This is a genomic window from Paraburkholderia sp. BL6669N2 (genome assembly GCF_003387275.1).
In the GTDB taxonomy this organism is placed as follows: Bacteria; Pseudomonadota; Gammaproteobacteria; order Burkholderiales; family Burkholderiaceae; genus Paraburkholderia.
Window position 1 is genome coordinate 3795897 of the sequence record NZ_QUNA01000002.1, and the last position, 55852, is coordinate 3851748.

Consider the following 55852-nt stretch of genomic DNA (forward strand, 5'->3'; position numbering starts at 1 on the left):
CGGCGACCGCAAGAAAACCGATCTGGAATATGCGAGCGGCGCCGAAGGCCGCGACGACTGGGAGCGCGTGCGTACCGAAGAAGCCATGACGCCCGAGGCTGTGGTGCGTCTGGCCGAAGCCGCGCAAGCGCGCTACGGCTTCAACGACTTCAAGCTCAAAGGCGGCGTGCTGTCGGGCGACGCCGAGATCGAAGCCGTCACCGCGCTCGCCGAACGTTTCCCGAAAGCCCGCGTCACGCTGGACCCGAACGGCGCCTGGTCGCTCGCCGAAGCGGTGCGCCTGTGCCGCGATCAGCACGACGTGCTCGCCTACGCGGAAGATCCGTGCGGCGCGGAAAACGGTTATTCAGGCCGCGAAGTGATGGCCGAATTCCGCCGCGCGACGGGCTTGCCGACGGCGACCAACATGATCGCGACCGACTGGCGCCAGATGGGTCACGCGATCCAGTTGCACTCCGTGGATATTCCGCTGGCCGATCCGCATTTCTGGACCATGCAGGGCTCGGTGCGCGTCGCGCAGATGTGCAACGACTGGGGCCTCACGTGGGGCTCGCACTCGAATAATCACTTCGACATTTCGCTCGCGATGTTCACGCACGTGGCGGCCGCCGCGCCCGGCAAGATCACCGCGATCGACACGCACTGGATCTGGCAGGATGGCCAGCGTCTGACGCGAGAGCCGCTGCGGATTGTCGGCGGCAAGGTCAAGGTGCCGCAGGCCGCGGGGCTCGGTATCGAACTCGACATGGACGAGATCGAAAAGGCGCACGCGCTTTATCAGCAGCACGGCCTGGGCGCGCGCGACGACGGCGTGGCCATGCAATACCTGATTCCGAACTGGAAGTTCGATAACAAGCGTCCGTGCCTGGTGCGCTAATCCAATCGATGATTCGTGTGGCGGCGCGAATCACCGCGCGCGCCCACCACGCCAGACGCCTTGAACGCTATACACGCCATACACGCCATGACTTCACCTCAAGAACTCAAAACCATCGTTTCCGAAGGGCTGCTGTCCTTTCCCGTGACCGACTTCGACGCCCACGGCGAGTTTCGCGCCGACACGTATGCTGCGCGCCTCGAATGGCTCGCGCCCTACGGTGCGACTGCGTTGTTCGCTGCGGGCGGCACGGGCGAATTCTTTTCGCTGACGAAAGCCGATTACATCAACGTGATCCGCACGGCGACCGACACCTGCCGGGGCAAGGTGCCGATTCTCGCGGGCGCGGGCGGCCCGACGCGCGTCGCGATCGACTACGCTCAGGAAGCCGAACGTCTTGGCGCAAGCGGCGTGCTGCTGATGCCGCATTATCTGACCGAAGCCTCACAGGAAGGCATCGCGGCGCACGTCGAGCAGGTGTGCAAGGCCGTGCCGAACATCGGCGTGATCGTCTACAACCGGGCGAATTCGAAGCTGAACGCGGACATGCTCGAACGTCTTGCGGACCGCTGTCCGAACCTGATTGGCTTCAAGGATGGCGTGGGTGAAATCGAAGCGATGGTAACGATTCGCCGGCGCCTCGGCGACCGTTTCTCGTATCTCGGCGGCCTGCCGACCGCGGAAGTTTATGCGGCGGCGTATAAGGCGCTGGGTGTGCCGGTGTATTCATCGGCGGTGTTTAACTTCATTCCGAAGACGGCGATGGAGTTTTACCGCGCGGTCGCCGCCAACGATCATGCAACGCAAGGCAGGCTGCTCGACGAGTTCTTTTTGCCGTATCTGGCAATCCGGAATCGTCGCGCGGGTTACGCGGTGAGCATTGTGAAGGCGGGCGCGAAACTGGTAGGCCACGACGCCGGACCGGTACGCGCACCGCTGACCGATTTGACGGAAGAAGAAATCGCGCAACTCGATGCGCTGATCAAAAAGCTCGGCGCGCAGTAAGCGGACGCTGGATTTGCGCCAATACAACGCCGCGATCTTCGCGCGGCGTTTGTCTCGACGGTTCGAACCGACCGCTGAGATTCTCCCGCAATGACGGCGACCGATAGGGTCTCCACGCGGTCTGCGCCGAGACCCGTCGCCGCCTTCAACTCTTGCGAAATACCACGTGAGAGATCCGCTGCACCAGCAACGCGGCCGCCAACGCAGCGACCGCCGTCAGCCACACGCCGATGTGAATCGACTGCACCAGCGCATCGCGCGCCGTGTCGATCAACGCGAGCGTATTGAGCCCGGATGGCTTCATATCCGCGATCAGCTTCAGACGCGACGCTTCATCGATGAGAATGCGCAGGTCGACGAAGCGAGGCCGCCATTGCGACGCGGCCGGCTCGCCGATCACGCTCATCGTGCGCGTGACCACGTCGCGGTAATGATGCTGCACCACCGTCGCGACAATGCTCGTGCCGAGCATCCCGCCCACCATGCGCGTGGATTGCAGCAGCGCGGTCGTGATGCCGAAGCGCTCGCGTCCGGCAATTTCCTGGCCGAACACATTCAGATTGTTGAGGATGAAGCCGAGGCCGATGCCGACTGCGGCCATCGGCAATTCGATCCAGACGTGCGGTGTGTCCGGATTCGCAAACGCCAGCGCGATGGCGGCGAACAGCAGCAGCGCAAAACCGATCGACAAAATTTGCGTGGGCTTCTTCATGTGAATCACGATGCGCGTATTCAGCAGACTGCCGAGCGCGATACAGGCGGCGATGGGCGTCGCCAGCAGACCGGCCTGTTGCGGCGACAATCCGAAGCCGCCTTGCAGCAGCAGCGGCGCGAAGAAAATCAGCGAGAACATCACGAAGCCGGACAGCATGCCGAGCGTAAAGAGCGTGACGAGTTGCGGGTCGTTGAACAGGTCGAGCGGAATGATCGGGTGGGTGGCGCGCTTTTCGCAGATCAGTAGCGCGATCGCGCCCACGATCACGCAAGCGGCCAGCGTGAGATTGCCGGCGGTCAGGCCGTTCTTCGGCACGGCTTCGATAAAGGCCTGCAGGCCGCCGAGCACCGCCGCGACCAGCGCCGCACCGAGCCAGTCGATTTTGACTTCGCCTTCATGCGGACGCCGGAAGGCCGGCAGATGTGCCCAGATGAAATACAGCGCCGCCGCACCGACCGGCAGATTGATCAGAAAGGTGGAGCGCCAGCCCCAGTGTTCGCTCATCCAGCCGCCGAGCGACGGTCCCGCCGCGGTGCCGATGCCGTACGCGGCGGCCATCACCACTTGCCAGCGCACTCGCGCGCGCGGATCGGGAAACAGATCGGGAATCGAGGCGAACGCGGTGCCCACCATCATCCCGCCGCCGACGCCTTGCAAGCCGCGTGCGATCACGAGAAAGAGCATGTCGTTCGCGACGCCGCAGAGCACCGACGCCACCGTGAACGTGATCACCGCGGCGATGACGAAGCGCTTGCGGCCGAAGTAGTCGCCGAGCCGCCCGAATACCGGCACGGTGACCACCGAAGCCAGCAGATACGCACTGGCGATCCACGCGTAGTACTCGAAGCCATGCAACTCGGCGACGATTGAAGGCAGCGCGGTGCTGACGACCGTCTGATCGAGTGCGACCAGCATGTTGACGAGGCCGATGCCGAGCATGGCGAATAGGGCGTTGCGGAACGGCAGGGCAGTGGCGGTCGGATTCACGGATCTGAGGGCAAGGCGTTTCAAGGCGGGCGCTGCGCGGCCGGCGCGGGTCAGGGTCTTGACGACGGTGTCCTCTAGTTGTCTGACCTCTTGCAGGGGATTATACGGGTTTCCCCTTAATCAAAACTATTCGCTGGGACGTCAGGACAGAAAAATGCCGTGCGCGGGCGGCACGGCATGGCGAGTGGATGAGACGGCAAGAGGCGCTTGAGTCACGCGCGGGCCGGGCGGCCCCACGCATGATGCCGTCTCGGCGTCAGGCGAAACTCGGACTTTTGCCGAGCGCCATCGCCATTGCCTGCAGCGCGACGAGATAGCCGTTCGCGCCGAGTCCGCAAATCACGCCGGTGGCCGCGCGCGAAATCAGCGAATGGCGATAGGTTTCGTCGCGCTTGTGGATGTTGGTGATGTGCAGTTCGATCAACGGTCGCTCGATCAGCTTGACCGCGTCGAACACCGGCACCGACGCGAACGAAAAACCCGCCGGGTTGATGATCACCGCGGCATCGCGCTCGAACGCTTCCTGTAGCCAGTCGACCATGGTGGCCTCGCTGTTGGTCTGGCGGAACTCGCATTGAAGCTCCAGCCGGACCGCGAGCGCCTCCACTTGCTGCTGGATTTGCGCCAGAGTAGTCGTCCCATACAGATGCGGCTCACGCTTGCCGAGCATGTTGAGGTTCGAGCCATTCAGTACATATACGAGTTCAGTCATTGTTCGATCGCCTGTTTGCAAATTTTTGGTGATTCAGCGCGACGCCGCAGCGCCGCGCGTATTACGTGCGGTGGCTGTTGCTCACACTCGCCGTCGCGAATTCCGCTTCGCCCGTGACGGCCGCCGTCGAGTCGGTGCGGTTCATGTCGATGCCGAGGGTTTCGCGCGCTGTCAGGATCATCACGAGCGAAATCACGTTGAAGACCACGCACACGGCGACGACGCCCCACGGCGAGCCGTTGCACACGGAGAAGAGCCACACCGCCAGCACCGGCATCGGACCGCCCGCCACCAGATTCGCGCCGGTATAGGCGAGCGCGGAGCCGGAGTAGCGCACATTGGTCGGAAACGCTTCGGCGAACGCGACCGGCTGAATTCCGCTTTGAAACTGCGTGAAGCCGAGGAAGAAGCCCATCGCCGCGAGCATCGGCACAAAGCTTTTGGTATCGAGAATCTGGAAGTACACGAAGAGCATCAGCAAGGTTGCGATTGAACCGATCGCAAGCGCCTTCTTGCGGCCGATCTTGTCGCTCAGCATGCCGCCGGCAAGCGCCCCGACGATCGCGCAGACATTTGCGCCCATCAGCAGCAGAAAGCCAGTTTGTTTAGGAATGGCGAGGGTCTTCGTGATGTAGCTGAGCGAGAACACCACGATCAGGTAGAAGATCGCCGCGGGTCCGCAGAAGAACAGCATCCAGCGCAGCACGGTTCTCCAGTGCAGCCGCAATGCATCGCGCAGCGGGCTGCCCACGCGTGCGACTTCCGTTTTACGCAGCGCGACGAAGGCGGGCGTCTCGCTGACTCGCAAGCGGATATACACGCCGACCACCACCAGGATGAAGCTCAGTATGAAAGGAATGCGCCAGCCGTACGAGTCGAATGCCTGCGCCGACATCGTGGATGACAGCAGAAGCAGCACGCCGTTGGCCATGATCTGACTGAGCGGCGAGCACAGACCTAGCAGCCCGGAGTACTTGCCGCGCCGGTCGGCGCTGGCGTGTTCGATCGCCATCAATTGCGCGCCGGTCGACTCGCCGCCCAGCGCGAAGCCTTGCAGAATGCGCAACAGCACCAGCAGGACCGGCGCCCAGACGCCGATGCTCGCGTAGGTCGGCAGCAGGCCCATCAGCATCGAGGCGAGGCCCATCACCGTGACGGTGCCGAGCATGAGGTTACGTCGCCCGAGCTTGTCGCCCAAATGGCCGCAGATGATCGCGCCGAGCGGCCGCGCCGCCAGTCCCACGCCGAAGGTCGCAAGCGAGGCGAGCAGGGCGGAGGTCGAATCCATCGACGGGAAAAACAGCTTGGGTAAAACCGTGGCGGCCAATGCGCCGTAAAGCGTGAAGTCGAACCACTCGAGCGCGGTGCCGACGGCCGCGGCCGTCACCGCTCGCGTGCGCATCGCAGCATGCGTGCCTTGTTGTGTGTCCTGGATCATATCGTCTCCTTAACCGTCGCCGCACGGGATGCAGGTCGCTAGCAATGAGTGCCGCTGACCGTTTCCCGCTCTCTTGTCTGATCGATGAACTCGGAGCGCTCACTCGCCGTGTGCTTCGCGCCGCCTTGAAACCAAGGTTAGCACCCCTAGGTGGGATGCCGTTCCAGGGTGGAATTTCATCTCATAATGTGCAAAACTGGCTGCGCGAATACCTCACAAAAGATGGAGACCGGCATGCCTGGCGTTACGGAACGCACCCTCGCGGTACTCGAATTTCTCGCCGCGCAAATGGAGGGCACGCCGCTCGCCATGATCGCGGACGAACTCGATATTCCGCGCAGCGCGTGCCATCGGCTGCTCGTCGATCTGAAGCAATGCGGTTATGTGCGGCAGTTGCGGGAGCATGGCGATTACGTGCTCACTACGAAGCTCGTCGGTTTGGGGCTCGGGTTTCTCGCAACGTCCGGCATCGTCGACATCGCGCAGACGATGCTCGACCGGCTCGCCGAGACATCCGGCGAACTGGTGCGGCTGGCAATCGTGGACGGCGACCGGCTGACGTGGGTCGCGAAAGCGCAAGGCGCATTAAAGGGCTTGCGCTACGACCCGGACATGGGCATGGACACGATCCTTTCGTGCAGCGCCACGGGCCACGCATGGATGATGACCATGACCGACGAACGCGCGCTCGAACTCGTCTCGCGGCAAGGCTTCGGACAACCGAAACAATACGGTCCCAACGCGCCGACCACGATCAGCGGCCTGCTGAAGTTCGTGCACGCCGCGCGTGAAAAAGGCTACGCGACGATCAACGAGGTGTTCGCCCCCGGCATGACGGCAATGGCCGCCCCCGTGCAACGGCGCGGCTATCCCGCGATGGGCGTGATCAGCATTGCCGGGCCGCTCGTGCGGCTCGACGAAAAACGCATGGCCAGCCTCGGCTCGACACTGCTCGCGGCGGCCTCGGAACTCGCCGCCGCGAGCCATGCGTCACCTCTGTTCAATCGAGGCCGCTAGCCGCGTGCGCGTATCGCTGGGAATGATGCGCTCGGCCTTCAGGCGCTCGAACAGCGCGAAGAACGAGTCGGGCGTGCTCTGGTAGTCGAGGAAGCCTGCCTGCCGGCTCTTTGTCATATCCGTGAGCACTTCCATCGGCCGGCCGAGGTCAGCGTCGGTGTGCCACCACGAGGCGAGCTTGCCGATATCGGCCTCCTTCAGATCGAAGCGCGCGGCGATATCGGCCCATGCCTTGCCGGCGTCCTGCATGCGGCCTTCGAGCGGACGTGTTTCGCCATCGAACGGTACGGCTTCGATCCCGAAGTAGCCGGCGATTTGCGACCACATCCATTTCCAGCGGAACACGTCGCCGTTGACCACGTTGAAGTCTTCATTGCGCGCTTTCGCGGACGTGGCGGCCCACTCCAGGTGACGCGCGAGCAGCCGCGCGTCGGTCATGTCGGTGAGGCTGTTCCATTGCGCCTCGGAGCCGGGGAAGATGAACGGCTGACCGGTCTGCTTGCACAAGGTCGCGTAGACGGCGAGCGTCACGCCCATGTTCATTGCGTTGCCGAGCGCGAAGCCGATGATCGTATGCGGACGATGCACGCTCCAACTGAAATCGTAGCGCTGCGCAGCGTCGAATAAACGGTCTTCCTGCTCGTAGTAGAAGTTGTCGACCGGCTGGCGCCCCTGTTCCTCGCGAAACGGTGTGATGGGCACGGCGCCGGTCGCATACGCTTCGAACGGGCCGAGGTAATGCTTCAGTCCTGTCACGAGCGCGGCATGTTCGAGCGTGCCTGATGGACCCACGGCGTCCATGACGTGACGCACCATCGCGCCGTTCACGCGAATGTTGTCTTTTTCAGTCGCCTGCCGCGACCACGCGGTCAGGAACACATGACTGAATGCTTTGCCCGCGAGTGCTGCGCTGACGGACTCGGCCGATTGCAGATCCGCCGTAATCGATTCGATCGCCGGCGACACCGGCGTGCGCCCGCGCGAAAGTCCGGCGACGTGCCAGCCGCTCGAAAGCAGCTGGTCCGCAAGATTGCCGCCGACAATGCCGCTTGCGCCGATGATGAGTGCCCGTTTTTCCATAGGAGTAAAGCTCGGTAAGGGATGGCTGCTGCGATAAGAGAGTGACCCGCGTCACGCGGATGGGTTCAGCACAAAATCAAATTCAAGCGTGCTGAACGGTGTAGTCATGGACGTACCGTCCGGCGCCGTGCCTGCCTCACGGCGCTGCCACTGTGCGACGAGCGATGAGCGAACGCCGAACACCGCGTCCGAATCGAGGTACTGATCGCCTTCGCGGAACACGTGGGTCACGAGGCGCTCGTAGCCCGGCGCCGTGATCATGAAATGCAGATGCGCCGGACGCCATGGATGCCGGCCGAGCGCGGCGAGCATGCGCCCGACTGGTCCGTCGTGTGGAATCGGATAAGGCTCGGCGACGATCGAACGGAAGTGATAGCGCCCGTCGGCGAGACTATGGAGCACGCCTCTGGCGCGATGCGTGTCGTCGCCGGCGTGTTGCACGTCATAGAAACCGTCCGCGTCGGCTTGCCAGACTTCGATGCGTGCATTGGCCACCGCTTCGCCGTCCGCGCCCTTGACGGTTCCCGATACGAAGCACGGTTCGCCGCGCGCGCCGTTGGACACGTCGTCGCCGTTTTGATAGGCGGGCGCGCCTTCGACGAAAAACGGCCCGAATACCGTCGCTTCCGTGCAGCCCGGCGGCTTGCGGTTCGCCATCGCCGTGACGAGCATCGACAAGCCGAGCGTGTCCGAGAGCAGGATGAATTCCTGGCGTTTGTCGTCGGTGATATGGCCGACGTCGGTGAGGAAACGAATGCCTTGTTCCCATTCGCTCTCGGTAAGGTTCACCTCGCGTGCGAAGGCATGCAGATGCTGTACGAGGCTCGTGACGATGGTTTTCAGCCGCTCGTCGCCAGCGCGCGCGTGACGCGCCAGAACGGCTTCGGTGATCGTGTTTTCGTCGAGATTGCGCATGACCGTGGCGTCTCCATCCTGTCGGTCATGCGATTATCGGCTTGTTTGGAAGCGGGCGCAGGCAAGCGGGTTGCGCTGCGCGCGCCGTTCGAATCGACAGCTTGAAATCAGTGCTTATTCCACCAGTCGGTGGCTTTCTGTTTATCCCAGGCGGGCAGCACTTCACGATCGATCGACGCATTGGTCAATGCCGGGAAGTCTTTTTTGAATGCCGTCACGTCGTTGTCGAACTGATCACTCACGCTGATATCCCACGTCCCGCCGCTGAAACCGGCAACCGCCTGATCGACCAGCGGAATAACCGGTCCCGCGCGCAATTCACCCTCTTTACGTTCGACGATCGTGGCGTCGATATGGCCGAGATACACGATCGAATTCGGTTTGATGTCGACCACTTCGTGAAGCGGCGTAAAGAACATGCCGTGGAACGGGAATATGCCGCTTTGACCGGTAATGCCGCGCATCACATATTTGCCCGGCGCCAGCGGAAGGCGAATGAAATAGTGATTACCGGTGTCGCTCGTCGTGGTGGCCTGATCGTCGAACTTGAAATTCAAACGGTCTTCGCGCGAGTCGGCCGCGCCGCGCTCCATATTCACGACGATAGGACTCGGCTGATAACTTGTGTGATAGGCGTTCTTGAGCGTCACCGTCATTAACGCGTACGAGTTTTTCGTGGTGTCGACCGAACTCGTCGATGTGGTCGGCGACATGGGGGAAACTGTCGCGCAGCCTGACGTCAATAGCGTGCCGGCAATGGCAAAGAGTGCGATGAACTTTTTCATTACAGATTGAAGGGAGTGTGGTTTGTGCTGGCTCAAAATTAGAGTTGTTTATGCAGCGTGAATGATATGGCACACGGCACATGCCGTGTAAACGGCAGAGAAATCCAGAACTTGAGGGATGTTTTTTGTTCGTGGATTTAAGAAATTTCGCAATCGATCTAATTGCTGGTCCCGAGGGCCGCGCTCTATCGCGTTAACTTCGTCTCGCTGACATGCCATTCGCGTTCGGTGTCAGGGCATGAAGTATGTCGCACATCATCTACGTTCGACCCACTGGCGCACGCCTAATTAGCCTCGATTTTTCGGACACGTCCGATAGCGACGTTTTCCTGGCCTCACTGATGATGACGCGGCGTTAAGCGAAATTCCGACCCGCTTGGGTTTCTGGCCGCGATGCAGTTCGGTATGTTCGGGCATCGCTAATAATAAAAGGACTTTACGTGGCGGATATTTTCATCAAGATAAACGGCATCGCCGGCGAGTCACAAGACGCGGTGTATGCCGGGCAAATCGAAGTAAGCAGTTGGCGCTGGAAAATGGCGCAACAGTCCTCAATGATGTCTGGCTCGGGCGGAGGCGCCGGCAAGGCAACTATTAACGATCTTCAGTTTGTCCACCAGATCGACCGGGCAAGTCCCAATCTCATGCGCTATTGCTTGACGGGCAGACACATTCCAGAGGTCGTCCTTACGGTACGAAAGTCTGGAGGCGTGCCGCTTGACTTCCTTGTAATCAAGATGGGCGACGTTGTTATTACGTCTGTCGAGCCGATCGTATTCGATAACAACTATCACGAACACGTGAGCCTGTCTTTCTCGCGAGTGAAGCAGGAGTACAAGCTGCAAAGCAGTCTTGGTGTAAGCGCTGGCACCGTGACCGCGAGTTTCGATATTAAGGAAAACCTGGAAAGATGAAACGTTCGCGTAACTATTTCGCACTCGCGATAGGGCTTTGCCTGGCAACCGGCGCTGCCGTATATGTGTACTCAACCATTGAGTTTCGTCTTTCGTCCGTCGTGACAACCGGTGAGGTAATTCGCCTGAATGCTGGTGGGCACCATCCGCAAATAGCATTCATTGCAAAGGATGGGCGGCGTTATGAGCGGCCAACTGGTACAACGCAGTCCTTCGAGGTTGGGGAGAGTGTCCTTGTCCGATATAGCGCCGATGATCCGGACGGGTCGGCCATGATTGACAGTATTGTCGATCTGTGGCGATGGCCGCTATTCGTTGTAGTGCTCTCAGCAGTTTTTGTCGTTACAGGTTTGCGCGGAGAGCCTTTCGACAATTGGAGAGCCCATTGAAGATTCTGAGAAAGAATAAATGGAAGTTCAATACAAGTGCTGGCGCGGGGGTTGGCTACGGTTCCTTTAATGCAGAAAGTGGGATGTTCGTACTTGATGACACTTCCGGCCATTCTTGCCAATATCTTTACACCGGGTTTGGGCCGACTTTCTCGCGTGAAATCACCTCGTTACTTCGCCTACCGAAGCTTGCACTCCCGAAAATCATCATCAAGAAGGATGATCTGGGCGGTACAGGATCAACCGCCGGTTTTGATAGTGTCGGTGCACTGTTCCTGACCGAGACATTCACGGGAAACGACCTGGGCGACCCCAAGATCCTCGAAGGTGGGACGGTCTATCTTGAAGGTGCAGCTGGCTATCTGCTCGGCGGCACCGGCTCACTGATGATGCTGGGCATCAATCGTGATCTTCTACTTATGGGAATCGTCAAACCGGACTTTATCGGGGTAGCGATTCGAAGCGCACCGGCGCTGCTGGTAATGGCCGGCGATAACGGAGGGCTGCAAAGCAGCGCCGGCTTCGGTTTTTTTATCGGCGGCATCAAATTTAAAGGGCTGTACTCCAACGATGCGCCATAGGAGGATCTTTTCTCGAAGTTTCACTTTGACGGGCCCTTTTCTTCCCACGAAGCGACACCCGGTTTCAGGCAGGCCACGCCCGTCGAACCTGAACCTTCATGAACAAATCGAGTACGCGGCGCGCGGCAAACGCAATAGCATGGTACGAAGAGGGAGCGTTCTGTCGGTCATGAAGCATGGCCGTTTTTTGTCCTATATCGCGTACCAGCATTCGGCTTGCCGCGTGCATCAATCGATAGTGGATGGCCGCGCGTCGCTACGGTCAGTCGTTAGCTCTTCGCCCAGGCCGCCGCCATCTCCACCGCGAAGTCCCGATAAGACCGCGGCTGCCGTCCAAGCAGCGACGCGAGATGATCGATTTGCGCTTGAGATGCGACCGCGCCGTCCTGCTGATAGCGGCTCATCATCAAACGCATGTCGTACACGAGCCAGCCCGGCGCGGCTGCCTTCAGCCGCTGTTCAAGCACGTCGAGATCGTCGCCGCCGTAGCGCACGGTGCGTCCCAGCGCTTCGGCCCAGATCGACGCCACGGTCTCCGACGTGATCGCATCAGGCCCGACCAGTTCATACGTCTCGCGCGGCAGACGGCTTGCGGCCCGCTCTCGGCGCAGCAACTCGCGCGCGGCGGCCTCGCCGATATCGCGCACATCGACCATCGAAATTCCCTTGGCACCGATCGGCATGCCGTACACACCATGCGTCAATAGAGGCTCTTTCTGGCGCACGTCGTTCTGGATGAAATACGCGGGACGCAACACGGTGGCGGGCAGATCGCAGTGCTCGATCATGCGCTCCACCGTGTGTTTGCTGGTGAAGTGCGGCACGTCGACATACTCGGCGCCCTTGAACACCGACAGATACACCATGCCCTTTACGCCGGCTTCGCGCGCCACGCTCAGGGCCTGCAGCGCCTGCGTCAGTTCATCCGGGGCATTGGGCGCGAGCAGGAACAGCGTGCTGACGCCGTTCATCGCACGACGCAAGCCGTCCAGGTCGGACAGGTCGCCTTGGAGCGCGGTGACGCCGTCCGGGAATTGCGCTTTTTCCGGCGTGCGAGTCAGCGCGCGAATTTGCGTGCCGCCGCTCGCCAGAAGATGTTCGAGAACCTGCTTGCCGACGACGCCTGTACTACCGGTTACGAGGATTGCCATGACTTTCTCCTTGGTTGGCTGGGCTGGAAGTCAGCCCGTAGACACACAATAGATGTTCCGTTTTCATAGCGAAAGTGCAAAAATCCAGACACCTCGTCTCATATTTGGAACGATAATGGATTTGACATCATTGGCGGATTTCAATGCGGTTGCGCTGCACGGCGGCTTCGGCCCGGCCGGCCGGGCGCTCGACCGGCCCAAGGCCACGCTCTCGCGGCGCGTGGCGGAACTGGAAGAAGCGCTTGGCGTGCGGCTGATCGAGCGGGGCTCGCGCACGTTGCGGCTGACCGAAGAAGGTCTCGTGCTGCACGAGCGCACGCGGGGTTTGATGGCGGAGATTCAGGAGGCAGGCGAGGCGGTGGCGTCGCGCGCGCCGGTGCCGCGCGGACGATTGCGGATCAGCGCGCCGGTTGTGTTCGCGCACGTGGTGCTGGTGCGGATCGCGACGCGTTTTGCGTTGGCCTATCCGCAGGTCGAACTCGAAGTGGTTGCGGAAGACCGCGTTGTCGATCCGGTGGAGGACGGCTACGACATGGTTATCCGCATCAATCCCGCGCCCGACCAGCAGCTCGTGGGCCGGCGCATTCTCGGCGACGAACTGCTCCTGGTCGCTGCACCCACGATGTCGATACCTCCATGGGCCGCTGGCGAGGCTGCCGCGTCGGCGGTGCCCGCGGTCGTGCTGGCTGCGGCGTCGGCGAATGCGACGTGGAGCGTGCGCACGGAGAGCGGTCCAAGATCGCTCGCGCCGACGCCGGTGCTGCGGCTCTCATCGCTGCTGATGGTGCGCGACGCGGTGCTCGACGGGGTGGGCGCAGCGATGTTGCCCAAATTGCTGGTCGAGCAGGACGTGACGGCGGGACGGCTCGTTTGTTGGGGCGTGGCGGATGGACCGGCGGTCGAGATCTGGGCGCTGTACCACTCGCGGCGCTTGCTGAGCGCGAAGGTGCGGGCGTTCATGGATCTGCTGCAGGACTTGCCGGGACGCGAGCGCAAATAAGCCGATGCAGGTGCCGATTGCGGCTTTTGCTTTTGCAATCGGCGCTCACCTCACAATCTCACTTAGGTCGCCGCACCGCCCGCACCTTGCCGCTGCTCCCGCCGCCGCAAAAGAACCGATCGCCGCCGTCGGATTCGAGTCCCGACACGCTGACGCCGGACGGCATCTCCAGCCGCTCCTGAACTTCGCCGGTGCGCGGATCGATGCGCCGCAATTCGCTTTCGTCGCCCTCCCACGTGCCATGCCACAGTTCACCGTCGACCCACGTAACGCCGGTCACGAAGCGATTGGACTCGATGGTGCGCAGAATCGTCCCCGTCTGCGGATCGACTTGATGGATCTTGCGCTCGCGATACTGTCCGACCCACAGCGTGCCTTCGGCCCATGCGAGTCCCGAGTCCGTACCGCCACCCGGCGCGGGAATCGTGGCGAGCACGCGGCCGGTCTTGGGATCGATCTTCTGAATACGGTTCTCGGCGATCTGGAACAGATGCTCGCCGTCGAAGGCCGTACCCGCGTGCGCAGCGACATCGATCGAGCGGACCTGCTTGCCGCTCTCCGGGTCGAGCGCGTTCAACGCGTCGCCCGTCGCAAACCAGACGTGCTGGCCGTCGTATGTCACGCCATGCACGCGCTCTATGCCTTCAAAAGGTCCGTACTCGGTGATGATTTCGGCGGCTGATCGTTTCATGACTTGTCCCTCGTGGTTTTCGTGTTGCCATCCTAATCAATCGGCAACGGAGCGGGGAGTAACAAGGTCGTCGTGAATCCAGGCATGGGCGGCGTCATCCAGCGACGCGCGCGACCTCGGCCGAGCGACTGCACCTTGTCTTGCGCCGCGAGCGTATCGAGGCTCCGCTGCACGGTGCGCTGGCTCGCGCCGAGCGCAAGCGCGAGGGCCGAACTGGACCACGACTCTCCGTCCGCGAGCAGGGCCAGCACGGGCGCATGTTTGTCTTCGACAGGCCGCGCCAGCACGACCACCTCTTGCGCGTGTCGCGGCACCAGCGCGAACCCGCACCGCGTCGCGCTCACGCCGGCCACGTTGCGAAGCACCGAACGCAGCCGTCCAAGTTCGACCCGCAGGCGCGCGCGATGCGATTCGTCGGCGGCCTTGGCCCTGAAGGCTCGCGCGACCAGCACGTCGCGCGATACGTCCTTCGGCCACGCTTCGGCCAGTGCGCGGGCGAGCACGAACAACACCGGTCGGCTGGCGAGCGAGATCACCGTTCCCGAGTCGCGCACCACGTGACGGCACGCGTCCACGATCAATGCTTTCGATGCCAGCAGCGCTTCCATCTCGTCGAGCAGCAACGGACGTTCGTCGCCGCGCGCGAGCAGTCGCGCCGCGGGTGCGTTCAGAACGAGCGCGGCGTGGTCGACCTCCGCCGTCAGAGCAGGGATACCCGCGAGACCTGCCGCTCGCCGGGCTCGCTCCAGTGCGGCGCGTGCCGCTTTGGTCTGAAGGCGGCGCAGCGCGACACCGGCCACCACCAGTTCGTGTGCGGTTCTCAAAGCGGGTGGGAACGGCGTGGGATCGAGTCCGGCGAGCGCGCGTTCGGCCTCGTCGAGACGCCCGATCAGCAGCAGGCGCCGCACCGCGAGATAGCGCGCATGCGCGCCGTTGAGCCGGTCGCCGTGCGCTTCGAGCGTGGCGCGCGCGGCTTCCAGTGCCTTCGTGGGCCAGTTCAGATCACGCGAGGCGAGTGCGATCTCGGCCTCGGCGACGACACAGCGCGCGCGGGCTACCGGTTCTCGCGCACCGAAGGCACGCGCGGCGCTTCGCAAGAGCGCCTTCGCCCGCACCAGATCGCCGAGCTGCGCCATGGCGATGCCGCGCAGCGCGAGCGCGGGCGCGTCGTCGCGCAAGGCGACGCGATTCAGCGCGCCGAGCGGATCGCCCGCGGCGAGCGCGCGCGCCGCCGCCGTGACTAGCGAGTCCATGGTCGAGGTGAATCACGCCACACTTGTCACTCCCATCGTTCGAAGCCCGGGGCTAATCTAGCACGACCCACCCACAGCACTTCGCATAGCGAAGCAAGGAGGCAAGCATGACGACGAAACACAGCATCGGCACACGGGAAGAATGGCTGGCCGCGCGGCTCGAACTGCTCGAAGCGGAAAAGGCGCTCACGCGCCAGAGCGACGAACTGGCGCGGCAGCGGCAAGCGCTGCCTTGGGTCCGGATCGACAAGCCCTACCGGTTCGAGACCGATGAAGGCAGCGCTTCGCTGGCCGATCTCTTCCGGGGACGCTCCCAGTTGCTCGTCTATCACTTCATGTTCGGCCCCGACTACGCCGCGGGCTGTCCGTCGTGTTCGGCGGTCGCGGACGGGTTCAATGGTTCCGTGGTGCATCTGGCGAATCACGACGTCGCCATGACGGCGGTATCGCGGGCGCCGCTCGCGAAGCTGCAGGCGTACAGGCGGCGCATGGGATGGACGTTTCCGTGGGCGTCGTCGGCGGGCAGCGACTTCAACTTCGACAGCAATGTCTCGTTCACCGAGCAGCAGCAGCGCGAGGGAAGCGTCGAATACAATTACCAGCGCGGCGGCCATGCGATGGATGCGACACCCGCGCCGGCCCCCGTGGTCGAGTTCGCGACTGCCTGCGGAACCGACGCGCCCACGTATTCGCTCGACCGGCCCGGCATGAGCGCGTTCGTGCTCGAAGACGGCGCCGTGTACCACACGTATTCCACTTACGGACGCGGCGTGGACGCACTCTGGGGCATGTATCAGTGGCTCGACCGCGCGCCCAAAGGACGTAACGAAACGGGTGTGTGGTGGCGCCGGCATGACGAGTATGAGAAGCACTGAGGCAACCGCGAGCCGAAGGCATTGTGATAGCTCAGGCTCACTCGCTCCCCGTAAAGGGTTTGTCTCTACACAAAAGATGCGCGCGCTTGCCGATAAATGAATCGGGTGGTCGCACTCAAGCAACGGCGCGCCGATGCCATATCGGCACCTGTTGCCATGACGCGGCCCGGCTCGATCATTCGATACCGACGTGGGGCGCGTGCATGGTCCGATTCAGTTTCACACAAAAGCTCTGGCTGCCGCTGGCCGTCAGCCTCGTGGCACTTCTCGCCGTGTCGGTGTCGGCGGCGTGGCTGTCGCGGCAGACGCGCATCGAGGAGCGCAAAAACGATCTCGTGAACGTCGCGCATGTCGGACTCAGCATCGTGACGGAATATGCGGCGCTGGCGAAGAGCGGCGCGCTTGGCGAAGCGGACGCCCGCCGGCAGGCGCTCGAACGGCTGCGCGGCATACGCTACGGCGAGGACGGCTATTTTCTCGTCATCGATTCGACGCCGCGCATGGTCATGCATGCGATGAAACCTGCGTTGAACGGCAAGGATCTCGCCGGTACCGCGGATGCCGACGGCCGTCACCACTACGTGACGTTCGCCGCCGTCGCGCAGAAGCCGAACGGCGGCTTCGTCGATTATGTTTTCCCGCATCCGCAAGACCCGTCCTCGGCTGCTGTCGGCAAGATCGGCTACGTGGTGCGTTACGCGCCGTGGGACTGGATCATCGCCACGGGCGCTTACGTGGATGACATCGACGCCGCGTTCAAGGAGTCGCTGTATTTCGTCGGCGCAATCTTTGCGGTCGTGGCGCTGCTGCTGTCCGCGCTTGTCTCGCTGACCAATCGCAGCATCCGGCGCACGATCGGCGGCGATCCGGTCTACGTTGCGCAAGTGGCCGGCGAAATCACCCAGGGCAACCTCGCCATTCCCATCAACCTCCGTCACGGCGACGAGTCGAGCCTGCTGCACACCATGCACCTTATGCGCGACGCGCTCGCCCACACGATCGAACAGATCAAGGGCGCGGCCGACAAAGTGGCGACGGGCGCGCGCGAGATTGCCGGCGGCAACACGGATCTGTCGGCGCGCACGGAGAATCAGGCGGCATCGCTTGAGGAAACCGCGGCGAGCATGGAGCAAATGACGGCCATGGTCCGGCAAACGGCGGAGAGCGCGCAGACAGCGAGCCAGCTGACCGCCGGCGCGGAGCAAATCGTCAATCGCGGCGGGGAGATGGCGGCGCAAGCGGTATCGACGATGCAGGAGATATCGACGGAATCGCACAAGATGGTGGAGATCATCTCGGTCATCGAAGGCATCGCGTTTCAGACCAATATTCTCGCGCTGAACGCGGCGGTCGAAGCGGCCCGGGCCGGCGATGCGGGGCGTGGTTTCGCGGTCGTGGCCGGCGAGGTGCGCACGCTCGCGCAGCGCAGCGCGGCGGCAGCGAAGGAAATTCGCACGCTGATCAGCCGGGCGGTGGACAAGGTCGGGACCGGCGCCGAGTTCGTCGGGCAAACCGGCGCGACGATTCACTCCGCACGCGAGGCCATTGCCAAAGTGTCGGGCGTCATGCGCGATATTGCGGCGGCGGCCGCCGAGCAAAGCGCCGGTATCGATCAGGTCGGCGACGCTGTCACGCAGATGGATAGCGTGACGCAGCAAAACGCGGCACTGGTGGAGCAGGCCGCGGCGGTGGCGCAGACGTTGACCGAACAGGCGAGGCTGCTGCAGGTGTCGATCAGCCAGTTCAACTTGCAGCAGCAAGATCCCGGCGAGGGAGCCACGCCGTTGCGAGTGCATAGGTCGGCAGCGAAAGAAGCGCGCCGAGTTGCAGCCATCGTTTGAACGTCATGCGGTCCCAAGCGTACGTAAGCGCTCTGAATTCACTGCGCTGAAAATTGCAATTCGGCGCAGGTCTGTTATGTTCGCTGCTGGACCGTTCAACACCTCTTCACATTCCACTCGTGATGCGGCGGTGAGCGTCCTCATTCCGGAACATATGTTCGACGTGCCCATGGAGGACTGCATCTGGTCGGTGCCGCGAAAACTCAACTCGACAAGCCGCGACGAACGTGGGATCCGGTGGCGCGGGTGGCCGCCCGGAGCCGTTACGTGGGCTGGCGCGCGGGCGTGGCAGGCGCGGCGCTGCTATTTTGCTTGCAGAGCGTGGCGGCCTCCAACGGCGGCGCGGGCTCCGTCACGCTGTACGGCGTGCTGGACACCAGCCTCGAAATAACCGATCCAGGGTCCGGGTGGACTCCGCGTCTGGACTCGGGTGCGTATCGCGGTTCGCGCGTCGGCTTGCGGGGCAGCGAGCCGCTCGGTAACGGCACCGATATCATCTTCACGCTGGAAAACGGCTTTAGCTCCGTCGACGGCACGCTTCAGACTCCCGGTGTTCTATTCAATCGTCAGGCGTGGATCGGCGCGCGCAACGCCTGGGGCGAGGTGCGTTTCGGCCGGCAATATTCGCCTATCTACATCCCGTTCAAGGGCGACCTCGATGCGTTCGGCGCCGGCACGATCGCGTCCGGACTGAACAACCTGTCGAAGATCACACCCTACGCCAGCAACGCGATCCAGTACCAGTCGCCGGTCATCGGCGGCTTCAGCGCGACGGTGATGACGGCCACGCGCGATCCGTCGGAGAAAGACGGCAACGGCATCGACGGATACTATGTGACCGCCGCCTATCAACTCGACAACTTCAGGCTGCTATACGCGCGACAGCAGACACACGGCGCAGGCTCGCTGCGGGCGAATCTCGGCGGCGCGACCTACGCGATCGACAAGGTGCGTGTGTGGCTCGCGTTCTTTAACGGCGATGGCGGCACGCCGCTCTATCACGGCGCGGGTGGCTCGCTCTCGGCGCAGTACAGCTTTTCTCCGATTGCTCGCGCATCGCTCGGCTATGCGCATGTACGCGACTATACCGGTGCCGGTGCGAGCGCCGACCAGTTCAGCGTGGCGTTCGAATACAACTTTTCACGGAGTTTGCTGTTCTACTTCAGCGGGGCCTACCTGGCGAATCACGACGGTGCCAGCTTCACCCTGCGCGGCGTCAACGTGACCGGGCTGCCGGTCGCGTATCCCGGCGCGCCGGTCAAGGGTGTGCAGCTTGGCGTGCTGGAGCGGTTCTAACTCGCGGGACTGGAGTGATCGCCGTTGTGCCGCCGATAAGCGGTCGGCGGATTCGCTGCTATTGCGCCGACGGCGTGCCAACTGCCGCGCCGCTATCGGTCCGCGGCGCCACACGCCAGACTGCGTTGCCGACGTCGTCCGCCACCAGCAGCGCCCCGCGCGTATCCACCGCGACACCGACTGGCCGACCAACGGCGTGACCGTTGGCGGTCAGAAAGCCGCTCAGGAAATCTTCCGGAGCGCCTGCGGGTTGGCCTTTGACGAATGGGATGAACACCACCTTGTAGCCGCTATACGGCTTGCGATTCCACGAGCCATGCTGACCGACGAAAGCACCGCCGCGATAATGCGCGGGAAACAGCGTCCGGCCGTAAAAAACCAGTCCGAGCGATGCGGTATGGTTGCCGAGCGCATAGTCCGGTGCGATGGCCGTGGCGACCAGGTCGGGGCGCTGAGGTTTGACGCGCGTGTCGATATGCTGACCGTAATAGCTGTAGGGGAAGCCATAAAACGCGCCGTCTTTCACAGCAGTCATGTAATCGGGCACGAGGTTGTTGCCCAGGTCGTCGCGCTCGTTGACTGCTGTCCACAGCGCGCCGCTGTCGGGCTGCCAGGATAGTCCATTGGGATTGCGCAGCCCTGTCGCGAAGGGCCGCATCTGGCCCGACGCCACGTCGAATTCGAGAATCCGTGCGCGGTCGGCTTCGGCGTCAATGCCGTTTTCACCCGCGTTGCTGTTCGATCCCACTGTCACGTAGAGATGCTTGCCCGAACGGTCGGCCAAAATGTTTTTGGTCCAGTGATGATTGATCGGCCCAGCCGGCAGATCAGCCACCTTCACGCCAGGTGTTGCGATCTGCGTTGCGCCGGGCGTGTAGTCGAATCGCAGAATGGCGTCCGTATCGGCGACATAGAGTTGATTGCCGATCAGCGCCATGCCGAACGGCGAGTGCAGGCCACTGAGGAACACGGTCTGCTGATCGGCGACGCCGCTGCCGGTGGTATCGCGCAATAGCACGATACGGTCGGGGCTCGGCGTGCCCGCTCCCGCGCGTTTCATCACCTGTTTTCTAACCCAGCCGAATATGCCGCTGCCTTCGTCGTGCTGCTCGGGTGCATTGCTTTCCGCTACGAGCACGTCGCCGTTCGGCAACGTGTAAAGCCAGCGCGGGTGAGTCAGGTCGCGGGCGAATTTCGTCACCACAAACCCGTTTGGCGCGGTCGGGAGGAAGTCGGCGGCCGCTGGCTGAACGGGCGCGATATTGACCGTGGTCATCAGCGACGATTCTGGCGCCGGCAATACCGGCGATGGGCCAAAGCCGGTATCGGTGGGACTCGACGGTCCTGCCGCGCACGCGGCGAGCGGCAGCAGCATGAATAAGGCAAAGCGATTCAACTGACGCATCCCGCGCTCCGGACATTGAAGATGTTCGATTTATCGTGGGTAAGTTCAGCAAGATGCTTGCCTGACATCTGAATGGCTGATCCTGTTAGTGCGTATACCCCTAAAACGTCACTACTTCATCTCTGAAGGAAACGCGCCGATAGTCAACCTTCGTTTTCAACCGGAGGGTCTTACGATGCGCGTCTTTGTTACCGGAGCGACCGGATTCGTCGGCTCCGCCGTGGTTGCCGAACTCATTGCCGCCGGACATTCGGTGCTCGGCCTCGTACGCTCGGATGCCGCAGCCGAGTCTCTGGCCAGGACCGGCGCGGAGGTCCAACGCGGTTCGCTCGAGGACCTCGATAGCCTCAAAGCCGGAGCGGCCGCTGCCGACGGCGTGATTCATACGGCCTTCAATCACGACTTCTCCCGATTCGCGGAGAACTGCGAGCTGGACCGGCGCGCCATCGAAGCGCTCGGCTCCGTGCTCGTCGGCTCGGAGCGTCCGCTGCTCGTGACGTCCGGGGTCGCGTTGCTGGCGTCGGGCCGCCTCGCAACCGAGGACGATGCGGCAGTGCCGCGCTCCGACGCCTATCCTCGCGTCTCGGAGGCAACGGCAGCGTTGCTGGCGGCGCGTGGCGTGCGCGCGTCGGTGGTTCGTCTGCCGCCGTCGGTGCATGGCGACGGCGACCACGCGTTTGTTCCGCATCTCATCGGGCTGGCGCGTGAAAAGGGCGTCTCAGCCCACATCGGCGAAGGTCTCAACCGCTGGCCGGCGGTGCACCGGCTCGACGCCGCCCGCGTCTACCGGCTCGCGCTCGAACGTGGCGGCGCCGGCAGCCGGTATCACGCTGTTGCCGAGGAAGGCGTGCCACTCAAGGAGATCGCCGCTGTGATCGGCCGGCGCCTGAACGTGCCGGTCGTCGCGCAAACTGCCGATGAGGCGGCCGACCATTTTGGCTGGTTCGCGTTGTTTGTCGGGTTGGATGCTCCGACTTCGAGCGAACAGACGCGCAAGCTGCTGGACTGGGAACCGAAGCAGCCGGGCTTGATCGCCGACCTCGACCGGCCGCGCTATTTCCAGACTTGAAGCGCGACTCGCCGCTGCGGATATTTGATGGCCGCGGATTCCAATGACGACGCGGCGCGGCTTTTCATGGCGTTGCAACTCGATCACGTCAAGCTGGTACCGGCCAGCAAATCCTTCGCTGCGCGGCGCGCTGTTCGTACCGGCCGGCCGGACGCGGCAGCGGGCGAGCAGAACCTGCCACGCTGGGACTATGCTAGCGCTTTCGTCTACTTCGAGGAGCGACTGATGACACAGACAGCAGGTTCGATGATCACCTTTAGCCGGCCCGACGGCCAGCAGATCCAGGGCTATCTCGCCAAGCCGCAGAAGCTGGAGGGTGCGCCCGCCATCGTGGTGATTCAGGAGTGGTGGGGCGTCAACGAACAGATTCGCGGCGTGGCTGACCGGCTCGCGCAGGCCGGCTATCTGGCGCTGGTGCCCGATCTCTTCCGAGGCAAAACGACGGTGGAAGAGGAAGAAGCCCACCATCTGCTCGACGGCCTCGATTTCGGCGACGCCGCCACGCAGGATGTGCGCGGCGCCGTCCAGTATCTGAAGCAGCATGCGACGAATGTCGGCGTGACGGGTTTTTGCATGGGCGGCGCGCTGACCCTGCTTGCGCTTTGCAATGTCCCCGAAGTGTCGGCCGGCGTGGTCTGGTACGGCTTCCCGCCGCTGGAATATATCGACGCCTCGAAAATCAAGGCGCCGCTGATCGGTCACTGGGCGCTGCAAGACGACTTCTTCGTGCCTGAAACGGTCGACGCGTTGGAAACCAAACTGAAGGACGCGAATGTCGACGTCGAGTTTCACCGCTATCTCGCGCACCATGCGTTCGCGAACGAAACGGCGGTCGGCCCGGGCCGTATTCCGAGGACGCAGTTCGATCCGGTGTGGTCGCAACTGGCCTGGGACCGCACGCTGACGTTTTTCGGCCGCACGTTGTGGAAGTAAGCGGCTCGCTTGCCGCTTGAGACGCGCACCGGATCACGCCGGCGAAGCTCACGGCATGCCGCCGCGCGTGGGCGGCATGCCGGAAAGTCTTCCCGGCGGCGCGATTACGAATCGAATCGCGTGCACGGATTCAGAGTTTCGAACCGCCGTCGACGTGCAACGTTTCGCCTGTGACCCACCGGGCGGCATCCGAGGCGAGAAAAGCCACGGCACCGCCGATGTCATCCGGTTGCGCCACGCGCTTGAGCGCCTGCATACCCAGCGTCGCCGCGCGTCCCGTGTCGGTCCTTGTGAAGTTCGACATATCGGTTTCAACCACACCCGGCGCGACCGCATTCACACGAATGCCACGTTCACCGAGCGCGGCGGCGAAATGCCTGACGAGCGTATCGACCGCACCCTTGGTAGCGGCGTAGGCCGACAGCGTGCCGACCGCGGCGCGCGCCGCGAGCGACGACAGCAGCACCACGCTGCTGCCCTTGCACATCACCGGCAGCAACTGCTGCACGAGGAAGTAAGGCGCGCGCACGTTCACGGCGAACAGATCGTCGAAGTCCTCGACGGTTGTGTCCTCGATGCTGACTCCCTTCGAAATCCCGGCGTTGGCCACCAGAATATCCAGCCGATGACCGATCACGGCGCGCACCTGTCTGGCGAGCGTATGCGGGCCATCCGCCGCGCGCAGATTCGCGGCGACTTTCTGCGCATTGCCGCCGGCCGCGCGAATTTCCGCGACCACGGCATCCGCCTCTTTCTCGCCGCTGCTGTAGTGAACCAGCACCTGGGCGCCGGCCCTGGCGAGCGCGAGGGCACTGGCGCGGCCGATGCCGCGTGAGGCGCCCGTGACGAGCGCGGTTTTTCCTGTGAGGTCGTTCATGGTGAGACTCCTTCGAGTTGATTTGGGTGCGAGGCAATCAAGGCGGTGAGGCTCAGACCGCGGACCCGCTGTCGGCGAGGAACTGCGCGACGTGGGCCACAAAACGCTCCGGATACTGGTACAGCGAACCGTGGTTGGCATCGGGATAGATAATCAACTGCGCGTTCGGCAGGTTCTGCTGAAGAATCCACGAGTTGATCGAATAGATGATCACGTCGTGGTCGCCGTTGACGACGAGCGTCGGCTGCCTGAGGGCCTTCAGATAGTCGAAAGGGTTCTCGCGCGGCGTGCCCCATTTGGCGAGCGCCGCGAGTTGGGCCGGCGCGACTTTCTCGTTGGCCTCGGGGTCGCGTCCTTCGCTACGCTGGCGGAAGCGCTGCAGGAAGCGGCGGCCGGCGGTCTGGCTCGCATCGGAAGGCGCAAAGTGCACACGCAGCCACAGATCATCCGGTCGCGCATACGCTGCGCTGAAAATCTCCTGAGCCTCGGGCGTCAGCGATTGCATCGCCTCGCCGCTGCGCGGGCCGGTACCGATCAGGATCACGCGGCGCACCAGCACCGGTTCGGCAATCGCCAGCGTCTGCGCGATCAGGCCGCCCATGGAAAAGCCCAGCACGTCGACCTGCGCGAGGCCAAGCGCCTTGATGAACGCGGCGGCGTTGGCGGCCATCTCTTCGATCGACTCCGGCACCTCGCCGGACGTGCTCGAAATGCCGGCGTTGTTGAACAGAATGACTTCGCGATCCTGCGCGAGGCCGTCGGTCACGGCCGGGTCCCAGTGGTCCATCGTCCCGGTGAAATGGATGTTGAACACCAGTGGCACGCCACCCGACTTGCCGAAACGGCGATAGGCGAAGCGGATGCCGTTCGCGTCGACATAACGGGTCGGCGCGGTCTGATGGGTATGGCGGGTCGGGGTGGCGTCGTTCGAAGCAGCAGTCTGGTTCATTTCCGGTTCCTCATCGATATAGATGAAAGGCATGGAGTGCGGTTGCGCGTCGAAAGCCGTGGTGTCGGTCAAGCGGTCCTGCGCCGCGCTGCATGAGGGGTAATGTAGTGGGGGCTTGTGCAAAGGAAAAAGACTTTGTAGGCTGATGGGCATGCCTGCCAGGCATGCCATTCGCGTAAATACCCTTAGAGGTTTTATGGAGCTTCGACATCTGCGGTACTTCGTGGCCGTCGCCGAAACGGGCAGCCTGACGGTGGCGGCGGAACGCCGTCTGCACACATCGCAGCCGTCGCTGAGCCGCCAGATTCGCGATCTGGAAGACGAAGTCGGCGCGGAGTTGTTCAGTCGCAGCGCGCGCGGCGTCGAGTTGACCGCGGCGGGCAAAGCGTTCCTCGACCACGCGCGGCTCGCGCTGTCGCAAGTCGACGCCGCCACCGAAGCCGCGCGCCGCGCCTCACGGCCCTCCAGGCAGGTTTTCGCGCTGGGCTTTCTGACCGGCCAGGAAATGACGTGGCTGCCGCGTGCCATGCAGGTGTTGCGCGACGAACTGCCGAATATTGAGGTCACGGTGTCGAGCCACTATTCGCCAGACCTCGCCGACGCGCTTGCGCGCGGCAAGCTCGACCTTGCGTTTCTGCGTGCCGAACCGGGCTTCGATCTGGACTATCGGGTGGTCAGTAGCGAGAAGCTCATCGTGCTCATGCCGAGCGATCATCGCCTCACCGAGCGCAGCGCGATACGGCCCGAGGACTTCGCCGGCGAAACTTTCATCATGGCGTCGAACAAGGCGCGCGTGCTGCACGATGTGATCCAGCGCTATCTGCACGAAAACGGCATTGCGGTCGCGCCCGAGCACGGCGTCGACAACCTGGCCATGGCGATGTCGCTGGTCGCCTCCACGCGCGGGCTCGCGCTGATGCCCGAGTATGCGACCAACCTGCTGCCGTGGTCGGTGGTCAGCCGGCCATTGGAAGGTGAGACGCCGACCGTCGATCTCGTGATCGGCTATAGCAGGTCGAATACATCGCCGGTGCTGAAGCTGTTTCTGTCGAGAGCCGACGAGTTGTTGGCGCACGCCAGTGGCGAATCGGGCTGAGGCCACCGGTTTACCTATACTCCTGTCACTCTGCAAGGCCGCCACTCGTCGCCATACCAACAAGACGGAGCCTCACATGTGGGTAGCTATCCGAAACGCGGCCCTCGGGTTGCTGGCATGTTGCGCGTTGGGCGCGTTGGCCGCGTGCGCCGGTGCGCCCGCCGATTCCCGTTGCGGCGAAGCGTGCGGTTCCCGCGGCCAGCTTCTCGATCATCGCGTCACGTTGAAGCTCAGCGCCGCGGAGTTTGCGAAATTGCTGGCGTCGAGCGCGGGCGGCCGGCAGCTTGCGCGGATAGCTGGCGCGCCCGCATGCGGCGTCGAGATCGTGAGCTTTCGCTACCGGACCATCGGCGGCGCGGGCGAGCCCACTCAGGCGAGCGGCGCGTTGATGATCCCGTCAGGAAGTTCGGCGGCATGCAGCGGACCGCTGCCGCTCATGCTCTATGCGCACGGCACCACCGCGTATCGCAACTACAACCTCGCCGATATCACGCGAACGGACCCGGGCAACGGCGACGGTGCCGGAGAGGGCATCAGCGTGGCGGCCATGTATGCGGCGCAAGGCTATATCGTGGTGGCGACCAACTATGCGGGCTATGCCGGCTCCGATCTCCCGTACCACCCGTATCTCAACGCGGACCAGCAATCCGCCGATGTGATCGACTCGCTGCAAGCGGCGCGCGCGGCGCTAGCGGACATGAAGCCCGAAGCAGGCACGCGCGAAAACGGCAAGTTGTTTGTCACCGGCTATTCGCAAGGCGGCTTCGTTGCAATGGCAACGCATCGGGCGCTGCAGGCGGCCGGCGTCAAGGTGACGGCGTCCGCGCCGGGCTCGGGGCCGTACGCACTCGCCGCCACCGCCGACGCGCTCATCGAAGGCGAAGTCAACCTGGGCGCGACGCTCTTCTCGACGCTGATCGTGACGGGTTATCAGCATGCTTACGGGAATATCTACCGCCAGCCCGGCGACTTCTACGAAGCGGCTTACGCGCCGGGTATCGAAACGCTGCTCCCGAGCCTGACGCCGCTCAACACGCTGTTCAGCACGGGCAAGCTGCCGTCCGCGCATCTCTTCAGCAGCATGCCGCCTGCGCCGCAGTACGCATCGGTCACGCCACCGGGTTCGCCGCCTTTGACGCCACCGGTCCTGAAACCGCTCTTTGCCGCGGGCTTCGGCGATGCCAACCTCGTGCGCAACGCCTATCGCCTGACATTGCTGGAGGATGCCGCCGCCAATCCCGATGGCGGGTTTCCCAACCCGAGCTTTGCGATGAAACCGGCAGCGAATCCGCAGCATCCGTTGCGCCAGGCGTTCAAGCGCAACGACTTGCGCAACTGGCTGCCGCGTGCGCCTGTTTTGATGTGTGGCGGCGCGTCGGATCCCACGGTGTTCTTTTTCAACGCGCGCATCGAGCAGGCGTATTGGCAGAACGCCAATGTGCCCGCGGGGCTCACGTCCGTGCTGGATGTGGATTCGCCGGTTGTCGGGGCCGACGATCCGTATGCGCGCGTCAAGCAGGGATTCGCGGGCGCGAAAGCAGAGGTCGCGAGCCAGGCCGTGGCCCGCGGTGCGGCCGACGGCGGCGCGTCAGCGGTGCTGCGGGCGTATCACGGCGAACTGGTGGCGTCGTTCTGCATGGTGGCGGCGCGGGCGTTCTTCGCCAACTTTTGAGCGCACGCCACCCGCGCGTTTTCGCCGCGCTTACGACGTCTCGCCGAGCGATTTTCGGGGCGCTGACGCGATAGGACGGCGGGTTGCCACGACGTGCGTGAACTCGCGCTTGCGTGTCGAATCATCGTCTAAAGCGACAGCCAGCCGCGTTCGATTGGCCACGCCAGCAATTTGCGATACAGCGCGATGAGTCCGCGCGTCATGCTCGGGCCGGCGAGCCGCCACGGTGGCGCGACCAGGACAAAAGCCACGCCCGCCACGACAACCGCGCCCGCCATGTCGAGCGGAAAGTGAACGCCGACAAAGATGCGCGCCCAGGCAACCGCGAGCCCGGACAGAACGATGAGCGAGCCGTACCGTTTCACGCCGCCGAGAAGCAAGGTCAGCGCGATGCTCGCGAAGATCGTCCCGTGATCGCTGGGGAACGAGGGGTCCGGTGCGTGGTCGAGAAACGTATGGCCGATGCCCAGCACGAACGGCCGCGGATGCGGCCACGCCAGGCCGATGAGCTGATTGATGCCGAGCGCGAGGAGCGTCACGCAGCACGCGCGCAGGGCGGTTTCGCGCTGACGTTCGTCGCCGGAGAGCCACATTGCGATCAGGCAGAGCGGCACGAGATAGATGAGGTAGTCTGCGATCGAACGCGCGAGGTCGATGCACCAGGCCGGTGTCGATAGCGTCGCGTCGATCATGAGGAAAAGCGCCTGGTTGAACGCTTCAAGTGTCTGCATAGGGTGTGTTTCTCGATGGACGTCGGCGCCACTCCGGCGCGTCGATGTCGAAGGATGGTAACGGGCCAACCTTAGGAAACGCTTAGGCGATGTAACCTGTCGATACAGCAAGGCATCATGAACCGATATTCGAAGGAGACGAGAACGTGGTGAGGATCGATCCGGACCGCTTGCTGAGCGATCTCAAACAACTGCGCAGCTTCGGCGCCACCGGTCCAGGCGTCGTTCGGCTGGCGCTTTCGCCGGTGGATCTGGCGTCGCGCGAATGGCTGGCCGGGCGCATGACGGAGGCGGGACTCGATGCCGTGATCGACGGCGTGGGGACCGTGTTCGGACGCTCGCGCAAAAGCGGGCCGGCGCTCGTGATCGGCTCGCATACCGACACGCAGCCGACCGGCGGCTGGCTCGACGGCGCGATGGGTGTGATCTACGGCTTGGAGATTGCGCGCGCGCTCGCGGAAAACGAGGCGACGCGTCACCTCGCGGTGGACGTCGCATCGTGGATCGATGAAGAAGGCACGTTTTCCGGGTTGCTCGGCAGCCGCAGTTTTGTGGGCGACAACGTCGACGAGACGATTCGCGACGCCACGAATCGGCAAGGCCAGCGCCTCGAAGACGTGCTCGCCGCCGCGGGTCTGGCCGGGCGGCCGCGTGCGCGCTTCGAGCCGGGGCGGCAGGTCGCCTATCTCGAACCGCATATCGAGCAGGGCGGCCGGCTGGAAGCGGCGGGCAAATCCATCGGGGTCGTCACCACGATCGTGGGGTTGCGTGAATTGCGGCTGCGCTTCACGGGACAGCGCAATCATGCCGGCACGACGCCTATGGCGATCCGGCGCGACGCCGGCGCGGCGCTGGTTGCCTTTATCCCGCAGATGAACGAAGCGTTCACGCAACTCGCGGATGCCGATACCGTCTGGACGGTGGGCCGCATCGACCTCGACCCCGGCTCGCTAAGCGTCGTGCCGGGCGCAGCGGAGATGTACCTGCAATTCCGCGACGCGAACGCCGCGCGTTTGCAGGCGATGGAAGACAGGCTCGCCGAGCTGGTGCGGGACTTCAACGCGCGTGGCTCGGTGAGCGTCGAGCTGACGACCATCGACGAACCGATGCAACCGGTGACCATGCACGCGGCGCTCGCGGATCATCTCGCCCGCGCCGCCGAAGCGGTGGCGCCCGGCCAGTGGATCCGCATGCCGAGCGGCGCCGCGCACGACGCGCAGGTCATCGCCCGCTGCATGCCGGCTTGCATGATGTTCGTGCCGAGCATCGGCGGCGTGAGCCACGATTTCATCGAGGACACGGCCGAGGCGCACATCGTTCTCGGTTGCCAGGTCGCGGCCACGGCCGCAGCGGCGATGCTGGAGGAGCAATGGGCGAAACGATCGTAGGCGAATCAGGCGATTTCGTCGTGCGCACGATGTCGGCCGGGGACGTCGCGTTGGCGGTCGAATGGGCCGCGCAGGAAGGATGGAACCCCGGCTTGCACGATGCCGAGTGTTTTCGTGCGGCCGACCGGGACGGGTTTTTCATCGGCGAATGGCGCGGCGAACCGGTGGCGTGTCTATCCGCTGTCGCGTACGGCGAGGACTTCGGCTTTATCGGTCTCTATATCGTGAAACCGGCGTTTCGCGGTCGAGGCTTCGGCATGCGCATCTGGCAGCACGGTATGGACTATTTGCGAAACCGCAATGTCGGTCTGGACGGCGTGCTCGCTCAACAGGCGAACTACAGGAAGTCCGGATTTCAGCTGGCCTATCGCAACATCCGCTTCCAGGGCGTCGCGCAAGACATCGTGCAGGGCGAGTCATACATAGACTTGCCGCATGCTTCGGCGTTGCCCTTCGAATCGTTGAACGACTACGATCGGCAATGCTTTCCTGCCGCGCGTGAGCCCTTTCTCGCTGCCTGGCTTGCGCAGCCCGGCGCGAGGGCGAGAGTTGCGATGCACGACGGGCAGGTGGTGGGCTACGGCGTGTTGCGTCGTTGTTTGACAGGCTACAAGATCGGCCCGCTCTTCGCCGATAACGGCACGATAGCCGCCCGTCTATTCTCCGCGTTGACGTCGAGCATTGCGGGCGAAGTGTTTTTCTTCGATGTGCCCGAGATCAACGTCGATGCGATTGCGTTGGCCGAGCGGCATGGCATGACGAGCGTGTTCGAAACTGCGCGGATGTACACGCGGGAACAACCGGCCCTATCTATCGAACGCGTGTTCGGCGTGACTTCGTTCGAACTGGGCTGAGTACAGCGCGGCGCTGCCGGTTGTCTGTTTGTGCAGCCATCGGCGTTCTACGTCGCGAACCGCCGATGGCAAGCGTTATTTCCACTTCGAGCCGAGAGTCTCCAGTCCCGCTTTCATCAGGTCTTCCGGCAACATCGCAATGCGCAATTCGCAGTCGGCATTGAATTTCAGAAACCACGGCTCCGCGAGCGCGGGAATCGCCGACGCGTTGTCGACATCCACCACGACGACTGCTCCGCGCGCTCCGCTCTGCTCGGTGAAGTAGACGGCCTCCGGTTTCATTTCTTCCGGTATTTTCCCGATCACTTGCCCGACAGTGCCGTCACGCACCATGGCATTGAACGGTTCGTGCGGGATTCGTATGTTGAGAAGCATGCGCATGTCATCCTCCTGTTGACGCCCAATGGGCTTCTTAAGGATAGATGCTTTATGCGGGCCGTAAGACGATCTATCACGCAGCGTTTAACGCGACGCAGTGAGTCCGCTGCCATCGCGGACCATGCATCCGGTCAGTTTCCGAACAGTGACGCTTGCGTGCCGCGGCTCGGTGCATGACGCGCGGGTTTCGTCTGAGCTTCGGATGTGACCTGAGTCTTGACCGTCACCCTTTCTTCGAGCGCGAACATGTCCGTTTGCCCGTCCGCTTCCGCTTCGAACGAAGTCTGTCCAGCCTCGAGCGACAGCAGCAGCATCTTGTTCGCCAAGCCGCCCGCAAACCCGGTCAAATCACCTGACGCGCCGATCACCCGATGGCACGGCGCCACGATGGAAATCGGATTTCTGCCGTTCGCCGCGCCGACCGCCCGCACCGCGTTGACGTTGCCGATCTGCGTCGCGATTTCCGAGTAGCTGCGCGTCTGGCCGAACGGTATGGTCAACAACGCGGCCCACACCTGCTTCTGAAAGTCCGTTCCCTGGAACGTCAGCGGAAGGTCGAATTCATGCCGCGTGCCGGCGAAATACTCGTTCAGCTGCCGTTCGGTCTCGATCAGCACGGGCCGGTCATGCGCTTCGATCAGCTCACCAAGACGCACGCGGTTCGGCTTGTCGCGCTCCCACAGAATGGCGGCGAGGCGCTCGCCGTTCGCAACGAGTTTCAACCGCCCGACGGGCGAGTCCATCAACTTGTAGGCGTATGTCACTTTGCTTGTTCCTGAGTGGTTGGAGGCACAGATGCGCGCGAGGCGAGTCTGCGAATACGCGCGTGAGGCGCGCCGAATATCCGACAGTGTGGGCCTCGCTCTCTCTGATTGCGCTCCGAATCTTGCTGTCCAATTCCTCGCGACCGATGTCGGCCGGCGGCTGATTGCTCTGGACGGGACGATGCATCACTGTACAACCCTTTTCAAGCATTTTCGCGCGACGCTCGCGACTCAGTAGAATTGATACCTTCGATACGAAGCGCACCGGCAACCGGACCTCTCTTCCACGACTGTGACGACGACACTTGATCAACTGCGGGCCGGCCAGCTCGCGAGCACGCGCCGGCTGAAACTGGCTTGCGGCCTGACCGAATTTCCGCGCGAGATTTTCGACCTCGCCGACACGCTGGAAGTTCTCGACCTGTCGGGCAACGCGCTCACCTCGCTGCCCGACGATCTGCCACGTCTGCGCAAGCTGCGCATTCTCTTCGGCTCCGACAACCCGTTCACCGAATTGCCCGACGTGCTGGGACAGTGTTCGCAGTTGAGCATGGTCGGCTTCAAGGCCAACCGCATCCGGCAGGTATCCGGCAAAGCGCTGCCACCGCAATTGCGCTGGTTGATCCTCACGGACAATGAGATCGAAGTGTTGCCTGCCGAAATCGGCCGCTGTACGCAACTGCAAAAGCTGATGCTGGCGGGCAATCGTCTGCGAGCGCTTCCCGAGGAATTGGCCGCTTGCTCGCAGCTCGAATTGCTGCGGCTCGCCGCGAATCAACTCGATGGACTGCCTGACTGGTTGCTGCGTCTGCCACGGTTATCCTGGCTGGCATACGCCGGCAATCCGTTCAGCGAGGCGCTCGAAGCGGCAGCGCTGATCGACACGCCAAGCGCCGCGATAGCGTGGCACGACTTGAAACTCGAAGCGCCGTTGGGCGAGGGCGCCTCCGGCGTCATCTATCGCGCGGAGCTTGCGGGCCGGCACGGCGCGTCCCGCTCTGTCGCGGTGAAACTGTTCAAGGGCGTGGTGACCAGCGACGGTCTGCCCGACTGCGAAATGGCAGCCTGCATTCGTGCGGGCGAGCATGCAAACCTGATTCCGGTAGCGGGGAAAGTGAAGGATCATCCCGCCGGCACGCACGGCCTCGTGATGGAACTGATCGATCCGCGATTCACGAATCTCGCCGGTCCGCCGAGTCTCGAATCCTGCACGCGCGATATTTACGATGCCGACACACGCTTCGATATGGCTTCGGCGTTGCGCATTGCGTACGGTATCGCGTCGGCGGCGCGTCATCTGCATGAGCAAGGCATCATGCATGGCGATCTGTACGCGCACAATATCCTGTGCGGCGGTCAGGAGCGCGCGTTGCTGGGAGATTTCGGCGCGGCGTCTTTCTATGCTTTGGGCGATCGGAGCATGGGCCTCGCGCTTCAGCGCCTCGAAGTCAGAGCCTACGGTTGTCTGCTCGAAGAGTTGCTCGAACGATGCGAGTGGCCGGAGGCGTCGGCGAACAGTCGGGCGCTGCTGGTGGAGTTGAAGGACAATTGCTTGAGCGAGGCGATCGACAGCCGGCCATTGTTCAATCAAATCACGGCGCGTCTGCTCGCGCCGATGGGCGATCGATGAACGGCGGGCAGTGCCATAGCCGCACTTCGTCCGACTGCAACACTTCGATTCGTCAGCGCGGCCCAGAAGGAGAGATTCGATGATGCAGAAGACGCCCCGACGGATGTCCTCCTGGGGGATGCGTCGCCGGGTGGTGTTTGCCGGCGCGCTGGCCGCAGCCGGCATCGGCGGCGCGGCCGATGCAGCAGTTACGCCGGGCAGCAAGCTGAAGATCGCGCTCGTGCTGAAGTCGCTCAGCGACCCGTTCACGGTGGCGATGGCGAACGCCGCGCAGAACTACCAGCAACACTACGCCTCGCAATTCGATCTGACGGTGCGCGGTACGGCCACGGAAAGCGAAACGACTGGGCAGATCCGCATGGTCGAAGACATGATCAAGGCGAAGATGAGTGCCATCGTTCTTGCTCCGACCGATTCGAAGGCGCTGACGGCGGTCGTCGCGCGCGCGATCAAGGCGGGCATCATCGTGGTTTCTATCGACAATCCGCTCGACGAGGCATTTCAGGACGCGGCCGGCATTTCCGTGCCGTTCGTCGGTCCGAACAATCGCAAGGGCGCGCAGCAGGTGGGCAACTATCTGGCGCAGCGGCTCACGACGGGCGATCAGGTGGGCATTATCGAAGGCAGTTCAGCCGATCGCAATGCACAGCAACGCACGGACGGTTGCCGGGATGCAATGAACGCCGCGGGGATCAACATCGTCGCGGTTCAGGCCGGCGACTGGGAATATGGGAAGGGCCGCGACGCCGCTTCGAAAATGCTCGGCGATCATCCGCAGATTCGCGGGCTGCTGTGCGGCAACGACAATATGGCCATGGGCGCGGTCGACGCGGTTCGCGACGCGGGCCGAACCGGCGGTGTGTACGTCACCGGCTACAACGATATCGATGCGATCAAGCCGTTGATCGCCGACGGCCGCGTGCTCGCCACAGTCAATCAGTTCGCCGCGCGGCAAGCCGTGTTCGGCGTCGATGTGGCGTTGAAGGCGGTGACCGAACAAAGAAAGCAGAGCGAATTGTCGAGCGTGATCGAGACGCCGCTGCAGCTTGTCACCGCCGCGAATCAGTAACCACGCGAGCCGTCCGTGCGAGCCGTCGCAAAGCTGCTGCGAGCGAGAGCGGTTCCACGCTCGCATCGGCGCATGTCACGTCGATTATTCCGCCTTGACCTTGCGCGGCTTGGTGGCTTTTTCGAGTTTGTTGTATTCGAACTCAGGCACCGACTTCAACGCATCTTTCGTCGCACCGGCGAGGAACAGGTTGCCGTCGCGGATCTCGAAGTGATCCACCGGGATCGCCACATAGTGCTTGCCCATGCCGAGGAAGCCGCCCACCGACACGACCGCATACGTCACCTTGCGGTCCGGCGAAATGATCACGTCGTAGATGCTGCCGATCTTGTCGTTCAGATCGTTGTAGACCGGCTCGTCGACCAGCGCGCGCCGCACGCTCCAGCCCTTGAGCAGCGCATTGGTTTGCTCGACCGTGCCGCCGAGCGGTTGCAGTCCGGCAATCTGCGCATAGGCGCCTTGCGAGGCGCAGATCGCAGCGAGGGCGGTCGCGCAGATCAATGTTTTTGCTTTCATTTTCGGCTCCTTATTGTCTGTTTGGCGGTCAGCTTCATAGCCCCGTATGCGGAAGCACGTGACGTGCCCGGGTGCCGGCGTGAAGCGTCATTCGTGCCCCGCGATCAGGATTCACACAGTCCACGGCTCTGTACGCCCGGCCACAGAGCGCAGTGCGGCAACGATGCACAATCGGCGTGATATCCGGGCGGTGCCCGTGGCGCACCTGCGCCCGGCGCGCCCGCCGGCGCGAACCGAGACGCGGCGAGGGCGGCCACCGCCTGCCGCATTGGAGAAGCAATGGGTTGGAAAAATCTGCTGATCGAAGCGCCGGTCTGGTTGATGGGCCGCTTCCACCCGCCACGGTTCGATCCGGCTCGCGACACGCCGCGCGAGATTCTCGTGCTGCGCCCGAACGATTTCGGTGAACTGCTCACCACCACGCCGCTCTTCGAGGCATTGCGCACACGCTTTCCGACGACGCGCCTGATCGCCGGCGTAGGTAGCTGGGGGCGTCCGATACTCGAAAACAATCCCTTCGTCGACGAGATCGTGGAGATCGACGCGCCGTGGAACAACAAGCTGGTCGAGGACCGCTCGCACGGCAACGTGCTGCGTTTTCTGTGGAAGTCCCCGCAGGTCGCCGCACTGCGCGCGCGCGGCGGCTTCGATGTGGGTATCGACGTGCTGGGCAGCTACATGGGCGCGCTGCTGATGATGCGCGCGGGCGTGCGGTATCGCATCGGCGTGCGTGGCTATCGCGGCGGCTGGAGCGGGTGCCAGGCGTTTATTGAATTCGCCGCCCGGCAATGCGGCCGCGCCGCGCTCGCGCAGGGCGAACTGCTCGGCGCAACGGCGCTGCCGCAAGCGCGCCCGCAACTGTTCCTCACCGACGACGAGCGCGCCACCGCCGCGCAAATCTGGAATGCGGGCAACGTGCCGGGGCGTCGCACGGTGCGGTTGATCGTCGGCGTTGGGGCCGGCGTGCCGACCAAAGCATGGGACGCGCGCCAGGTCGGCGCCGCGCTCGCGCGGATCGCGCAGACATTGGAACAAGCCGGCGACGCATGCGATATCGTGATCGTCGGCAGCAAAGCGGATCAGGCGCGCGCCGCCGAGGCGATCGCCTCAGCGGGTTCGGGCGTGCCGGTCCGCTCGCTGGCAGGCGAGGTGCCGATGCGCGTCACGTTCGCTCTCACCGAAGAGGCCAACGTCGTGCTGACGAACTCGACGATGCTGATGCACGTCGCGGCCGCGTTTCTCCGTCCGACCGTCGCCGTGATCGGCGGAAGCATCACCAAACCCGACAGGCACGATGCTATCTGGGGTTATCCGCCGCCGTATCGCAGTGTGTCGCCTGAGCAGTATGTCGCGGGCGAACATGCGCGGAACTGGCCGAGCGTCGAGCGGGTCGTGCAAGCGGTGCTGGAGGCGGTCGACACGCAGCGGGCGCGAGTCGGCGCGGCAGCCTGACGCCGTGCTGCCGCTGCGGCTTCCGCACCGTTTTATCCACGGCGGTAGAATTTAAATTCTTCCTGCCTCGCAGCACGGACCTTGTACAAGGACGGAGCCATTGCCGTGGATACGCCTGACCTCTACACCCTCTACCGGGATTACATCGGCTGCCTGAACAAACAGGACTGGCCGAACCTCGGGCAGTACGTCGACGACAACGCGCACTACAACGGTCAGCGCATCGGCTTATCCGGCTATCGCGAAATGCTGGAGAGAGACTTCCGCGAAATTCCCGACCTTTATTTCAACATCCAGTTGTTGATTTCGGATCCGCCTTATATAGCCAGCCGGCTCGGCTTCTCCTGTACGCCGAAGGGCACGTTCCTCGGCCTCGCCGTCAACGGCAAACGCGTTTCCTTCACGGAGAACGTGTTCTATCAATTCCGCAATGGAAAGATCGAGCAGGTCTGGTCGGTGATAGATAAGGCGGCCATCGAAGCGCAACTCGAATCCACCGGCGCCGCCTGAACATTGAGCCGTTAGTTTTGCGGCCACGTGTCCCCGCCGGACCGGTCACCTTCGTTGGCGTTGCACGCCAACTCCGCAGATTCAACGAGCCGCGATGGTTGGCGGCGGTGTCTGCACGACAGGCGCGGCGGCTTGCAGGATGTCGTCTCGAACGCCCGTACGCGGCGGATAGATGCGTATGCAATTGATGGTCTGTTTGGTCGCTTTGGCGGCGTCGCCTTCGGACACGAGATGCCGGTCCCAGCCCTCCGTGTACACGGCGCCCCAGGGACCGAGATCGAGAATGGTCGTGTACCAGTCGATATGAAGCGGCAGCATCTCGCCACCGAGCAGATCGCAGACGACGTTGTGACCGGCGTAGCGCCCCATCGGCCGGCCGTGCTGGCATGACATGACCGATGGCCGCGCGCCGTCGATCAACACACGCGCGCAATCGCCGGCAGCGAATACCTGCGGGACATTTTCCACGCGCATGAAGGCATCTACCGGAAGGCGTCCAAAAGGATCGAGTGTCACGGGAATTTGCGCGGTCAGTGCGTTCGCGCGCATGCCGCCGCACCAGACCACCGTGGCCGCTTCAATGCGCGTGCCATTCGTGAGCTCGACGCCGTCGGCGTCCACCGACTGCAGGGATACGCCCGCAAGCATCTCGACGCCAAGGGCGTTCATGGCACGCTCGATGACAGGCTGCGCACCGCCCATCGCCTGGCCGATCTTAGCCGAGCGATCGGCCAGCACGACATGCACGGCGTCTCGGTGCGCGTCGCCCGCGATGCCGCGCAAGCGCGCCGGCAGTTCGGCCGCCAGTTCGATGCCCGTCAAGCCGGCCCCGACCACCACGGCCGTAAACGGACTCGCCGCACTCGCGAGCGCCGGCAAGCCGCGCAAGTGCGCCGCGAGTTTCGTTGCGCCTGAGAACGTATCGACGTCGAACGTGTGCTCGGTCAAACCGGGAATATCGGGGTGGACGAGCTGGCTGCCCGCCGCGATGACCAGCCGGTCGTAGACAAGCGTCTGCGTCAGCCCTCGGGTCTGAACGGTGATGCGGCCGTCGGCCGAGTCGATGCCGGATACCGAGCCTTCGACGAGCTGCACACCAATCGGCCCGAGAACATCGGCGAGTGGCACGCGCGTCTCGTCCAGATTCTGTTCGTAGTTCCGCACCCGAATACTGTGATACGGCGTGCCGTTGATGACGACGACTTCCACCTCATCGGCGGGCACGCGCAGTTCGTCGAGTTTGCGCGCCGCGCCCACCGCACTCCACAGTCCGGCGAAACCTGCGCCGATCACCACGATCCGCTTCAAGACGTTCTCCTATGGAAATCTTGCGTGGACCTTCAGATGCCCCGCGCAGCAGCCGATTTCAGGGCCATGATGGTCCGCGCTGGTAGCTTACTCGCGCCGAAGCGGACGCTGAAGCCGATCGTCAGTGCTCCTCCGCCATGTTCGACGCCATGTCCGACAATTTGAGCGACTGCGATATAATCGCATGCGATGTATAATATCGCCAGCGAGGCGTGAGCCTCTACCCAACGAGGACGCAGATGAAATCCACCGACCAACCCGCTTCCACGGATGTGAAGCTCTCCGACTTCCTGTGCTTTGCGGTTTATTCCGCGAACCTGGCATTCGGCAAGGCCTACAAGCCGATTCTCGAAGAGCTTGGGCTGACGTACACGCAATACATCACGATCATCGCGCTGTGGGAGGAGGACAACCAGACTGTCAGCAGTCTGGGCGAGAAGCTGTTCCTCGAGTCCAACACGCTCACGCCGATTCTGAAGAAGCTGGAGGCGGCAGGCTATGTGGAAAGGCAGCGGGACCCCGAAGACGAGCGTCAGGTGCGGGTAGGTCTCACGAAAAGTGGCCGGCGCTTGCGCGAAAAAGGTCTGAACATGGACCTCGTCGAGGCAACCGGCCTCGCGCCGGATGAGTTCTCGAAAGTCCAGAAGGCGATCGTGACGCTGCGCAACAATCTCGTCAAAGCGGTGCAGAACGGGGAATGAGCGGCGGATCGTGCGATCCATGCGCCCATCGTCAGGCGCGTTGCCAAACGAAAAAGCCCGCGGACGATGTCCGCGGGCTTCTTGTTTTTTTGCGCCACGAAAATGCTCGACCGTCGGCGCTGATTTCAAGCTTCAGCCGCGCTCGGGCAGCTTCCAGTTCGGGCGAACGAAGTGGCACGTGTAGCCGTTGGGAATGCGCTCCAGATAGTCCTGATGTTCCGGCTCGGCCTCCCAGAACGGGCCGGCCGGAGCGACTTCGGTGACCACCTTGCCGGGCCAGAGATCGGACGCCTCGACGTCGGCGATGGTGTTCTCAGCCACCCGCTTCTGCTCATCGTCGAGATAGAAAATGGCCGAGCGGTAGCTCATGCCGACGTCGTTGCCCTGGCGGTTCTTCGTCGTCGGATCGTGAATCTGGAAGAAAAACTCGAGGATCTTGCGATAGCTGATCTGGCTCGGGTCGAACACGATCTCGAGCGCTTCTGCGTGTGTGCCGTGGTTGCGGTAAGTGGCGTTGGGCACGTCGCCGCCCGTGTAGCCCACGCGCGTGGACAGCACGCCGGGGTAGCGGCGCAGTAGATCCTGCATGCCCCAGAAGCAGCCGCCGGCCAGGATGGCGGTTTCGGTTTGCGTCGTCATTTCAGTCCAATCCTTTCGTCAGTGGTTGGCTCGCCGTCTATCGGATGCGATCCCGCAAGCATGCCAGAGATCGGCCTGGCTAGCCGACCGGCAGGCAAAGCCCATCACGCCGCCATAGGCATGCGTAGCCGGCCGGGACGTTGGCGCGGCCGGCAGCACGCCTCAATGGCGTGCGTAAAGATTGTCGCGGGGAGCGACGACGGCACGGCTGCCGGATTCCGACTGACCGGAGACGACACCGCCATACGCCGCTTGCGAGCTAGCTGCATCGTCGTTGCTCGCGGCGACGGTTTGCGCGCTCTGGCCGCGTTGCGACGCCGGGGCGCCGACCGAAGGCCGGTAGAAGGGAGCCGGACCATAGCCGCTGGCGAACGCGGGCGCGGCGGCGGAGGCAGTAAGTGCGAGGAGCAGTGCAGCAACGAGTTTGGTTTTCATGGTGAAACTCCGCAAAAAAATGTTCGACGGCAGACGCGAGCCTCGACGGATCGCGTCCGGAAATGCCGGTTTAGCGATGAATAAAATCAGGCGACATTGACGACGACGTCGATGTTTCCGCGCGTGGCTTTCGAATACGGGCAGATTTCGTGGGCTTCATGCGCGATGGCCTCGGCAACTTCACGCGCCACGCCCGGCACGCTGACGTTAAAGCGGGCCTGGAGCAAATACGCGTCGCCGGTCATGCCCAGATCGATCTCGATTTCCACGGACAGATCGGACGGCAGCGTCACTTTCTTCGCTTGGGCTACGAGGCCGATCGCGGAGATGTAACAGGCCGACCAGGCGCCGGCGAACAGCTGTTCCGCAGTCGGATGCGCCTCTACAGCCGGGAACGCGATGTCCGCGCCGGCGCCTTTGGCTGCCGACAGATTGAGGTTGACGCGACCGCCGCGGCCGCTGAACGTGGTGTGGGTTTTGCCGGTGAGCAGGACATTTTCGATCTTGGTCATGATGAATTCCTTGAAGGACTGAGCTGTGAAGTTGCTTTAAATCGCATGCGATGTAATCGCATGCGTCGAATAGTGGACGAGAAGTTTCGCCTTGTCAAGCGCATAAGATTAAATCGCATGCGATTTTTATTGTCTGAGACGGCAGGCGGCTGCCGGCCTAGGCGCGCGCTTGACTGACTGGGCTGGCGGCACAGCCGCTGACAACGATTTCCGACCAGTTCGCGCGTTCCGATCGACTAGACTACGAGGTAGCCCAAATCCCACGCGCACCACGCCGTAAAGCGAAAGATGATCCCGGAGGACGACAAGCGAGTCGGCGCCGATGCGCAAAGCCGCGCGGCGAGCGATGGCGTTCGAGGCGAACCCGTGGGCGAGCGTCGGCGCGGCGTCCTAGGCCTCGCGACGACATGGCTGGACCAGCTCGATCCCGGCACGCATCGCCGAATCAAGGGACTGCGGCTCGTCACCGCGTACGGAATCGCCGCAGCGCTCGGAACGTTGCAGGACGTCACCCACGGTCTGCCCGGCGCGCCGCTGGTCGGTTCGCTGGCCGGCAACTTCGCGCTGTGGGCCAGCGTCTCGGAGGCGCGCATTTCCCGGCCCGAGTCCAGCCGCGATCTGGCATTCCTGTGTGCCGCCGCCGTGCTCGGCGCGGCCATGTTCATCGCGTTCGCTCCACTCCTGCAGACCATCGGCGCGGCCGGCCCCGAGCTGACGCTCGTCACGGGCGCGTTTCTCGTCGGCTACCTCAAACGCTTCGGCATTCTGGGTGCCGGAATGGGCTCGCAAATATTCATCGGCCAATTGCTGGCCTACAACGTCCATCTGATGCCGGTCGACATGCCGGCCGTCGTGATGGCGGGACTGATCGCCATGCTCGCGTCCATTGTCCCGCGTCTGCTCAGCGGTCCGGCGGAACGTCCGGCCATGACGGTGCTTTCGGCCGTCAATGTGCCGGATCGGTGGGAAGTGTCGGCTGAACTCATCATGGGCCTGCAGGCGGCGAGTGGCGCGCTGGTCGTGGTCGTATTGAACGAGACGATCGGACTCAAGGAGTCCGCCTGGGCCATCACGGCAAGCACCTACGTGGTGGCGGGTTCGGCGAGTGGCACGGCGCAGCGGGTGCGCCGACGGATCATCGGCACCCTGGTCGGCGTTCCGCTGGGTCTGGCCTGCCTGCCGCTCGTCGAGCATGTGCCGCTGCTCGCCTGGGCCGCCGTCGCGGCCGCCATGATCATCTACGCGATGGCGTTGCCCGAGCGTTACGACGTCGCTTGCGGAGCGTTCGCCTTCACCTTGATCGTGACACTGGCGATCGGCGGCGTGCACTCCATTTCGTTTCTTGGCGCGCGCGCGTGGGAGACGCTGCTCGGCGGAGCGGTCGGCCTGCTGGCGGCGAAGTTCATCTTTCCGCTGCGCGTGTGACGGGTTGTCGAGGCGAGCGTCGCGCGACGATCCGTGCGCCTACGATCCGAGCTTTTCCATCAGGAAGTCGACGAAACTGCGCACGCGCGACGACAGATGCCGTGCATGCGGATAAAGCAGCACGAACGGCCGCGAACAGCCGCCATAGGGAATGAGCAGTTCCTTGAGCGTTCCCGCCGCGAGATCTTTCTCGACGATAAACCGATAGGTTTGAAAAATGCCCGCCCCATGACGCGCAAGCGTGGCCCCGGCAAGCACGTCGCCCGATGACGTGTATCCGCCGCTCGTCATCGTCTCGACAACCTCGTTTTCGTATTTGAACAGCCACGGTAGATTGCGGCCGGTGCTCGGCAATGCGTACTGGACGCAGTCGTGATGGACCAGGTCGTCCGGCGTTTTCAGTTTGGCGGCGCCACGCAGATAGGCCGGCGAGGCGACGACCACCAGTTCCGCGTCCTCGATCGTGCGCGCAATCAGCCCGGAGTCTCCGGGCGCCGCGCCGCGAATGGCCAAATCGAAGCCTTCCTCGCCGAAGTCGATGTTGCGATTGCTGAGATGCGTTTCGACGGTGACGCCCGGATAGCGTCGACGAAACTCGGCCAGCAGGGGCAGCACGCGATAGTGTCCATACGGCGTCGGCATGCTGATGCGCAGCACGCCGGTCGGCGCGGTTTGCTGTCCGGTCGCTTCACGCTCGGCTTCGGCGAGCTGGGCCAGCGCCAGACGACATTGTTCGCAGTACCGTCGTCCCGCATCGGTCAGCCGGATCTGCCGGGTGGTCCGCACGAACAATCGCACGCCGAGGCGCTCCTCCAGACGCGCGACCGTACGGCTGACGGCGGCCGGTGTGACGCTCGCGGCGTTCGCGGCCTCGGTGAAACTCTCCAGTTCGGCCGCCAGGCAGAACAGTTCGATACTGCCCAGAAGCACATCTTCAAATTGACGCTGCATGGTCTCTCGGCGAAGTGCCTGATGGCGCGATCTGGTGCGGTGCGGAACGCCGCATGGAACGGCCGCAATGCGAACGCAGCGGCTCGGCCGCGTTCGGCGCGGAACAGGGGTTCGTACGGAATATCAGGACTATATTGTAGTGAGACTCCATGAGGAAGCGACATGACCAATCAGACAGGCAAGCGTGCCTTGCTGCCCTTGCTGGGTATCGATAAACCGATCATTCAGGCGCCAATGGCGGGTGTCAGCACGCCCGCACTGGCCGCGGCCGTTTGCAACGCGGGCGGCTTGGGCTCGTTAGGCGTCGGAGCGATGAACGCCGACGGCGCGCGCAAGGTGATCAGGGAGACGCGCGCGCTGACGGGCAAGCCGTTCAACATCAACGTGTTCTGCCATCAGCCTGCGCAAGCGGACGCGGCGCTCGAGCAGCAATGGTTGCGCTGGCTTGCGCCGCATTTCGAAAAGTATGGAGCAACGCCACCGGCGAAGCTGTCGGAGATCTACACGAGCTTCCTTGCGGACCCCGCCATGCTGGCGGTTTTTCTGGAGGAGAAGCCGGCGATCGTCAGTTTTCACTTCGGCTTGCCGTCAGCCGATGTCATCGCCGAGTTGAAGAAGGCGGGCATCACGCTGCTCGCCAGTGCGACCAATCTGGAGGAGGCGGCGCAGGTTGAAGCGGCGGGCGTGGACGCGATCGTGGCGCAAGGTATCGAGGCCGGCGGGCATCGCGGTGTCTTCGACCCGGATGCATTCGACGACCGGTTGGGCACGTTCGCCCTGACGCGTTTGCTGGTCAGGGAATGCCGGCTGCCGGTGATCGCCGCCGGCGGCATCATGGACGGCGCCGGCATTGCGGCGGCGCTCGCGCTCGGCGCTCAGGCCGCGCAGCTTGGCACGGCCTTCGTGGCGTGTCCGGAAACGTCGATCGACGAGGGTTATCGTCGCGCGTTGCTCGGCGAGGCGGCTCGCCGTACGACTTTCACGGCGGCGATCTCCGGGCGGCTGGCGAGAAGCATGGCGAACAGCTTCACGGCGCTTGGCGCCGACGCGCGTTCACCCAGTCCGCCCGCCTATCCGATCGCCTACGATGCCGGCAAGGCGTTGAATGCGGCAGCGAAGGCGCAAGGGGAGTTCGGCTACGGCGCGCAGTGGGCAGGCCAGGCCGCCGCGCTGGCAAGGTCGTTGCCCGCAGCGGAACTGATGATCCAACTGGAGCGCGAACTGAAGCAGAGCATCGAGCAACTGCGGCAGTTCGCGAACTGAAAACTAGATGACTCAACGGGTTGAGCGACCCCGTTCCGACGCTCAACCCGGCTTCTGGGCCAGCTGCTTGCGATAGGCCTCGACCGGCAAGCCGCCCCAGCCCCAGTTCTCGGTGTCCACTTCCTCGATGACCACGAAGGTCGCCGCGAGCGGCTTGTTCAGCACGTCCAGCAGCACCTGACTGACGCCTGCGATCAGCCTGGCTTTTTCGTCAGCGGTGACGGCATCGTTGCCGGGGCTGGAACCTTCGCGGGTCACCTGGATTGTGACGATAGGCATGGCGTTCTCCGTAATCCTCGGTTGACGTGGAGGGCGCCGGGTGGCGGCGCCCTGGCGATCAGTGGCCTGCGCTCTGGCCGCCGTCGACGTGCAGGATTTCGCCCGTCACGAACGGCGCCGAGTCCAGGAACAGGACAGCGTTCACGATATCGCTCATTTCGCCCATATGTCCGACAGGATGCAGTGCGCCGAGCGCCGCATGCGTTTCTTCCGCATGCATCGGCGATTTGATGATGCCCGGCGAGACGGCGTTCGCGCGAATGCCCTTCTTCGCGTATTCGATGGCGAGGGACTTGGTGGCCGCGTTCAGGCCGCCTTTGGTGAGCGAGGCCAGCACCGACGGCACGCCGTCGATGGCGTGGTCGACGAGACTCGTCGAAATGCTGACAACGTGGCCGCTGCCGTTCTTTTCCATCTCGGCGATGGCGAGCTGCGTGATGAAGAAGAAGCCGTTGAGGTTCACCGCGGTGACCTGTGCGTAGTCTTCGGCCGTATAGCTGGTGAAGGGCTTGGCAACGAAGATGCCGGCGTTATTGACGAGCGTGTCGATGCGGCCAAAACGGGCTATGGCTTCACGAATCACGCGCTGTGCGGTGGCCGGTTCGCCGATATCGCCTGCCACGGTCAGGACGTTCGGATCTTCCGAGGGCTTGACCGAACGTGCCGTTGCGACCACGCGATAGTCGAGCTTGCGAAACGCGTTGACCAGTTCGGCGCCGATGCCTTGCGATGCGCCCGTGACGACAACGACTTTTTGTGATGTGCTCATGGCTGAATCTCCGGATAAGTAACTTGGGATCAAATGCTGATCGGGCCAGCGGCTCCGATAGATATGAAATCTAGGCGCATCGGCGCCGATCTCGAATACCCGCCATGGACAAACAGTCTTGCGTGCCAGGTACAAATAGGATTTGCGGTGAGTGAGCAGGCGCGCACGGCCTACGCCGCGCCCGAGGTCGCGTGTGGCTGCTTGGGGCGCTGATGCGATTTATTGCTGGCTTTCCGCCGATGCCATGCGAAAGACCGAGAGGCCTTCCATCGGGTCCAGTGCTTCCCGCCAGGGCGCGCGCTTCAGCATGCGGAGCGAGTCTTCGTAACCCGCGAGCCAGCGCCGTTTGATGCCGGCCGAAGAGAAATCGATGTCCCTGTTCAGGTCGTCGTTATCGAATGCCGGTGCGTCGAGTTCCAGCACGCGCATCGTCGTACCGCAGCCCCAGCCGAGCAGATCGCGCACCTCCGGATCATTCAGTGTCTCTTCAGGCAGATGCTGGCCGAGCTCGCGGATCACGTGACGCAAGCGGTGAATCTGCTTCTGCCGGTCGAGATGACTCTCCGCGCGGCTCGAATACTGAATGTCGCGTTGCCGGCTCATGACCTGCAAGATCGACTCGGGTTCGGGACCGCTCGAAGGCCACAACTGCACCGAAAAAATCACCGAGTCGCGCCGCGGCCGGTCGTCGAGCACGGCTTCGAGCGGCGTATTCGAATAGATGCCGCCGTCCCAGTACGATTCGCCTTCCAGTTGCACCGCCGGGAAGCCGGGCGGAAAAGCGGCGGAAGCCATCACGTGTTCGACGTCCAGCAGCGCATCGCGATTCGTGAAGTAGCGCATGCGTCCACTGCGGACATTGACCGTGCCGACGGTCAGCCGCGTCCTCTTCTGGTTCAGGTAGTCGAAATCGACTAGCGAAGCCAGGGTTTCGCGCAGCGGCCCGGTCGAATAGAACGCGGCCTGGTCGGAGCGAACGCGTGTCTGAAGGCCCGCCCACGACTGCAGCCGTGGCGTGAAAAACGACGGCACGCCTTGAGTGACCGTGGTGAAATCACGCAGCCAGTTGGCGAGTCCCGGCAGCCAGTCCGCCGCTCCGATGCCCTGACGTGCCACGCCGTTCCAGAACTGAGTCAAGCGTGCCATGCGATTCTCAGGCAGATTGCCGGCGATGATCGCGCCGTTTATCGCGCCGATCGAAGTGCCGATAACCCAGTGAGGCTCGACTTTGCCGTCATGAAGGGCTTGGTACACGCCCGCCTGGTAAGCGCCGAGGGCACCGCCGCCCTGAAAGACCAGCACGATCTGGCCAGGAATGTCCGGTGCGGTGTCCGATCCGCTGGTTGCGCCGGTCTGATGTTCGACGTGCGTTTCGTTGCCCATGACGAAGTCTCCCGAACCATGCTGCGGTGCCGCTGATTCTGCCACTGAAGTGGTCGATCAGGGCGCCGTGCAATGGCGGAGCCAGTTCAATGATCCCGTGCTCGATGGCCTGATCCAACGGGCGCTCGATCAGAACACGAGTCTCGCCGTCGCAAACGCGCGGGTGAGCCGCTCAATCGAACGATGTGACGCGCTAGGCTTTCGGCAGCTTGGATTTCTTGCCGCGTGCACGCGGCTTCGGCTCGACGCCTATACGTGAATCGCGGGCGAGCACCAGCGCCGTCAATTGTTCAGCGACTGTTTCGAATGCAGGATCGTCCTGCGTTACGTAGAGCCATTTGCCGAGCACCGGATGCGGCCGCAAAGCCGGCATCTCATCAATGAGCGCGGCGTGACGCTCGTGCGACGTGCACACTAGCAGTCCATTCCACGGCTTGTCGCGATCCGCGGCAATCAGGCATAAAAGCCCATCGATATAAGCGGCGTCGCTGCCGAACATCCGCTTGCCGATGTAAGTCGGATCGCGCTCGAACGCGTCGAAGATCCAGATCAGCGAGTTGCGGACGGACGAGGGCATCGGCGTGAAGACCTTGGCGACGTGGGCGATGAGGAGCGAAAAGCATAGCACCACAGCGCTCGGCCGCCTGTCTACCGTCAATTGGTGCAAATTACCGCGGTCAGCAGCAGTGGAATGACCGAGTGCACCTTGGCGGTGCTTCCGGACGCGCGCACGCGTGTTTCGACCGACTCGCTCGGCGCGGACAACACGACGCCGTATAACGGGCCCGCGAGCGCCTGGCCGCGGCCTTTCTTGAACATCCCGTCGTCCGGCTCATAACCGAGCACGGCGTACACGCGAAAGCCGAACACGGTCATATCGCTGCCGTGCACGGGACGAAACGCATTGACGGAGTTCTTGTCGACCCGCATGGGATTGGACTCGATGTACTTGTCGTCGATGAGTTCCGTAATGAACGCGTGAGGACGCGCCTGGCAGTCGAATTGTGCGTCGAGCGCGTAGGCGTGCGATGCCACCGGGCAGAAGCCGACGCTTGAGACGAGGAGTGCGGCAAGCACTCTGAAAGGACGAAGTTCCATAGCTGACATGCCCGAGCTGCGGGCGTCGGCAGACTGAACGCACGCTAGACATCAGTCTCTCATGGCTACGCGAACTGCGTACGTTCGTCAGCGAACGATGGCGGCGTGGCAGCCCGGTGCGGGCCGCGGCGTTGTCGACCGCCCGCATGCCCTTTTCGCCACCTCACGACACCTCAACTCACCGGCGGTTCTCAAACAGCTCGTTGAGTTGCGAGCCCGGCGCCGCGCCGGCGAAGCCGTCGAAGCGGCCCTGAGCGAGCGACTGCGCGGCCTGCATGAAACCGCCCCACGCCGCGCGGGCCAGCGCGCCGCCGACGCTGATGCGCCGCACGCCGAGCGCGGCCACGTCCTGCAGCGTGAACGCCGACGTGGAACCGATCAGCAGATTGACGGGCTTCGGCGCCACGGCGGCGACCACCGCCTCGATCTGTTCGCGCGTCTGAATGCCCGGCGCGTACAGACAGTCGGCGCCGGCCTCCGAATAGGCCTTGAGTCGCGCAATCGCGTCGTCGAGATCGGGCGAGCCGGCGAAGAAGTTCTCCGCGCGGCCCACCAGCAGCGTATCGCCGCCGTTTTCGTCGATGGCGCGGCGCGCGGCGCTGATCCGTTCGACGGCGACTTCGATGGAGAAAAGCGGCGCGGCGGCGTCGCCCGTGGCGTCTTCGATCGACAGGCCGGCCACGCCGGTTTCGATGGCGAGCCTGACACTTTCCGCGACCTCGTTCGGCGTGCTGCCGAAGCCGTTTTCGAAGTCCGCGTTGACGGGCAGATCGGTCGCTTCGACGATCTTGCGCAGATGCGCGAGGATCGCGTCGCGCGGCAAGCTGTTGTCGGCGTGTCCGGTGGACCAGGCAAAACCGGAACTGGTGGTGGCCAGCGCCTCGAAGCCGAGCGAATGCAGATAGCGCGCGCTGCCGGCATCCCACGGATTGGGCAGGACGAAACAACCGGACGTATGCAAGGCTTTGAACGCGGCGCGCTTCTCGGCGACGGTGCGGGACATGGCGTATCTCCTGAAAACGGACGAGCCTGAGCTGCCCGTGCTGGTTATGCGACCTCGAGGTCCACGACCGGGAAGTCGGTTTCGGTGTCCGCCGGGCGCGGATCGCCGGCGTGCTAGACGTTGTGCATGCGATGGATGCTGGTTGCGGCGGGTTCCATCATCCGCGAAATCGTTGTTGCTGTGTGCGACATACGTAGGTTCGGATGGGCTTCTCCGCTCGCCGGTTCGGGAGCGCGCCTTTCGACACGCAACGACGAGGTAGCTCCGTGACTTCCGCGACTCCTGTTGCAGCAACCGGCGTCGCCGTACTACGAGACGCGATCGCGCTCAGTTTCGTGCAGGTTAGCCGTAACCGGCCGATACGTTAGCATTCGTTCGTCAGGCGGCGTCAGCGGAAAATCTCGGCAATCAGGTTCGCCACGGTCCGGATGCGCTCACTGTCGCGCAGCGCCGGATGCAGCACCATCCACACGTCCTGATCGAGCGCCTTGATGTGCTTCTCCACGCAGACGAGATCGCTCGTCGTGTCGCCGGCTAGCTGGGCGAGTATGCCGAGTCCTGAGCCGCCCAGCACGCCGTCGAACACACCCATGCCGTAGCTGCTGCGCAGCGACGGCGCCGGAGCGCCGGGCAGGGCCTTCAGCCATTGCGTCGCCGGGTGATCGGGCTGACGGTCGTCGTAGCCGACGAACGAGAGCTTGTCCCACTCCTTCTTCACGATCGCGGCCTTGTGGCGCAGATAGTAGTCGCGCGAGCCGAACAGCCCGAAGCGGATCCTGCCGATCCGGCGAACATAGAGATCGCCCTCTTCGGGGCACTCGGACCACAAAGCGATGTCCGCCTCGCGCCGCGCAAGGCTATAAGGACGCCGCGAAGTCAGGACTTCGATCGCGAGTCCGGGCAGCCGGTCCTGAAACGAGCCGAGCAGCTTCAGCAGAATGTACGACGGCCATTCGACGGCGTTGATCCGCACGGTGCCATGTGCGGGTGCGCCGCCGTTCACGTCCGCGGCGCGTTCGATCTGGTGCGCCAGGTCCTCCATCTGCTCCGCCCAGGCCAGCACCTTGGCGCCGAATGCCGTCACGGTACAGCCCGACGGCACGCGGTCGATCAACGGTTCGCCCAGCCGCCGCTCAAGCTCGGTCAGGCGGCGCGACAGGGTCGGCGCGCTCAGGTCGCACGCCGCGGCGGCCGAGCGCATGGTGCCTTCGCGGGCGATCGCCACCAGAATGCGCAAGTCGTCCCAATCCACGTGTTCCATTTTTGAAACGATAAGTTTTGAAATTTGACATAGCATAACGCAGTTCGCGAGGATAGGATTGGAGCTGGCCATACTTGCCCAGCATACGGGACGACCCTGATGGGTCAGCCAGTGGCGGCAAGTGCGGTGTTCCTACCTATCACACGACTCAACGGCTCTCAGTAGACCGAACGAGCGATACGGAGACATCAATGATTCGCCATTTCCTACCGGCGCGCCGTCGCGCCATCGCAGCCGGCGCAGCTTTCCTCGCTGTGTCGATTTTGCCGATGCCGGCAGCCTTCGCCCAGGCCGCCCATAAACCGAAAGTCGCGCTGGTGATGAAGTCGCTCGCCAACGAGTTCTTCCTGACCATGGAAACGGGCGCCAAGGATTATCAGAAGCAGAATCCGGCAAAGTTCGATCTCGTCACCAACGGCATCAAGGACGAGACTGACACCGCGAACCAGATCCGCATCGTCGAACAGATGATCGTTTCGAAGGTCGACGCGCTGGTGATCGCGCCGGCTGATTCCAAGGCGCTGGTGCCGGTCCTGAAGAAAGCGGTCGATGCCGGCATCATCGTGGTCAATATCGACAACAAGCTGGACAACGACGTGCTCAAGTCGAAAGACCTGAACATCCCGTTCGTCGGGCCGGATAACGCGAAGGGCGCACAGAAGGTCGGCGACTACCTGGCCAAGCACCTGAAGGCGGGCGACAACGTCGGCATTATCGAAGGTGTCACGACCACAACCAACGCGCAGCAACGTACGGCCGGCTTCAAGCAGGCCATGCAATCGGGCGGCATGAAGGTCGTCGCGCTGCAATCGGGCGAGTGGGAAATCGACAAGGGCAACGCCGTCGCGAGCCAGATCCTCAACGCGAATCCGGACGTCAAGGCCTTGCTGTGCGGCAACGACAACATGGCGATCGGCGCCGTGTCGGCTGTGCGCGCGGCCGGCAAGGCGGGCAAGGTGCAGGTGGTCGGCTATGACGACATTAACGCGATCAAGCCGATGCTCAAGGACGGCCGCGTGCTCGCCACCGCTAATCAATACGCCGCCAAGCAGGCAGTGTTCGGCATCGACACGGCTTTGAAGGCGCTTTCCGAACACAAGAAGCAGTCTGAATTGTCCGGCGTCGTCGAAACGCCGGTCGATCTGGTCACCAAGTAAGACGGGTGCAAGGTGTGGCCCGCTCCGTCAAGGGGCCACGCCGTCTGATTTCTGTCCAGCCTGAATCAATCTGATGTCCACTCCTATTTCATCCCTTGCTGACGCCGCCCCCGTGCTGCGCGTGCACGGCGTCGGCAAGACCTACGTCGAGCCCGTGCTCGCCGATGTTTCGCTCGAATTGCACGCGGGCGAAGTGCTGGCGCTGACCGGCGAAAACGGCGCGGGCAAGAGCACCTTATCCAAGATTATCGGCGGCCTCGTCACGCCGACCGCGGGTTCGATGACCCTCGGCGGCGCAGCCTATACGCCGGCCAGCCGCAACGACGCCGAGGCGCTCGGCGTGCGCATGGTCATGCAGGAGCTGAACCTGCTGCCCACGCTCTCAGTGGCCGAGAACCTTTTTCTGAACCGTCTGCCGCGGCGCGGCATGTTCGGCTGGATCGACCGCGCCAAGCTGCGCGAGGATGCACGGCATGCCATGGCGCAAGTCGGCCTCGACGCAATTGATCCCGACACGCTGGTCGGCACGCTCGGCATCGGGCATCAACAGATGGTCGAGATCGCGCGCAATGTGATCGGCGATTGCCGCGTGCTGATTCTCGACGAACCCACCGCGATGCTGACCGCCCGCGAAGTCGATCTGCTGTTCGAGCAGGTCGAGCGGTTGAAGGCGCGCGGCGTCGCGCTGGTGTACATCTCGCACCGGTTGGAAGAATTGAAGCGTATCGCGAGACGCGCTGCCGTGTTGCGCGACGGCCGGCTCGTACATGTCGACGAGATGGCCAATCTCACCACCGACCGTATCGTGACCCTGATGGTCGGCCGCGATATCGGCGACCGGATCGATCTCGGCGAGCGGCGCATCGGCGAGGTGGCCTTCAAGGTCAGCGGCATGACGCGCGAGCCGGTGGTGCGCGACGTGTCCTTCGAGGTCAAGGCCGGCGAGATTTTTGGCATCAGCGGACTGATCGGCGCCGGGCGCACGGAGTTGATGCGGCTTATCTATGGCGCTGACCGCGCGGACGCGGGCACGGTGTCGATCGGTCGCGAAGGCGGCGCGCTTGAGCCTGTGGCGATCGCTTCGCCGTCTGACGCCGTGAAGCACGGCATCGCGCTGATCACGGAAGATCGCAAAGGCGAGGGCCTGTTGTTGACCCAGCCGATTGCCGCCAACATTTCGCTGGGCCACTTGCGTTCGGTGTCGAGCAAGGGCGTGGTGGACGGCCGTCGTGAAGCGGCTTTGGCGCACCAGCAGATCGACGCGATGCGCATTCGCAGTTCCGGGCCGTCGCAGCCGGTGTCCGAGTTGTCGGGCGGCAATCAGCAGAAGGTGGTGATCGGCCGGTGGCTCGCGCGCGATTGCACGGTGCTGCTGTTCGATGAGCCGACGCGCGGCATCGACGTCGGCGCGAAGTTCGATATCTATGCATTGATGGGCGCGCTGGCTCGCGAAGGTCGAGCACTGGTGGTGGTATCGAGCGACCTGCGCGAATTGATGGCGATTTGCGACCGGATCGCGGTGATGTCGGCGGGACGCATGACGGGCCTGTTCGAGCGCGGCAACTGGACTCAGGACGCGCTGCTGGCGGCGGCATTCGCAGGCTACGCCAAGCGCGATGACATGTTGCACGAGCCGATCGAACCCGACGCGAAGGCGCCCGACGAAAGTAAATTAGTGGAGTATTGAGCATGACCGTTGAAACCAGTCTGCCTACACTGCAGAACGAACCACCCAAAAACGCAAAGCCACTTGGCACGCGACTCGGATTGTCGAACTACCTTGGATTGCTCGGCGCGCTCCTCGGGATGATCGTGCTGTTCTCGCTGCTGAGTTCGCACTTTCTGACTTACGACACGTTCAGCACGATCGCCAACCAGATTCCCGATCTCGTCGTGATGTCGATCGGCATGACGTTCGTGCTGATCATTGCCGGCATCGATCTGTCGGTCGGCTCGGTGCTGGCGCTCGGCGCGGCGCTCACGAGCGTCGCGGCCCTGCAATGGCATTGGCCGGCGCTGCCCGCGGCCTTGCTCGGTATGGCGGGCGCGACGCTAACCGGCTGCGTGACCGGCGCGATCACCGTGGCATGGCGGATTCCGTCGTTCATCGTGTCGCTCGGCGTGCTGGAAGCCGCGCGCGGTCTCGCGTATCAGTTGACCAACTCGCGCACGGCTTATATCGGCGATGCCTTCGATTTTCTCTCCAACCCGGTCGCGTTTGGCATCTCGCCGGCTTTCATCATCGCCATTGTGGTGATGGTCGCCGCGCAGTTCGTGTTGACGCGTACCGTCTTCGGACGCTATCTGGTTGGCATCGGCACGAACGAGGAAGCGGTGCGGCTCGCGGGCGTCAATCCGCGGCCTTACAAGATCGCGGTGTTCGCGATGATGGGACTGCTCGCCGGCCTCGCTTCGCTATTCCAGATTTCGCGGCTCGAGGCCGCGGATCCGAATGCCGGGCAGGGTATTGAATTGCAGGTGATCGCGGCGGTGGTGATCGGCGGAACGAGTCTGATGGGCGGGCGCGGTTCGGTGACGAGCACATTCTTCGGCGTGTTGATCATTTCGGTGCTGGCCGCGGGTCTTGCGCAGATCGGCGCGACCGAGCCGACCAAGCGCATCATCACGGGAGCTGTGATTGTCGTGGCTGTCGTGCTGGATACTTATCGAAGCCGGCGTCGTCGCGCCGGGTAATTGTGAACGTCCCGTGGATGGTCAGCAGCTTTGCATGGGACCGGAGGAAGTGCTGAAGGGCTAACTCTGGTCGACCGCGTTGCATGGGACCGGAGGAAGTGCTAAAGCACTAACTCTGGTCGACCGCTGTGCATGGGACCAGAGTAAGCGCTAAAGCGCTAACTCTGGTCGACAGGAGAAAATGAAAGTGTCAAAAGAAACGAAACAAGGCCGGGTGCTGGTAGTGGGCAGCATCAATACGGATCTCGTCGCGCGCGCACCGCATTTGCCGCGCCCCGGCGAGACGATTGGCGGACATGAGTTCTCGCAGGTCGCCGGCGGCAAGGGCGGCAACCAGGCGGTTGCGGCCGCGCGCATTGGCGCGCAGGTGGCCATGGTCGGATGCGTCGGCAAAGACGCGAACGGCGCGCAGCGCGTCAAGGATCTGGAGGCGGAAGGGATCGACTGCAGCGGCGTGGAGGTCCACCCGGGCCAGCCGACCGGTGTCGCTATGGTGACAGTATCCGATGACGGGCAGAACACGATTGTCGTGGTCGCCGGCAGCAACGGCGAACTCACGCCGGAAAGCGTGGCTCGCCATGAAGCTGCCGTCAAGGCTTGCGATGTCGTGGTGTGCCAACTGGAAACGCCGTGGGATTCTGTTCACGCAACGCTCGCGCTCGCTCGCCGGCTCGGCAAGATCACCGTGCTGAACCCGGCGCCGGCGACGGGGCCGTTGCCGGCGGAATGGCTGCCGCTGGTCGACTACCTCGTGCCGAACGAGGTCGAAGCCGCCATCCTGGCCGGTCTGCCGGTCGAATCGCAAAGCGGCGCGCGGCGCGCGGCGACGGAGTTGCAACAGGGCGGGGCGCGCAATGTGATCGTCACGCTCGGCGCGCAGGGCGCGTATCTGCTGGTGGAAGGCGGCGAGGGCATGCATTTCCCCGCGCCTCAGGTGCAAGCGGTCGATACGACGGCGGCCGGTGACACTTTTATCGGCGTCTTTGCCGCGCAACTTGCCTCACGGCAACCGCTGGAAAGCGCGATCAGCCTCGCACAACGCGCGGCGTCGATCTCCGTGACGCGCGCGGGTGCGCAGCCTTCCATACCGACACGCGCGGAAGTCGACAGCGCAGCCTGACACGGATGCCGGTTGTGACATGAGGCGCTCCGGATTGCCACTTTTGGTGGCTCGACGTTGATTTATCGGCACCATCTCACGATGGTGTTCCCTTGTTAATCGCGCTCTCCAATGGACGAAACATGAAATCACAATACGTAGGCATGCTGATGATGTCGCTAGGAGTGGCTGCGTGCGGAGGCAGCATATCGACCACTGATCCTCTCGCCAACTCGCCGAAGGTCATCATCGATTCAGACTTCAACACGATGGGCGACGACGGCCAGCTTTTCGCCATGACCACGCAGTTGATGGGGCAGGGCAAGGTCAATCTGCTTGGACTCACCGTCGTTACCGGCAACGACTGGTTGCTGCAGGAAGAGTCGGATGCGCTCAAGGCGGTGGAACGGATGGGCGTGCAGAACGTCGTGGGTGTGTACGGCGGGGCCCGTTATCCGCTGCAATACGACGTAGCGAGCATTCGCGCGCAGCAGGTCGCCAATCCGAACGGCTACTTCGGCGCGTGGAGCCGGCCCGAGCCGACTCAGCAGTCTCAACTCGTTGCGCCGCCGGACGGGTTCGCGGCGTCGACGAAACTGCAGGCGCAGGGCGCGGCGGATTTCATGATCCAGACCATCAAGCGCTATCCGAACCAGGTCACTATTCTGGAGGTCGGGCCGCCCACTAACCTTGCCACGGCGATCATGAAGGCGCCGGAGATCGTACCGCTGATCAAGCGAATCGTCTACATGGGCGGCGCAATGGCGGTGCCGGGCAATGCGAATGCCGTGGGAGAACTCAACTGGTGGTTTGATCCGCTGGCTGTGCGCACGGTATTGCAGACGTCGATTCCACAAGCCGTGATTCCGCTCGATGTGACGAATACGGTGCCGCTGACACAAAGCGTCTATGACCAGATCGTCAATAATCCGAGCAAGCAGACCGCGGTGACGAAGGCGTACGGGATTGCTAATGCCGGGGCGTTCGCTAGCAATACCGATCTGTTCGATACGTTGACGATCGCGTATTTCCTTGATCCTGCTTACGCTACGCAAACAAA

The 55852-nt window shown here is 63.3% G+C and carries 56 protein-coding genes (2 of these 56 only partly in view); 28 read left to right on the forward strand and 28 right to left on the reverse strand.

Features of this window, described 5'->3' with window-relative positions; genetic code table 11:
- Positions 1 to 877: the 3' portion of a glucarate dehydratase gene (gene gudD, locus B0G80_RS39545; protein ID WP_106278608.1), read on the forward strand. It extends 473 nt beyond the left edge of the window; the window shows 877 of its 1350 coding nt (coding positions 474-1350); its start codon lies off the left edge, out of view; its stop codon occupies positions 875 to 877.
- A gap of 87 nt (positions 878 to 964) precedes the next feature.
- Positions 965 to 1882, forward strand: coding sequence for a 5-dehydro-4-deoxyglucarate dehydratase (gene kdgD / locus B0G80_RS39550; RefSeq protein WP_116123015.1), 918 nt, complete (start codon positions 965 to 967; stop codon positions 1880 to 1882).
- A gap of 145 nt (positions 1883 to 2027) precedes the next feature.
- On the opposite strand, the gene B0G80_RS39555 is transcribed toward kdgD, so the two are convergent.
- From B0G80_RS39555 to B0G80_RS39565, 3 genes are all read right to left on the reverse strand, one after another.
- Complete coding sequence (locus B0G80_RS39555; protein WP_116123911.1) at positions 2028 to 3536, reverse strand: MFS transporter; 1509 nt, start codon at positions 3534 to 3536, stop codon at positions 2028 to 2030.
- 304 nt (positions 3537 to 3840) lie between these two features.
- Complete coding sequence (locus tag B0G80_RS39560) at positions 3841 to 4296, reverse strand: type II 3-dehydroquinate dehydratase (RefSeq protein ID WP_106278604.1); 456 nt, start codon at positions 4294 to 4296, stop codon at positions 3841 to 3843.
- Positions 4297 to 4357: 61 nt separating this feature from the next.
- Positions 4358 to 5734, reverse strand: coding sequence for an MFS transporter (locus tag B0G80_RS39565; protein WP_116123016.1), 1377 nt, complete (start codon positions 5732 to 5734; stop codon positions 4358 to 4360).
- A 234-nt stretch (positions 5735 to 5968) separates the two neighbouring features.
- Between B0G80_RS39565 and B0G80_RS39570 the strand changes: the two genes are divergently transcribed.
- Positions 5969 to 6751 (forward strand): IclR family transcriptional regulator, encoded by a 783-nt coding sequence (locus tag B0G80_RS39570; RefSeq protein ID WP_116123017.1) that lies wholly within the window; start codon positions 5969 to 5971, stop codon positions 6749 to 6751.
- Here B0G80_RS39570 and B0G80_RS39575 read toward each other — a convergent pair.
- The 3 genes from B0G80_RS39575 to B0G80_RS39585 all read right to left on the reverse strand — a co-directional run bounded on the left by B0G80_RS39575 (position 6725) and on the right by B0G80_RS39585 (position 9531).
- Complete coding sequence (locus B0G80_RS39575; protein ID WP_116123018.1) at positions 6725 to 7831, reverse strand: SDR family oxidoreductase; 1107 nt, start codon at positions 7829 to 7831, stop codon at positions 6725 to 6727. The two genes, B0G80_RS39570 and B0G80_RS39575, sit on opposite strands and share 27 nt — an antisense overlap.
- 51 nt (positions 7832 to 7882) lie before the next feature.
- Positions 7883 to 8746, reverse strand: a complete 864-nt coding sequence (locus B0G80_RS39580; protein WP_116123019.1) for an intradiol ring-cleavage dioxygenase — start codon at positions 8744 to 8746, stop codon at positions 7883 to 7885.
- A gap of 107 nt (positions 8747 to 8853) precedes the next feature.
- Positions 8854 to 9531, reverse strand: a complete 678-nt coding sequence (locus tag B0G80_RS39585; RefSeq protein ID WP_106278594.1) for a hypothetical protein — start codon at positions 9529 to 9531, stop codon at positions 8854 to 8856.
- Positions 9532 to 9971: 440 nt separating this feature from the next.
- On the opposite strand from B0G80_RS39585, the gene B0G80_RS39590 reads away from it, so the two are divergent.
- Genes B0G80_RS39590 through B0G80_RS39600 form a run of 3 tightly spaced genes read left to right on the forward strand, consistent with a single transcriptional unit; the run spans position 9972 to position 11415 of the window.
- Entirely contained in the window at positions 9972 to 10445 is a 474-nt protein-coding gene (locus B0G80_RS39590) for a type VI secretion system tube protein Hcp (RefSeq protein WP_116123020.1), read from the forward strand.
- Positions 10442 to 10834: a DUF3592 domain-containing protein gene (locus B0G80_RS48345; RefSeq protein WP_116123021.1), complete on the forward strand. Its 393-nt coding sequence runs from the start codon at positions 10442 to 10444 to the stop codon at positions 10832 to 10834. Before B0G80_RS39590 ends, B0G80_RS48345 begins: the two co-directional genes overlap by 4 nt.
- Complete coding sequence (locus B0G80_RS39600) at positions 10831 to 11415, forward strand: hypothetical protein (RefSeq protein ID WP_147309979.1); 585 nt, start codon at positions 10831 to 10833, stop codon at positions 11413 to 11415. Before B0G80_RS48345 ends, B0G80_RS39600 begins: the two co-directional genes overlap by 4 nt.
- A gap of 269 nt (positions 11416 to 11684) precedes the next feature.
- On the opposite strand, the gene B0G80_RS39605 is transcribed toward B0G80_RS39600, so the two are convergent.
- A complete protein-coding gene (locus B0G80_RS39605) occupies positions 11685 to 12566 on the reverse strand; it encodes an NmrA/HSCARG family protein (protein WP_116123023.1) in 882 nt (293 codons plus the stop codon).
- 115 nt (positions 12567 to 12681) lie between these two features.
- Between B0G80_RS39605 and B0G80_RS39610 the strand changes: the two genes are divergently transcribed.
- On the forward strand, positions 12682 to 13566 hold the full coding sequence (locus tag B0G80_RS39610) for a LysR family transcriptional regulator (protein ID WP_116123024.1): 885 nt from the start codon (positions 12682 to 12684) through the stop codon (positions 13564 to 13566).
- 58 nt (positions 13567 to 13624) lie between these two features.
- On the opposite strand, the gene B0G80_RS39615 is transcribed toward B0G80_RS39610, so the two are convergent.
- Positions 13625 to 14257, reverse strand: coding sequence for a DUF5074 domain-containing protein (locus B0G80_RS39615; RefSeq protein WP_116123025.1), 633 nt, complete (start codon positions 14255 to 14257; stop codon positions 13625 to 13627).
- A gap of 32 nt (positions 14258 to 14289) precedes the next feature.
- Entirely contained in the window at positions 14290 to 15510 is a 1221-nt protein-coding gene (locus B0G80_RS39620) for a helix-turn-helix domain-containing protein (protein WP_116123026.1), read from the reverse strand.
- Between the two features lie 107 nt (positions 15511 to 15617).
- Here B0G80_RS39620 and B0G80_RS39625 point away from each other — a divergent pair, with 107 nt between their 5' ends.
- The 3 genes from B0G80_RS39625 to B0G80_RS39635 all read left to right on the forward strand — a co-directional run bounded on the left by B0G80_RS39625 (position 15618) and on the right by B0G80_RS39635 (position 19522).
- On the forward strand, positions 15618 to 16385 hold the full coding sequence (locus tag B0G80_RS39625) for a DUF899 domain-containing protein (protein ID WP_106278583.1): 768 nt from the start codon (positions 15618 to 15620) through the stop codon (positions 16383 to 16385).
- 203 nt (positions 16386 to 16588) lie between these two features.
- Complete coding sequence (locus B0G80_RS39630; RefSeq protein ID WP_116123027.1) at positions 16589 to 18226, forward strand: methyl-accepting chemotaxis protein; 1638 nt, start codon at positions 16589 to 16591, stop codon at positions 18224 to 18226.
- 267 nt (positions 18227 to 18493) lie between these two features.
- Positions 18494 to 19522: a porin gene (locus tag B0G80_RS39635; RefSeq protein WP_258879173.1), complete on the forward strand. Its 1029-nt coding sequence runs from the start codon at positions 18494 to 18496 to the stop codon at positions 19520 to 19522.
- A gap of 58 nt (positions 19523 to 19580) precedes the next feature.
- On the opposite strand, the gene B0G80_RS39640 is transcribed toward B0G80_RS39635, so the two are convergent.
- The gene (locus B0G80_RS39640; RefSeq protein WP_116123029.1) at positions 19581 to 20927 is read right to left on the reverse strand and encodes a sorbosone dehydrogenase family protein; all 1347 of its coding nucleotides are present in this window, start codon (positions 20925 to 20927) and stop codon (positions 19581 to 19583) included.
- Positions 20928 to 21102: 175 nt separating this feature from the next.
- Between B0G80_RS39640 and B0G80_RS39645 the strand changes: the two genes are divergently transcribed.
- Both B0G80_RS39645 and B0G80_RS39650 read left to right on the forward strand, forming a co-directional pair.
- Entirely contained in the window at positions 21103 to 21996 is an 894-nt protein-coding gene (locus tag B0G80_RS39645; protein ID WP_116123030.1) for an SDR family oxidoreductase, read from the forward strand.
- Between the two features lie 225 nt (positions 21997 to 22221).
- Positions 22222 to 22929: a dienelactone hydrolase family protein gene (locus tag B0G80_RS39650; RefSeq protein WP_116123912.1), complete on the forward strand. Its 708-nt coding sequence runs from the start codon at positions 22222 to 22224 to the stop codon at positions 22927 to 22929.
- 130 nt (positions 22930 to 23059) lie between these two features.
- On the opposite strand, the gene B0G80_RS39655 is transcribed toward B0G80_RS39650, so the two are convergent.
- Together B0G80_RS39655 and B0G80_RS39660 are read right to left on the reverse strand one after the other, a co-directional pair.
- Positions 23060 to 23806 carry an SDR family NAD(P)-dependent oxidoreductase gene (locus B0G80_RS39655; protein WP_116123031.1) on the reverse strand — a complete coding sequence of 249 codons (747 nt, stop codon included), beginning with the start codon at positions 23804 to 23806 and terminating at the stop codon, positions 23060 to 23062.
- A 52-nt stretch (positions 23807 to 23858) separates the two neighbouring features.
- Positions 23859 to 24755 carry an alpha/beta fold hydrolase gene (locus B0G80_RS39660; protein ID WP_116123913.1) on the reverse strand — a complete coding sequence of 299 codons (897 nt, stop codon included), beginning with the start codon at positions 24753 to 24755 and terminating at the stop codon, positions 23859 to 23861.
- Between the two features lie 196 nt (positions 24756 to 24951).
- Between B0G80_RS39660 and B0G80_RS39665 the strand changes: the two genes are divergently transcribed.
- Both B0G80_RS39665 and B0G80_RS39670 read left to right on the forward strand, forming a co-directional pair.
- On the forward strand, positions 24952 to 25851 hold the full coding sequence (locus B0G80_RS39665; protein ID WP_116123032.1) for a LysR substrate-binding domain-containing protein: 900 nt from the start codon (positions 24952 to 24954) through the stop codon (positions 25849 to 25851).
- 76 nt (positions 25852 to 25927) lie between these two features.
- On the forward strand, positions 25928 to 27523 hold the full coding sequence (locus B0G80_RS39670) for a S9 family peptidase (RefSeq protein WP_116123033.1): 1596 nt from the start codon (positions 25928 to 25930) through the stop codon (positions 27521 to 27523).
- Between the two features lie 128 nt (positions 27524 to 27651).
- On the opposite strand, the gene B0G80_RS39675 is transcribed toward B0G80_RS39670, so the two are convergent.
- Complete coding sequence (locus B0G80_RS39675; protein WP_116123034.1) at positions 27652 to 28254, reverse strand: phosphatase PAP2 family protein; 603 nt, start codon at positions 28252 to 28254, stop codon at positions 27652 to 27654.
- 146 nt (positions 28255 to 28400) lie between these two features.
- Between B0G80_RS39675 and B0G80_RS39680 the strand changes: the two genes are divergently transcribed.
- Both B0G80_RS39680 and B0G80_RS39685 read left to right on the forward strand, forming a co-directional pair.
- Complete coding sequence (locus tag B0G80_RS39680) at positions 28401 to 29642, forward strand: Zn-dependent hydrolase (protein WP_116123035.1); 1242 nt, start codon at positions 28401 to 28403, stop codon at positions 29640 to 29642.
- Positions 29624 to 30496: a GNAT family N-acetyltransferase gene (locus B0G80_RS39685; RefSeq protein ID WP_116123036.1), complete on the forward strand. Its 873-nt coding sequence runs from the start codon at positions 29624 to 29626 to the stop codon at positions 30494 to 30496. The genes B0G80_RS39680 and B0G80_RS39685 overlap by 19 nt, the downstream gene beginning before the upstream one ends.
- A 75-nt stretch (positions 30497 to 30571) precedes the next feature.
- On the opposite strand, the gene B0G80_RS39690 is transcribed toward B0G80_RS39685, so the two are convergent.
- Both B0G80_RS39690 and B0G80_RS39695 read right to left on the reverse strand, forming a co-directional pair.
- Positions 30572 to 30877, reverse strand: coding sequence for a panthothenate synthetase (locus B0G80_RS39690; protein WP_116123037.1), 306 nt, complete (start codon positions 30875 to 30877; stop codon positions 30572 to 30574).
- A 128-nt stretch (positions 30878 to 31005) separates the two neighbouring features.
- Positions 31006 to 31638 (reverse strand): methylated-DNA--[protein]-cysteine S-methyltransferase, encoded by a 633-nt coding sequence (locus B0G80_RS39695; protein ID WP_116123038.1) that lies wholly within the window; start codon positions 31636 to 31638, stop codon positions 31006 to 31008.
- Positions 31639 to 31930: 292 nt separating this feature from the next.
- Here B0G80_RS39695 and B0G80_RS39705 point away from each other — a divergent pair, with 292 nt between their 5' ends.
- On the forward strand, positions 31931 to 33268 hold the full coding sequence (locus B0G80_RS39705; protein ID WP_116123040.1) for a leucine-rich repeat-containing protein kinase family protein: 1338 nt from the start codon (positions 31931 to 31933) through the stop codon (positions 33266 to 33268).
- A 79-nt stretch (positions 33269 to 33347) separates the two neighbouring features.
- A complete protein-coding gene (locus B0G80_RS39710) occupies positions 33348 to 34337 on the forward strand; it encodes a substrate-binding domain-containing protein (protein ID WP_116123041.1) in 990 nt (329 codons plus the stop codon).
- An 84-nt stretch (positions 34338 to 34421) separates the two neighbouring features.
- On the opposite strand, the gene B0G80_RS39715 is transcribed toward B0G80_RS39710, so the two are convergent.
- Positions 34422 to 34853: a PRC-barrel domain-containing protein gene (locus tag B0G80_RS39715; RefSeq protein WP_116123042.1), complete on the reverse strand. Its 432-nt coding sequence runs from the start codon at positions 34851 to 34853 to the stop codon at positions 34422 to 34424.
- A 279-nt stretch (positions 34854 to 35132) separates the two neighbouring features.
- Between B0G80_RS39715 and B0G80_RS39720 the strand changes: the two genes are divergently transcribed.
- Both B0G80_RS39720 and B0G80_RS39725 read left to right on the forward strand, forming a co-directional pair.
- Positions 35133 to 36305 (forward strand): glycosyltransferase family 9 protein, encoded by a 1173-nt coding sequence (locus B0G80_RS39720; protein WP_116123043.1) that lies wholly within the window; start codon positions 35133 to 35135, stop codon positions 36303 to 36305.
- Between the two features lie 105 nt (positions 36306 to 36410).
- Positions 36411 to 36815 carry an ester cyclase gene (locus B0G80_RS39725; RefSeq protein WP_116123044.1) on the forward strand — a complete coding sequence of 135 codons (405 nt, stop codon included), beginning with the start codon at positions 36411 to 36413 and terminating at the stop codon, positions 36813 to 36815.
- An 81-nt stretch (positions 36816 to 36896) separates the two neighbouring features.
- On the opposite strand, the gene B0G80_RS39730 is transcribed toward B0G80_RS39725, so the two are convergent.
- Positions 36897 to 38123 carry an NAD(P)/FAD-dependent oxidoreductase gene (locus tag B0G80_RS39730; RefSeq protein ID WP_116123045.1) on the reverse strand — a complete coding sequence of 409 codons (1227 nt, stop codon included), beginning with the start codon at positions 38121 to 38123 and terminating at the stop codon, positions 36897 to 36899.
- A gap of 239 nt (positions 38124 to 38362) precedes the next feature.
- Between B0G80_RS39730 and B0G80_RS39735 the strand changes: the two genes are divergently transcribed.
- Positions 38363 to 38824: a MarR family winged helix-turn-helix transcriptional regulator gene (locus tag B0G80_RS39735; RefSeq protein ID WP_116123046.1), complete on the forward strand. Its 462-nt coding sequence runs from the start codon at positions 38363 to 38365 to the stop codon at positions 38822 to 38824.
- A gap of 132 nt (positions 38825 to 38956) precedes the next feature.
- Here the strand turns inward: B0G80_RS39735 and msrA are convergent, their stop codons facing one another.
- From msrA to B0G80_RS39750, 3 genes are all read right to left on the reverse strand, one after another.
- The gene (gene msrA, locus B0G80_RS39740) at positions 38957 to 39463 is read right to left on the reverse strand and encodes a peptide-methionine (S)-S-oxide reductase MsrA (RefSeq protein ID WP_116123047.1); all 507 of its coding nucleotides are present in this window, start codon (positions 39461 to 39463) and stop codon (positions 38957 to 38959) included.
- A 162-nt stretch (positions 39464 to 39625) separates the two neighbouring features.
- Complete coding sequence (locus tag B0G80_RS39745; RefSeq protein ID WP_116123048.1) at positions 39626 to 39898, reverse strand: hypothetical protein; 273 nt, start codon at positions 39896 to 39898, stop codon at positions 39626 to 39628.
- A gap of 86 nt (positions 39899 to 39984) precedes the next feature.
- Positions 39985 to 40410 carry an Ohr family peroxiredoxin gene (locus B0G80_RS39750; RefSeq protein ID WP_116123049.1) on the reverse strand — a complete coding sequence of 142 codons (426 nt, stop codon included), beginning with the start codon at positions 40408 to 40410 and terminating at the stop codon, positions 39985 to 39987.
- A 288-nt stretch (positions 40411 to 40698) separates the two neighbouring features.
- On the opposite strand from B0G80_RS39750, the gene B0G80_RS39755 reads away from it, so the two are divergent.
- Complete coding sequence (locus B0G80_RS39755) at positions 40699 to 41835, forward strand: FUSC family protein (RefSeq protein WP_116123050.1); 1137 nt, start codon at positions 40699 to 40701, stop codon at positions 41833 to 41835.
- A gap of 39 nt (positions 41836 to 41874) precedes the next feature.
- Here the strand turns inward: B0G80_RS39755 and B0G80_RS39760 are convergent, their stop codons facing one another.
- Entirely contained in the window at positions 41875 to 42786 is a 912-nt protein-coding gene (locus B0G80_RS39760) for a LysR family transcriptional regulator (protein ID WP_116123051.1), read from the reverse strand.
- Positions 42787 to 42948: 162 nt separating this feature from the next.
- On the opposite strand from B0G80_RS39760, the gene B0G80_RS39765 reads away from it, so the two are divergent.
- Positions 42949 to 44049, forward strand: coding sequence for a nitronate monooxygenase family protein (locus tag B0G80_RS39765; protein WP_116123052.1), 1101 nt, complete (start codon positions 42949 to 42951; stop codon positions 44047 to 44049).
- A gap of 42 nt (positions 44050 to 44091) precedes the next feature.
- Here B0G80_RS39765 and B0G80_RS39770 read toward each other — a convergent pair whose 3' ends face one another.
- From B0G80_RS39770 to B0G80_RS39805, 7 genes are all read right to left on the reverse strand, one after another.
- Positions 44092 to 44328, reverse strand: coding sequence for a 4-oxalocrotonate tautomerase family protein (locus B0G80_RS39770; protein WP_116123053.1), 237 nt, complete (start codon positions 44326 to 44328; stop codon positions 44092 to 44094).
- Positions 44329 to 44386: 58 nt separating this feature from the next.
- Positions 44387 to 45097, reverse strand: coding sequence for an SDR family NAD(P)-dependent oxidoreductase (locus B0G80_RS39775; RefSeq protein WP_116123054.1), 711 nt, complete (start codon positions 45095 to 45097; stop codon positions 44387 to 44389).
- Positions 45098 to 45316: 219 nt separating this feature from the next.
- Positions 45317 to 46480, reverse strand: a complete 1164-nt coding sequence (locus B0G80_RS39780) for a patatin-like phospholipase family protein (protein ID WP_116123055.1) — start codon at positions 46478 to 46480, stop codon at positions 45317 to 45319.
- Between the two features lie 193 nt (positions 46481 to 46673).
- Positions 46674 to 47057, reverse strand: a complete 384-nt coding sequence (locus B0G80_RS39790; protein WP_116123914.1) for a hypothetical protein — start codon at positions 47055 to 47057, stop codon at positions 46674 to 46676.
- 77 nt (positions 47058 to 47134) lie between these two features.
- Complete coding sequence (locus B0G80_RS39795; RefSeq protein ID WP_106278526.1) at positions 47135 to 47578, reverse strand: hypothetical protein; 444 nt, start codon at positions 47576 to 47578, stop codon at positions 47135 to 47137.
- A 178-nt stretch (positions 47579 to 47756) separates the two neighbouring features.
- The gene (locus B0G80_RS39800) at positions 47757 to 48581 is read right to left on the reverse strand and encodes an oxaloacetate decarboxylase (RefSeq protein WP_116123057.1); all 825 of its coding nucleotides are present in this window, start codon (positions 48579 to 48581) and stop codon (positions 47757 to 47759) included.
- A gap of 388 nt (positions 48582 to 48969) precedes the next feature.
- The gene (locus tag B0G80_RS39805) at positions 48970 to 49842 is read right to left on the reverse strand and encodes a LysR family transcriptional regulator (protein ID WP_106278522.1); all 873 of its coding nucleotides are present in this window, start codon (positions 49840 to 49842) and stop codon (positions 48970 to 48972) included.
- 191 nt (positions 49843 to 50033) lie between these two features.
- On the opposite strand from B0G80_RS39805, the gene B0G80_RS39810 reads away from it, so the two are divergent.
- The 5 genes from B0G80_RS39810 to B0G80_RS39830 all read left to right on the forward strand — a co-directional run.
- Entirely contained in the window at positions 50034 to 50999 is a 966-nt protein-coding gene (locus B0G80_RS39810; protein ID WP_106278520.1) for a sugar ABC transporter substrate-binding protein, read from the forward strand.
- Between the two features lie 73 nt (positions 51000 to 51072).
- A complete protein-coding gene (locus B0G80_RS39815; protein WP_116123058.1) occupies positions 51073 to 52686 on the forward strand; it encodes a sugar ABC transporter ATP-binding protein in 1614 nt (537 codons plus the stop codon).
- A 2-nt stretch (positions 52687 to 52688) separates the two neighbouring features.
- Complete coding sequence (locus tag B0G80_RS39820) at positions 52689 to 53693, forward strand: ABC transporter permease (protein WP_106278517.1); 1005 nt, start codon at positions 52689 to 52691, stop codon at positions 53691 to 53693.
- A gap of 187 nt (positions 53694 to 53880) precedes the next feature.
- Positions 53881 to 54813, forward strand: a complete 933-nt coding sequence (gene rbsK, locus B0G80_RS39825) for a ribokinase (protein ID WP_408969497.1) — start codon at positions 53881 to 53883, stop codon at positions 54811 to 54813.
- A 122-nt stretch (positions 54814 to 54935) separates the two neighbouring features.
- Positions 54936 to 55852, forward strand: partial view of a nucleoside hydrolase gene (locus B0G80_RS39830; protein WP_116123060.1) — the 5' portion only. The gene runs 187 nt beyond the window's last position; the window shows 917 of its 1104 coding nt (coding positions 1-917); the start codon lies at positions 54936 to 54938; the stop codon falls past the right edge of the window.

What these genes read in the sequence shown, in the direction of transcription:
- B0G80_RS39645 (WP_116123030.1), top strand. Translation starts at nt 21,103, where the DNA reads ATGCGCGTCTTTGTTACCGGAGCGACCGGATTCGTCGGCTCCGCCGTG.
- B0G80_RS48345 (WP_116123021.1), top strand. Translation starts at nt 10,442, where the DNA reads ATGAAACGTTCGCGTAACTATTTCGCACTCGCGATAGGGCTTTGCCTG.
- B0G80_RS39755 (WP_116123050.1), top strand. Translation starts at nt 40,699, where the DNA reads ATGATCCCGGAGGACGACAAGCGAGTCGGCGCCGATGCGCAAAGCCGC.
- B0G80_RS39765 (WP_116123052.1), top strand. Translation starts at nt 42,949, where the DNA reads ATGACCAATCAGACAGGCAAGCGTGCCTTGCTGCCCTTGCTGGGTATC.
- B0G80_RS39675 (WP_116123034.1), bottom strand. Translation starts at nt 28,254, where the DNA reads ATGCAGACACTTGAAGCGTTCAACCAGGCGCTTTTCCTCATGATCGAC.
- B0G80_RS39715 (WP_116123042.1), bottom strand. Translation starts at nt 34,853, where the DNA reads ATGAAAGCAAAAACATTGATCTGCGCGACCGCCCTCGCTGCGATCTGC.
- B0G80_RS39640 (WP_116123029.1), bottom strand. Translation starts at nt 20,927, where the DNA reads ATGCGTCAGTTGAATCGCTTTGCCTTATTCATGCTGCTGCCGCTCGCC.
- B0G80_RS39745 (WP_116123048.1), bottom strand. Translation starts at nt 39,898, where the DNA reads ATGAAAACCAAACTCGTTGCTGCACTGCTCCTCGCACTTACTGCCTCC.
- B0G80_RS39750 (WP_116123049.1), bottom strand. Translation starts at nt 40,410, where the DNA reads ATGACCAAGATCGAAAATGTCCTGCTCACCGGCAAAACCCACACCACG.
- B0G80_RS39800 (WP_116123057.1), bottom strand. Translation starts at nt 48,581, where the DNA reads ATGTCCCGCACCGTCGCCGAGAAGCGCGCCGCGTTCAAAGCCTTGCAT.
- B0G80_RS39665 (WP_116123032.1), top strand. Translation starts at nt 24,952, where the DNA reads ATGGAGCTTCGACATCTGCGGTACTTCGTGGCCGTCGCCGAAACGGGC.
- B0G80_RS39775 (WP_116123054.1), bottom strand. Translation starts at nt 45,097, where the DNA reads ATGAGCACATCACAAAAAGTCGTTGTCGTCACGGGCGCATCGCAAGGC.
- B0G80_RS39570 (WP_116123017.1), top strand. Translation starts at nt 5,969, where the DNA reads ATGCCTGGCGTTACGGAACGCACCCTCGCGGTACTCGAATTTCTCGCC.
- B0G80_RS39815 (WP_116123058.1), top strand. Translation starts at nt 51,073, where the DNA reads ATGTCCACTCCTATTTCATCCCTTGCTGACGCCGCCCCCGTGCTGCGC.
- B0G80_RS39560 (WP_106278604.1), bottom strand. Translation starts at nt 4,296, where the DNA reads ATGACTGAACTCGTATATGTACTGAATGGCTCGAACCTCAACATGCTC.
- B0G80_RS39805 (WP_106278522.1), bottom strand. Translation starts at nt 49,842, where the DNA reads ATGGAACACGTGGATTGGGACGACTTGCGCATTCTGGTGGCGATCGCC.
- B0G80_RS39555 (WP_116123911.1), bottom strand. Translation starts at nt 3,536, where the DNA reads ATGCTCGGCATCGGCCTCGTCAACATGCTGGTCGCACTCGATCAGACG.
- B0G80_RS39565 (WP_116123016.1), bottom strand. Translation starts at nt 5,734, where the DNA reads ATGATCCAGGACACACAACAAGGCACGCATGCTGCGATGCGCACGCGA.
- B0G80_RS39580 (WP_116123019.1), bottom strand. Translation starts at nt 8,746, where the DNA reads ATGCGCAATCTCGACGAAAACACGATCACCGAAGCCGTTCTGGCGCGT.
- B0G80_RS39625 (WP_106278583.1), top strand. Translation starts at nt 15,618, where the DNA reads ATGACGACGAAACACAGCATCGGCACACGGGAAGAATGGCTGGCCGCG.
- B0G80_RS39660 (WP_116123913.1), bottom strand. Translation starts at nt 24,755, where the DNA reads ATGAACCAGACTGCTGCTTCGAACGACGCCACCCCGACCCGCCATACC.
- B0G80_RS39575 (WP_116123018.1), bottom strand. Translation starts at nt 7,831, where the DNA reads ATGGAAAAACGGGCACTCATCATCGGCGCAAGCGGCATTGTCGGCGGC.
- B0G80_RS39810 (WP_106278520.1), top strand. Translation starts at nt 50,034, where the DNA reads ATGATTCGCCATTTCCTACCGGCGCGCCGTCGCGCCATCGCAGCCGGC.
- B0G80_RS39690 (WP_116123037.1), bottom strand. Translation starts at nt 30,877, where the DNA reads ATGCGCATGCTTCTCAACATACGAATCCCGCACGAACCGTTCAATGCC.
- B0G80_RS39685 (WP_116123036.1), top strand. Translation starts at nt 29,624, where the DNA reads ATGGGCGAAACGATCGTAGGCGAATCAGGCGATTTCGTCGTGCGCACG.
- kdgD (WP_116123015.1), top strand. Translation starts at nt 965, where the DNA reads ATGACTTCACCTCAAGAACTCAAAACCATCGTTTCCGAAGGGCTGCTG.
- msrA (WP_116123047.1), bottom strand. Translation starts at nt 39,463, where the DNA reads ATGACGACGCAAACCGAAACCGCCATCCTGGCCGGCGGCTGCTTCTGG.
- B0G80_RS39655 (WP_116123031.1), bottom strand. Translation starts at nt 23,806, where the DNA reads ATGAACGACCTCACAGGAAAAACCGCGCTCGTCACGGGCGCCTCACGC.
- B0G80_RS39605 (WP_116123023.1), bottom strand. Translation starts at nt 12,566, where the DNA reads ATGGCAATCCTCGTAACCGGTAGTACAGGCGTCGTCGGCAAGCAGGTT.
- B0G80_RS39770 (WP_116123053.1), bottom strand. Translation starts at nt 44,328, where the DNA reads ATGCCTATCGTCACAATCCAGGTGACCCGCGAAGGTTCCAGCCCCGGC.
- B0G80_RS39820 (WP_106278517.1), top strand. Translation starts at nt 52,689, where the DNA reads ATGACCGTTGAAACCAGTCTGCCTACACTGCAGAACGAACCACCCAAA.
- B0G80_RS39790 (WP_116123914.1), bottom strand. Translation starts at nt 47,057, where the DNA reads ATGCCCTCGTCCGTCCGCAACTCGCTGATCTGGATCTTCGACGCGTTC.
- B0G80_RS39735 (WP_116123046.1), top strand. Translation starts at nt 38,363, where the DNA reads ATGAAATCCACCGACCAACCCGCTTCCACGGATGTGAAGCTCTCCGAC.
- B0G80_RS39760 (WP_116123051.1), bottom strand. Translation starts at nt 42,786, where the DNA reads ATGCAGCGTCAATTTGAAGATGTGCTTCTGGGCAGTATCGAACTGTTC.
- B0G80_RS39720 (WP_116123043.1), top strand. Translation starts at nt 35,133, where the DNA reads ATGGGTTGGAAAAATCTGCTGATCGAAGCGCCGGTCTGGTTGATGGGC.
- B0G80_RS39795 (WP_106278526.1), bottom strand. Translation starts at nt 47,578, where the DNA reads ATGGAACTTCGTCCTTTCAGAGTGCTTGCCGCACTCCTCGTCTCAAGC.
- B0G80_RS39650 (WP_116123912.1), top strand. Translation starts at nt 22,222, where the DNA reads ATGACACAGACAGCAGGTTCGATGATCACCTTTAGCCGGCCCGACGGC.
- B0G80_RS39710 (WP_116123041.1), top strand. Translation starts at nt 33,348, where the DNA reads ATGATGCAGAAGACGCCCCGACGGATGTCCTCCTGGGGGATGCGTCGC.
- B0G80_RS39670 (WP_116123033.1), top strand. Translation starts at nt 25,928, where the DNA reads ATGTGGGTAGCTATCCGAAACGCGGCCCTCGGGTTGCTGGCATGTTGC.
- B0G80_RS39620 (WP_116123026.1), bottom strand. Translation starts at nt 15,510, where the DNA reads ATGGACTCGCTAGTCACGGCGGCGGCGCGCGCGCTCGCCGCGGGCGAT.
- B0G80_RS39585 (WP_106278594.1), bottom strand. Translation starts at nt 9,531, where the DNA reads ATGAAAAAGTTCATCGCACTCTTTGCCATTGCCGGCACGCTATTGACG.
- B0G80_RS39610 (WP_116123024.1), top strand. Translation starts at nt 12,682, where the DNA reads ATGGATTTGACATCATTGGCGGATTTCAATGCGGTTGCGCTGCACGGC.
- B0G80_RS39615 (WP_116123025.1), bottom strand. Translation starts at nt 14,257, where the DNA reads ATGAAACGATCAGCCGCCGAAATCATCACCGAGTACGGACCTTTTGAA.
- B0G80_RS39780 (WP_116123055.1), bottom strand. Translation starts at nt 46,480, where the DNA reads ATGGGCAACGAAACGCACGTCGAACATCAGACCGGCGCAACCAGCGGA.
- B0G80_RS39630 (WP_116123027.1), top strand. Translation starts at nt 16,589, where the DNA reads ATGGTCCGATTCAGTTTCACACAAAAGCTCTGGCTGCCGCTGGCCGTC.